This window comes from Brevundimonas sp., from assembly GCF_041648055.1.
GTDB lineage: Bacteria > Pseudomonadota > Alphaproteobacteria > Caulobacterales > Caulobacteraceae > Brevundimonas.
Genome location: NZ_JBAZPS010000001.1, coordinates 1 through 55,632, shown reverse-complemented (window position 1 = coordinate 55,632; position 55,632 = coordinate 1). Strand labels below are relative to the sequence as shown.

Genomic DNA, 55,632 nt, shown 5'->3' with positions numbered 1-55,632 from the left:
GATGCATCGACATTCGGAGCAGCCACCGCTGCCTTAGTCGAGGCGCTGGCGACCCGCATAGCGATGGAAAACGAGACGCTGTACCCGGCTGCGGATGCCGCAGGTCTGGCCGCTCCTTTCGCAGGGCGGGCCTGAGCTCATCACCTCACGGTGATCAGTGGCCTGCATGCCCCGCCTTGGCGGCAAGGGGGTTGTAATCCCCTTCGCACAAGGGCAAACCGGCCTTCGGTCAGTCAGGCGATAATGATCAGGTGGTGCCGCGCGTGGGGATGCGCGACATCGGGGCGTCGCCGAAGCGGATCACGACGACCAACGCCCTTATCAGGCCCGAACCAGACGGTATCCCAAGCCCATGTTCAACAACCTCTTCGGCTCGATCTCCAACGATATCGCCATCGATCTCGGCACCGCCAACACCCTGATCTACATGAAGGGCAAAGGCATCGTTCTGAACGAACCGTCCGTGGTCGCCCTGCGAAACGTCGGTGGGCGGAAGATCGTCCATGCCGTGGGTCTGGAAGCCAAGCAGATGCTGGGCCGTACCCCCGGCCACATGGAAGCCATCCGTCCCATGCGTGACGGGGTCATCGCCGACTTCGAAGTCGCCGAGGAGATGATCAAGCACTTCATCCGCAAGGTTCATAACCGCAAGGGCTTCGTGAACCCCAAGATCATCGTTTGCGTGCCGTCGGGGGCCACGGCCGTCGAACGCCGCGCCATCAACGACAGTTGCCTGAACGCCGGCGCGCGCCGCGTCGGCCTGATCGACGAGCCCATGGCCGCCGCCATCGGTGCGGGTCTGCCCATTCATGAGCCGACCGGTTCGATGGTTGTCGACATCGGTGGTGGCACCACCGAAGTGGCCGTCCTGTCGCTGTCCGGCATCGTCTATTCACGCTCGGTCCGCGTCGGTGGCGACATGATGGACGACGCCCTGATCAGCTACATGCGTCGCAACCACAATTTGCTGATCGGCGAAACCACCGCCGAGCGCATCAAGAAGGATATCGGCACCGCCCGTATCCCGGCCGACGGCGAGGGCCTGTCGATCGACGTCAAGGGTCGCGACCTGATGCAGGGCGTTCCGCGCGAGGTCCGCGTCTCCGAGCGTCAGGCCGCCGAGGCCCTGGCCGAACCGGTCACCCAGATCGTCGAGGCCGTGAAGGTCGCGCTGGAAGCCACCCCGCCCGAATTGGCGGCCGACATCGCGGACAAGGGCATCATGCTGACCGGCGGTGGGGCTCTGCTGCGCGGTCTGGACATCGAGATCCGCGATCATACGGGCCTGCCGGTCTCAGTGGCCGACGATCCGCTGTCCTGCGTCGCCATCGGCTGCGGCCGGGTGCTGGAGCATCCGCGCTGGATGAAGGGCATCCTCGATTCGGCGCTCTGATCGGGCGGGTTCGTCCCGCCTGTAAAATCCGCGTCACAGGCTCGCACGCCCGTTTCCATCGGGACCGGATTTTGCCATAGCCTGTCGATAATGGCGGTATCATCCGCTCGACTCGCTCTGTTCGAGTTTACTCAAGTCAGGAAGGCGCGCCGTGGCGTTTCGCGACGGACCGTTCGAGAATATCAAGGTTCCCGTGGTCTGGACGGCTGCGGTGGCCATGGTCGCCTGCGCTCTGGGGGCAGGCTTGCTGCTTATCGGTGATGCGCATGGCCAATCGGCCGCCCAGCCGGTCCGAACCGGTGTCGAGGCGACCACTGGTCCGGTGGGGGGCGTTCTGGCCGCGCCCGTGCGCTGGTTCGGCAGCCTTGGCGACGGCATCAGCGGCTATTTCTTCGCCGTGTCCGAGAATCGCCGCCTGAAGGCCGAGCACGTCGAACTGCTGCGTCTGCGCGACCAGAACACGGCCCTGCGGATCGAAAATGCCCGCTACGAGACCCTGCTGGCAATCCGCCCGGACCCACCGGTGCCCATGGTTACCGGCCGTGCAGTGTCCGATGCACGCGGACCCTTCTCTAATGCCCGGCTGATCGACGTCGGCACGGGCAAGGGGGTCAAGATCGGCCATCCTGTAGTCAACGAACAGGGCCTGCTGGGTCGGGTCGTCGGCACTTCCGGCAGTGTCAGCCGCCTGCTGCTGCTGACCGATGTGGCGAGCCGCACGCCGGTGATGATCCAACGCACAGACGCCCGTGCGCTGCTGACAGGCGACGGCTCGGGCAACCCCCGGCTGGAGTTCGTGCGCGGCGTCGGCGCGGTCCAGGTTGGCGATCGTATCCTTTCGTCGGGCGACGGCGGGGCCTTCCCGCGCGGCATCCCGGTCGGTGTTGTCGCCAAGGGCCTGGATGGCGGCTGGCGGGTCAAGCTGTTCAGCGACCGGGGTCCGATCGACTATGTCCGCGTCATGTTGTTCGAGGATTTCGGCCAGCTGGTCGGGCCGCATGATCTGGACGCCCCCCCGCTGTCGGGCCTGACTCCTGTCCCGATGCCCGCATCCCGGACCCCGGCGGCACCAGCACCCGCCGCGACCACGTCGAACCCGGCTCCGGCCACGCCGGCCCCCGCGACGGGAGGCCCCGGATGAGGCGGCCTGTCGCGGTTCGCGTTGTGGGACCGGTGCAGTGGATATTCATCCCGGCGGCGATCACCCTGGCCGTGACGCTCGTGCTGGCGACGCCGATCAGTTTGTTTGGCCTGCATTTGCCCGAGCCGGTCATTCCTATGGTGCTGGCCTTCGCCTGGGCCATGATCCGGCCTTCCATTGTGGCCCCGGTGATGCTGCTGCTGATCGGCTTGCTGCTGGACGGGTTCTGGGGCAATCCGCTCGGCCTCTGGCCGCTGGCCTTGCTGGCCATCTATGGCGTTGTCCTGTTCTCGCGCAGCTTTCTGGTGGGGCAGGAGACGGCGGTGCTGTTCTTCACCTATGCGGCCTGCTGCCTGATGGCCTACGGCCTGTGCTGGCTGATCATGACCTTGATCACCGGCACCTTGCCCAGCCTGTTCGCGGTCGCGGGCAGCCTGATCCCGACCCTTCTTCTCTTTCCGTTCGCCAACACCATGATCGAGCGGTTCGAGGACGGCGACGTGAGGTTCCGATGAGCTCGGAACCCTCCCTGGTCTTTTCCGACCCGAACCAGCGCCAGGGTGCCTTCCTGCGCCGTACTCTGGTGTTCGGGGGCCTGACGGCGCTGGGCGGCATCGCCCTGGTCGGACGGCTGGGCCAGCTTCAGGTCGTCCAGGCCCAGGAATACGCCACCCTGGCCTCCAACAACCAGTTCAACTTCCGCCTCGTCCCGCCGCCGCGGGGCCGGGTGTTGGACCGCAACGGCGTGGTCATCGCGGGCAACCGCCCCAGCTTCCGCGTTCTGGTTGTGCGCGACGAGACCAAGGATCTGGACCAGACCCTGGACCTGCTGGGCCGCCTCCTGCCCGACACCGTCGACCGGCGCCGGACCATCATCCGCGACGTCAATGCCGCCCCGCGTTTCTCGCCTGTGCCGGTCAAGACCGACCTCAGCTGGGATGAGTTCGCCCGCGTCAACCTGTATGCCAACGAGCTTCCGGGCGTCATGGCCGACATGCACGATGCCCGCTTCTATCCGTTCGGCGGGGCCTATGCCCATGTCATCGGTTATGTGGCCAAGCCCAACGACCGGGACATCAAGGCCATCCGGGATCGCGGCGAGACAGTGCCCGAGCTGCTCTACAACCCCGGCTTCCGCATCGGCCGCTCGGGCCTGGAGAAGGCGCTGGACATGGACATGCGCGGCACCGAGGGCGGCAATCGCGTCGAGGTCGATGTGCGGGGCCGCGTCGTGGCCGAGGACGTCGGCGGCTCCCGCGCGCCTGTGCCCGGCAAGGACGTGGTCCTGACCCTGGACAACGACATCCAGAACCGCGCCCTGGAAGTCTTTGGCGAGGAAGCGGGCGGCTGTGTCGTCATGGACATCCGCAACGGCGACATCCTGGCCATGGTGTCCTCGCCGTCGTTCGACCCCAACCTGTTCGTCGAAGGGGTTCCTTCACGCACCTATCGCGCCTTGGCCGACTACGAGCGACGTCCCCTGACCGACAAGGCCATGACCGGCACCTTCGCGCCAGGCTCGACCTTCAAGCCCGTGGTCGGCTTGGCGGCATTGAAGCGCGGCGTCAGCCCGGATCGCCGCATCGTCTGCACCGGCGGATACTATCTGGGCCGCCGTTTTGCCTGCCTGGGTCGCCACGGGGCCCAGGACTTGCGGTCGGCCATCAAGAACTCCTGCAACGTCTACTTCATGACGCTGGCGGTCGAGATGGGCCCGGATGCGGTGGCCGAGACGGCCCGCGATCTCGGCTTTGGCCAGACCTTCGACATCGGCATTTCGGGCCAGAAGCCCGGCCTGGTCCCCGACACCCAATGGCGACGCGACAACCCCGTACGCGGCGACGGCAAATGGTATCCGGGCGAAACCCCCAGCTATGCGATCGGGCAGGGGGCTTTGAACGTCAACGCCCTGCAACTGGCGGTCTATACCTCGCGCATCGCCAATGGGCAGAAGGCGGTGGTTCCGCGCCTGATCAAGTCGATCGGCGGGGTCGAACAGGCACCCGGCGCGGCCTTCGCCGACCTGCCGTATGACGCCGAGTGGCTGAAGATGCTGCGCGAGGGCATGGAGGCCGTGACCGACATCGGCGGCACCGGCTTTCGCAACAGCCAGTTGGGCCTCGGCCCCATCCGCATGGCGGGCAAGACCGGCACGGCCCAGGCCCGCAACTACGGGGCCGGTTCCCGCAAGGGCGCAGGCCGTCCGTGGGCCGAGAAGGACCACAACCTGTTCATCGCCTATGCCCCGACCGATGCGCCGCGCTATGCGGTTGCCGTTATCGTCCAGCATGGCGGACTGGGCGGTGGCACCGCCGGCGCTCCGCGGGCGCGTGAGGTCATGCGCGTCGCCCTGCTGAAGGACCCCGAAATCCGTACCCGCCTCGAACAGGCGGGTCTGGAGGGGCCCGCCGAGGTCAATCCTCAGGACGCGCGGGCGCTGGAGGCGGGGGCCGCGACAGGCACGTCGACGGCCTCACCTTTTCCTGACGCCACGCCGACCGATGCAACGCCTCCCGCCGAGGTGCCGCAATGACAGCCTCGGCCCTGACCCGTCCCGGCGAGCGTGACCGGCTGTCGTCAAAGATCGCGGAGATCGACTGGCGCCTGGTCGGCCTGATCAGCATCATCGCCGGCGTCGGTTGCGCCATGCAGTATTCCATCGCGGGCGGCAGCTGGGAGCCCTGGGCCCTGAAGCAGATGATCCGTTTTGGTGTCCTGCTGGTGGCCATGCTGGTTCTGGCCATGGTGCATCCCAAATGGTGGTTCCGCGCGGCCTATCCGATGTATGCCGTGCTGCTGTTCATGGTGCTGCTGATCGAGTTCACGCCTCTGGGCTATGAGCCAGCAGGGGCGGGGGCCAAGAACTGGCTGAACCTGGGCTTCACACGCATCCAGCCGGCCGAGTTCATGAAGATCGGCCTCGTTCTGGCACTGGCCCGCTGGTACCACGATCATACCGCTCAGGACGCCCGCTGGTCGTGGAAGCTGTTGATTCCGGCGGGTCTTATCGGTCTGCCCTTCATTCTCGTCGCCAAACAGCCGGACCTGGGCTCGGCCATGATCATCGGCCTGACCGGGGCGGTGCTGATGTTTCTGGCGGGGCTCAGCTGGCGGGTCATAGCGGCGGGTATCGCCGCCGTCGTCGCCATCGTGCCGCCCTTCGTCATGTTCGGCATGCACGACTATCAGCGCAATCGCGTCCTGACCTTCCTCAGCCCGGAATCCGACCCTTCCGGCACCGGCTACAACATCATCCAGTCAAAGATCGCCCTCGGCTCTGGCGGCGTCATGGGGCGCGGCTATGGTCTGGGCAGCCAGAGCCAGCTGGAGTTCCTGCCCGAACGCCATACCGATTTCATCTTCTCGACGGTGGCCGAGGAGTTTGGCTTCCTGGGCTCCTTCACCCTGATCGCCTGCTACATCGGCGTCATCCTGGTTGCTCTGCGGATCGCGTCCCTGTCCTACAGCCACTTCGGCCGGATCGCCGCCTCCGGCATGGTCGCCTTCTTCGCCCTGTTCGTCCTGATCAACGGGGCCATGGTGATGGGTCTGGCTCCGGTCGTGGGCGTGCCCATGCCTTTGCTGTCCTATGGCGGCTCGTCGATGATGACGATCATGTTTGGCTTCGGCCTGGTCCTGTCGACCCGTGTGCACCGCTATGCCGAGCTGCCGAAAGGGCAGGGGCTGTTCTGATCTCGGGTTTCAGGCGTTAGGCTGAGGTTATGAGCAAAGCCAAAGCCGAACCCGCCACCGCGTCTGTCGTCGCTCCTGCCTCGATGTTCTCCGACTGCGGGGACAAGCCCTGTCCGGAGCCGCTGCTGCCCAGTGCGACCGCCGAACAGACGGCGGCTCTGACCGACGGCGTCCGCATGCGCGAAAACCCGGCGGAATGGGCCTTCGTGCGCCTGTCCAAATTGATCGAGGACTTCGAGAAGGGCCTCGACAAGGACGAGGAGATCGGAGCCAGCATCGTCGGCCTGCCTGGTGACGGCACCATGCAGATTCAGGATGTCGGCTTCTGGGGCCCCGACTTCATCATGTTCCTGGGCAAGAATTCGCACGGCAAGCCGGTTCGGCTGATCCAGCACTACGCCCAGGTCAACGTCCTGCTCGACGCCCGCAAGAAGCCCGAGGAGCGCCCGGCTCACCGCATCGGCTTCCAACTGTCCGAATTGGTCCAGAAAACCAATCCGAAATAGCCGTCAGTCGAACAGGTCCCCGCTGCGGTCATCCAGCGCTTCGCGGGCCAGGGTTCGCGTGACCGGCCTGTGCAGGGCATCCAGTCGTGCCACGACGCTCGCCGCCGCGTCTGCGGATCGATCGATGCGGCGTACCAGATACGGAATGACGTCCTTCGGGGGGCGGATGCCGCGTTCCGCGAACCGGGCCTCCAGCATGGCGGCCAGGACGACATCATCCGGGGCCTCCATCGGTATGCTGATCACCGCGTTCAGCCGCGAGCGCAGGTCGGGCAGGGTGGCCTGCCAGGCGCTCGGGGCCGGGCGCGACAGCATCAGCATGGCCCCGCCGGGGGCCTGGGCCAGATTGATCAGGTGGAATAGCGTCTCGTCGTCCGCATCCATGGCGCGGTCCAGCAGCACGGGCCGTCCCTCCAGCTCCATGGGATCAATCACCGCCGCCTCTCCGCCGTGGATGGCGACGGCCCCGACCCGCTCGGCCCAGATCTGACCCAGTCGGCTCTTGCCGCAGCCGGCGGGGCCGCAGATGGCCATGACGCCGCCGATCAGATTGGGCCAGTCGGCTACCGCCTCGACCGCCGCCCGGTTGCAATCGGACACGACGAACCCTTCCGCCCCGTCGGGCAGGTCGCTTTGCAGCGGCAGGCGCATCTGATCGATCGGCGCGGTCATGGCTTCACCATAGCACTTTGCCGGTAACCTTGATCCCCTCGATGCAGGCAGCGGTGCAAGGCTTTGCGCAAGCTGTGGATTTTCTGTCCGTGCTCAGAGAAAGCGCGCCATCTCCGGATGGTATTTGCCGGGCGCGAACTCGATGACCTGATAGCTGGCGACGCCTGCGATCTGGAACGGGTCGCTTTTCAACAAGGCCTCCAGCTCCGCCTTCGTCCCGCCGCCGCGGACCAGCAGCACCCCGCCCGTGCGCGGCACCTGCGGCCCGGTCGCGATCAGCAGGCCGCTGGCCACATGCGGGTCCAGCCAGGCGCGGTGTTCGGCCGTGACCGCCTCTACCTCCGCCATCGGTTTCACATAGGTCAGCAGGACGATGTACATCGGATCGCTCGTTGGGGTGTCGGGTCAGTCCATCCTATCGACCACTGCACCGGCGCTGGCAACGGGTCGGAGGGGTGGATTCCGGACCCTGATCATCCGGTCAGAGGGTGATCCAAAGCGGAGACATTGGAGACATCGAACGGTGCCATTCGCCTGGCCACTAAGCCAACGTCAGGCTTTACGAAGGATGCGGTCATAACCGCGCCGCCTCGCGTGAGCAGTCACCCGAAAAGCCCGTTGCAACGGCCTGATTGGCCCAGCTACGCCACTCTCCTCACACCGTTTCAGACCGTGGTAGACTCGCAGCGTGTCGCCGGTCTTTGAAATCCTGAAATCACGCCCTTCGGCTTTTGTCGGCGAGCAGCGAGACATTGGCCCATCTGCCCGGCTCAAACCTTGACTTTCCGGGGCGATGATGCGCCCTTCCGCCCTCCCGATTTGCGCCCCTCGCGGCCTCTTTTCTCAAGACGATCCGATCATGCACGCCTATCGCTCCCACACCTGCGGCGCCCTACGACTGACTGATGCCGGTGCCAATGTGCGCCTGTCCGGCTGGGTTCACAGGAAGCGCGACCACGGCGGCCTGCTGTTCATCGACCTGCGCGACCACTACGGCCTGACGCAGCTGGTCCTGCACCCTGAAACGCCGGGGTTCGAGGCCGTCGAGCGCCTGCGCGCCGAGAGCGTCATCCGCGTCGACGGCGAAGTGGTCGCCCGCGACGCCTCGGTCGTGAATGCGACCCTGCCCACCGGCGAGGTCGAGCTGAAGGTTCTGGCCGTCGAGGTCCTTTCCGAGGCCGCCGAACTGCCGCTGCCGGTCTTTGGCGAGCCGGAATACCCCGAGGAGATCCGCCTCAAGCACCGCTACCTCGACCTGCGCCGCGAGACCCTGCACAAGAACATCGTCCTGCGCTCCAAGGTCATCTCCTCGATCCGCCGCCGCATGGTCGATCAGGGCTTTCTGGAATATCAGACGCCGATCCTGACGGCCTCCAGCCCTGAGGGTGCCCGCGACTTCCTGGTGCCGTCGCGTCTGCATCCCGGCAAGTTCTATGCGTTGCCGCAAGCCCCTCAGCAGTTCAAACAGTTGCTCATGGTCTCGGGCTTCGACCGCTACTTCCAGATCGCCCCCTGCTTCCGCGACGAGGACCTGCGCGCCGACCGCTCGCTGGAGTTCTACCAGCTCGACGTCGAGATGAGCTTCGTCACGCAAGAGGATGTTTTCGCCGCTATCGAGCCCGTCATGCATGGCGTGTTCGAGGAATTCGCCGACGGCAAGCCGGTGTCGCCCATTGCCGGCACCCACACCTTTACCAACGACTTCGGCCAGACGATGGAGCACGCGGGCTTCGAGCGCCTGACCTACGAACAGTCGATGAAATGGTACGGTACCGACAAGCCGGATACCCGCAACCCCATCAAGATGCAGGACGTCTCCGACCATTTCCGCGACGGCGGTTTCGGCCTGTTCAACAAGATCCTCGGCGCGGACGAGAAGAACGCCGTATGGGCCATTCCCGCCCCGACCGGCGGCTCGCGCGCCTTCTGCGATCGCATGAACAGCTGGGCCCAGGGCGAGGGTCAGCCGGGCCTCGGCTACATCTTCTGGTCCGACGACCAGCAGGCCTGGGGCGGCCCGATCGCCAAGAACCTGGGTCAGGAGCCGACCGACGCTCTTATGACGGCGCTGGGTCTGGGCAAGGGCGATGCGGCCTTCTTCGCCGCCGGACTGCCATCGGTCTTCGCCAAGTTCGCCGGCCTGGCCCGCACCCGCGTGGCCACTGAACTGAAGCTGGTCGACGAAGACCAGTTCAAGTTCTGCTGGATCGTCGACTTCCCCATGTTCGAATGGTCCGAGGAAGAGAAGAAGGTCGACTTCAGCCACAACCCCTTCTCCATGCCGCAGGGCGGGCTGGAGGCGCTGGAGACCCAGGATCCCCTGACCATCCGCGCCTATCAGTACGACATCGTCTGCAACGGCTACGAGCTCTGCTCGGGCGCGATCCGGAACCACAAGGCCGAGATCATGCTCAAGGCCTTCGACATCGCCGGCTATGACGCCTCGGTCGTCGAGGAGCAGTTCGGCGGCATGCTCAACGCCTTCCGCTTCGGCGCGCCGCCGCACGGCGGCCTGGCTCCTGGCATCGACCGCATTGTCATGCTGCTGGCCAACCAGACCGCCATCCGCGAGGTCATCGCCTTCCCGTTGAACCAGCAGGGCCAGGACCTGCTGATGAGCGCGCCGTCGGACGCCGCCGAGCGTCAGTACAAGGAACTGCACATCCGTGCGGCCCAGCCGCTGAAAGGCTGACGGACGCCACCAAAAAGGCCCCGCCAACGACGGGGCCTTTTCATTCAGTTGCCGCTGGCGACCATGAAGTTGCGAGACCGGGGCGGCACCGGCGGCGCAGGCGGCCTGGGGGTTTCGATTCTCAGGGTCACGCCGCGACAGGCCCGAGCCGTCAGACCACCTGGCAGCCGCGTTGAGGCATCACCGCAGGCCCGGCCGATCTGGTCCTGGTTCAGTCCGCGCGCCCCGACCAGATTGGTCCCGCGAATATCGGTGCGGTTGAACTCCACATCGCTGAAGTTGGCTCCGGTGAACTGCCCCCCGGTCAGCCGCGCCCCGTTCAGGGTCGCGCCGCGGAAGTCTACATTGCGAAAGTCGCCGTTTGACAGGTTCGACATGGCAATCTCGGCCCCGGTGAAGTTGGCCGACCGCGCGCTGACATTTGCCAAGGTCGCGCCGTTGGCCTCAACGCCGCTGAGCGACGCATTTGTCAAAACCGCGCCGTTCAGGTTCGCCCCGTTCAGCTCTGCGCCCGTCAGATTGGCCGACGCGAACCGCGCCCGGACCAGGGTGGCCCCGATGGCTTCGACGCCGCTCAGATTGGCCGAGGTAAAGTTGGCGCCGGTAAAGTTGGCCCCGACCATCTCTGCACCGCTCAGATCGGCCCGGCTGAAGTCGCTGCCTGAAAAATTGGAGCCTACCAGTTCGGCCCCGCGCAAATTGGCCCCGACCAGAGTCGCATTCAGGAAGTTGGCACCTGTAAAGGCCGCTCCGGTCAGATCCCGTCCCGACAGTTCGCAGCGGCTGCACGATCCGCCCAGCGACACCATCCGCGCCACATCACGATCCTGAAACTGCAGATAAAGCGTCACTTCGGCCGATGCGGCACCCGCGATCGCCCACACAGCCGCAGCACCTCCGAGGGCGGCGGTCAGGCGACGGGGAAGGGGGCGGTTGATCTGGAACACGCCTTGTAATGCCCCCAAATGCCCGGACACCCTACTTAAATCGCGGTAAGGTCGTCGCCGCATACGTGTCCGTGCGGTGTCGCTAGCACTGTGGGATCGTCATGCCGCGCGGCAGCCTTGTCGTCTCGTCGCCGCAGGCCTGGTTGAGCCGTGCCTGGCTCAGGCCTGTTGCGCGCATCAGCGTCGCACCCGAAAGATTGACCCCGGTCAGCGTCGCGCCAGAGAAGTTGGCTCCATCCAGATAGGCACCGACAAAGTTGGCGTTGGTCAGGTTCGCTCCCGAAAAGCTGGAACTGGAGAAGACGCCACCATAGGCCTCGACATCTCGCAGGTCCGCGTTGGAAAAGCGGGTTCGGATCATGACGGCCGCACTGAAGTCCGACTGCCGCAGACGCGCGCCAGCCAGGTTCAGGCCGCTGGCCTCAAGACCCGAAAAGTTTCCCTGGAAGAGATTGCAGCCACTGCACGACGAACCTGCGCGCACACGGGCAATCTGCCCGGCATTCTGGGCGCTGACGGGGACCGCAACAGCAAGGGCAGCCAGCACGGCGAGAGTGGTCAGGATCGGCTTCATGGCAGGCTCCGGGTCGCTACGTGGCGCAGACTGACACACAATCCTTGATCAAGCCTGCACGGGCGTCAGCCCTGCATGGATGGTGCCGCGCCGCAGGTTTCGCAGACCCATCCCTCGCCGTGTTCACGCAGTGCCAGGTCGCCGCAAGCCGGGCAGGCCGCTTTCTGGCGAACGGACACATCCTGCGCTGCCCTGTCTCGCTTTTGACCGAAAGGCAGAACGACCAGATTGTCGGGCGCGGCACCCCGCGCGAAGCCTTTCGAAATGAAGCGGGCGGCGGGGACCAGTTCGTCAGCCTTGCCCGACCCCAGGCCGTCAGCATCCAGAGGCTCAGCGTCGGCATTGGCCAGTTCGCGACGGTCCAGATAGGACACACCCAGTTCCCGGAAGATGTAGTCCAGGATCGACGTCGCAGAACCGATAGAATCGTTACCGGTAACCCGCCCAGCCGGTTCGAACCGCGTGAACACAAAGGCGTCCACGAACTCGTCCAGCGGGACGCCGTATTGCAGCCCGATGGAGATGGCGATGGCGAAGTTGTTCATCAGGCTTCGGAAGGCGGCCCCTTCCTTGTGCATGTCGATGAAGATTTCGCCCAGTTCTCCGTCGTCGTACTCACCGGTGTGGATATAGACCTTATGGCCTCCGACGGAGGCTTTCTGGATGTAGCCCTTGCGACGGTCAGGCAGTTTACGCCTGGTACGGTCGCGCTCGATCACCTTCTCGATAACGCGTTCGGAGGTTGCGGGTGACGGCACGGGAGCCTCGTCCCGGCGAGGGCGCTCGTCCAGAGCGGGCAGCGGGAGAATGAAGTCGGCGGGCGGATCGGCACGTCTGAACCGTGTGGCCAAGGCTCCTTTGCGGGCAGCATCAGCCAGATATCCCGCCATCTGATCTAGAGACGTCGTCCAGTCCAGATCGACGGCTCGTGTATCGGGTGCGCCCATAGCGTTCAGAAGGTCAGCCGTCAGACGGGACTCGTAATCGCGTGGGCTTACAAGCGCATCCCGGACGGCTTCGGGGGCCACATCCCAGCTCGCAAGATCGGCGTGACCAAACGCCCAGTGGTCTGCCTGCTCCATCGCTGTCTGATCGAACCCGAGGTGCTCCAGCAGGTCGAGTCCTTCAAGCGTGGTTCCCAGAACGTCACGCATAAAGCCTTGATCGAGCACAGGTGCCCGCAAGGCATCGGACAAGGTATCGACTGCGAGCAGCGCCGTTTCGACGGCGTCGAGTTCTATATCGGTGAAGCCGACGGCCCGAAGTGCCGCATGATCAATGTCGGGGGCGTTGACGAGTGTTCGGTGCCCGAACAGGTGACGCTCTGCAGACTCGACATCACCGCCCGCTCGTTCAATGGCGTTGGCGATCGAAGTGCGCAGACGCCTCTCGACCTCGCCATCCTGAGTTTGCCAGACCTCGGTGGCTGCAAAAGGCGACAGGCCGAGGCGAAGCTGAGCCTCCGTATCGTCGATGACGATATCAAGCCGCTGGTCCTTGCCGCAGGCCTTGCGAAGCGTGTCGGCTATCTGGGCCACGACGTCGGGTCCGCCGTCTGAAATCAGCGCCAGGTCTGCGAGCCCGCCCAAGGCAATGATCAGAGCCTGTTTCTTGTCGGTCAAAGCCCGCGCCCATGCTCCTGCGACCAAAGCCAGGGCCGCATGCACGTCGTCACCCGCCAAAGCCCTTATCGCCGTCAGAGAGATGAGCAGACCGGGTCCTCGTGACGCTTCGATCAGGGACCTGCCCAGCCCCCGATCGAAGACGACGATCAGGTCGTCCTCTGCCATCAGCCGCGCGGTCTCTGTGCAGACCGGGGCGCCCGAGGCGATCATGTCACGGTCGGCCAGGGCGATGATCGGCGCAGGTCGATTGACGACCTGTGGAGCCGTTACGGTGATCCGCTCGCCGGCTGCCGCCCTGATGATATCGATATCTCTGGCTCCTGCCAGGCGCGCCTGAGCGGCCGCTCGTGCGAGGGCCGGATTGCGCGCCGGATCGGCACAATCCGCACGTGGCCCTTCACAGCGGTCCACCGCTTCACTGACTCGCAAAAGTGCAGCCGAAATGGCCTCGATCGCACGCGGCACGAGTCGCAGAGATCGACGCGTGGCCGTTTCGCTCGACAACGCCGCCAGACTGGCAGTGTCGGACAGATCGTACATCTGGTCGGCTATAGCTTTGGGAAAGGCCGGGGTTGCCAGGCCAAGGCGCAGCGAACCTAGCAAAGTCGCGCGGTCGGAGGTGTTCGGCTTCAGAGCGTCCACATAGGCCGACAGGCTCTGCGCCACATCATTGCTGGGCTCGATACCGGCGTTGGCGGCCCAATCTAGCCAGGCCTCTACTTGGGCATCGCTCCACGCTGCTGGAGCATGGACAATGGTCACCGCATCGGATCGCTCCAGAACACGACGATCCCACACTTGCTGTCCATAGAGGGCGGTGAGTGAAAAGGGCATGGGACGTCCGCGGGTGGCCGGAGCCTCAGCCTAACCGCCGCCGGCGTCTGTGGGCAATAAATGTAGTCATGATCCTGCGGGTTACCCCCAAGATGTTGAGTTTGACATGCGGATGTCCCGGCTGGACGCAGCAGCCGGTTTTTTCTATGCTGCATCCTGTCGCTGGCGGTTCGCCGGGACGGATCACGAGTGGATTTCCTGACGTGCTAGGCAAGATTTTCGGCTGGACCAGTGGCCAGACCATCGGGACTTGGTTCACTATCGCCAAGCGTGGCGAATTCATCGGTGAGGATGAGTTCGGCAGCCGCTATTACCAGTCTCGCGACAACTCCAGCTATGACGGCCGCCGCCGACGTTGGGTAACCTACAGCGGTTATGCTGACGCTTCGAAGGTCTCGCCCGACTGGCACGGCTGGCTCCACTACACACTGGATGAGCCGCCGACCGTGGCCCCGCTGGCCCGGCAGCGCTGGGAACTGGATCACGTTCCCAATCTGACCGGTACGCCCATGGCCTGGAAGCCGCAGGGGTCGCTGGCCGCTGACGGCAAACGCCCGGCCGCGACCGGCGACTATGAGGCCTGGACACCGGAATGAACCCGCGCGGGCTGATCCTGGCGGGTGTGACGGCGGGGGCCATGCTGGTCTCGGGTGGCGTTCTTGCCTCGGCCCTGAACGACCTGCCGCAGGATGCCGTGCCGGTCCAGGCCACCACTGCCGATCTGAACAGACAGCAGACACCGCCCAGCACACCACCTGCTCAGACGGCACCTGTGTCGCCAGACACACCGGCGGCGGTCCCCGTTGAGCCTGTCGTAATCGTTGCGCCCCCGATTGACGAAGCTGTCGAGGAAGAGGTCGCAGAGGTCGCTCCGACCCCTACGGTAACCACACCCACCGAGCCACTGCGTCGCCAGCGTCGCCGCGTTGCCATTGTCGAGGCGATCGACAAGATCACGGCCCGCTCCATGCGGTTCGAGGTTGAGGTCGGCGGTCGTCCTGTGCGCTTCGAGAAGGCCCTGATCATCTCGGCCCGCGCCTGTGAGGTTTCTGCCGGCGACGAGCAGGTGGCGGATGCCATCGCCTATCTGGATGTCAGTCTGCAACCGCGCGGCGTGATGCAGGGCGAACGGCGCGAGATTTTCCGCGGCTGGATGTTTGCGTCTTCACCGGCGGTCAGCAGCCTGCAGCATCCGCTTTATGATGCCTGGATCGTCGGCTGCAAGGCATAGAAGACTGCGGCCTGGCCTGACATGGGCTCGAACAGGCTGCGGCTGTTGGGTCTGACGGTCAGGGCGGGCGCGAGCTGTTTCAGATAGTCGGCCTGGGGCGTCTCGACCGCGCCGAACTGGGCCAGATGAGTGGTCAGGAACTGGGTATCCAGCAACCGCCAGCCCCCGCGCTTCAGCCGTGCCACCAGATGCACCAGGGCCACCTTGGATGCATCGCGTTCCAAGCTGAACATGCTCTCGCCGAAGAAGGCCCCGCCCAGGGTCACGCCATACAGGCCACCTACGAGCCGCTCGTCTTGCCAGCATTCGATGGAGTGGGCCTGACTGCGTGCGTTCAGCGCGACGTACAGGCGGCGGATCGGGGCGTTGATCCAGCTGTCTTCACGTCCGGCGGCAGAGGCGGCGCAGGCATCGACGACGGCGTCGAAGGCTGTGTCGACACGGACCGTGAAGGTCTCGCTGCGCACCGTTCGGCGCAGTCGGGCCGGGATGTGGAAGGCATCCAGCGGAATGACGCCGCGCTGCTCCGGCTCGACCAGGAAGATGCGCGGGTCATCTCGCGCCTCGCCCATCGGAAAGACGCCCGTGGCATAGCAGTGCAGCAGTTCGTCCGGCCCGAAGGCTCCGAAGGGGCTGCTGGCACTGAAGCCGGGGTCGTTCACCAGCCCTAGGCCGTCGCCTTCTGCCGCGCCGCCCATTGCTCCAGCCAGTGGATGTCATAGTCGCCGGACAGGATGTCGGGCTCGGCCAGCAGCTTCTGGAACAGGGGAATGGTGGTGTCGATGCCGCCGATGACCATCTCGTTCAGCGATCGCTTCAGGCGCGCGATGCACTCTTCGCGGTCGCGGCCATAGACGATCAGCTTGCCGATCAGGCTGTCGTAATAGGGCGGGATCGAATAGCCGGCGTAGATGGCGCTATCCAGCCGCACGCCCAGGCCGCCGGGGGCGTGGAAGTCGGTGATCTTGCCGGGCGAGGGGGTGAAGGTCTCGGGGTTCTCGGCATTGATGCGGCATTCGATCGAATGGCCGGTGAACTTCACATCCGCCTGGGTAAAGGACAGGGGCAGGCCGGCGGCGATGCGGATCTGTTCGCGCACCAGATCGACGCCGGTGATCATTTCTGTCACCGGATGCTCGACCTGCAGGCGGGTGTTCATCTCGATGAAGAAGAACTCGCCGTCCTCCCACAGGAACTCGATCGTGCCGACGCCCAGATAGCCGATGGCGGCGATGGCTTTGTTGACCGTTTCGCCGATGGCGGTGCGTTCCGCGGCCGACAGGGCGGGCGAGGGGGCTTCTTCCAGAATCTTCTGGTGGCGGCGTTGCAGGGAGCAGTCGCGCTCGCCCAGGTGGACGACGTTGCCGTGGCTGTCGGCGATGACCTGAAGCTCGATGTGGCGGGGTTTCTGGAGGTAGCGCTCCATATAGACGGCGCCATTGCCGAAGGCGGCGAGGGCTTCGGACTGGGCGGTCTGGACGGCCTCGACCAGATCGTCGGCGGTCAGGGCGACCTTCATGCCGCGCCCGCCGCCACCGGCGGAGGCCTTGACGATCAGGGGAAAGCCGATGGACTTTGACGCCTCGATGGCGGCCTCGACGGTCTCGACCTCACCGGCCGAGCCAGGCACGACGGGGATGCCGGCGTCCATGACGGTCTGTTTGGCGGTGATCTTGTCGCCCATGACCCGGATGTGCTCGGGCTTGGGCCCGATGAAGGTCATGCCGTGGGCCTCGACGATCTCGGCGAAGCGAGCGTTCTCCGACAGAAAGCCATAGCCGGGGTGGATGGCTTGGGCCCCGGTGATCTCGGCCGCCGCGATAATCGAGGGGATGTTCAGATAGGATTTGGCCGCCGGTGCCGGGCCGATGCAGACGCTTTCGTCGGCCAGGCGCACCCACATGGCCCCGCGGTCGGCCTCGGAGTGCACGGCGACGGTGGAGATGCCCATCTCCTTGCACGCGCGGTGGATGCGCAGTGCGATCTCGCCGCGGTTGGCGATCAGGACCTTGGTGAACATGCGTCCCGCCTCAGGCTTGCAGCAGGACGAGGGGTTCGCCGAACTCGACGGGCTGGGCGTCGCCGACCAGAACCTCGACCACGACGCCGTCGCGGGGGGCCTGGATCGGGTTCATCGTCTTCATGGCCTCGACGATCAGCAGGGTCTGGCCCTTCTTGACCGTATCGCCGGCCTGGACGAAGGGCGGAGCCTCGGGCGAGGCCTGCAGGTAGGCGGTGCCGACCATCGGCGACTTCACCTCTTCGCCCGACTTGGCGACGATGGTGGCGGGGTCAGAAGGCATGGCGGCGACAGGCGCAGCCGCTGCCGGGGCTGCGGCAGGAGCCTGAGGCGCATAGGCGGGGGCAGCGGCATATTGCACCGGAGCCGCCACTGTCACTTCACGCGCGACGCGGATGTGCAGGTCGCCGCGTTCGACCTCGATTTCGGTCAGGTCTGTGTCGTTCAGGATATCGGCCAGTTGCCGCACCAGGGCGGTGTCAATCTCGGCGTCGTTCTTGAGCTTGGGAGCGGGGGTCTTGGAATCGGCCATGTGAGCCTCTCTCTGTCCTTTAAACCGAACGGTCTTCGACCTGGCTGCGTTCCTGCACCAGACCGAGGGCGGCCTTGACGGCCAGTTCGTAGCTGCTCGGGCCGAAACCCGAAATGATGCCGGTGGCGACCGGCGAAACATAGGATCGTTGCCGGAAACGCTCGCGCGCCGCCGGGTTCGACAGGTGGCATTCGACGATCGGGATCGTCAGGGTCTTCAGCGCGTCCAGCAGGGCGACGGAGGTGTGGGTATAGCCGGCGGCGTTCAGCACCAGAGCCGATGCCTTGTCGCGTGCTTCCTGCACCCAGTCGATCAGTTCGCCCTCGTGATTGGTCTGGCGAAAGACGATCTCGGCTCCCTGGGCGGCGTCGACGCACAGGGTTTCGATGTCGGCCAGCGTCTCATGCCCATAGATATCCGGCTCCCGAACCCCGAGCAGGTTGAGGTTGGGGCCGTTCAGGACGTAGATGACGGACGTTTGGGGCATGAGCTCCGGGCGCTGGACGCCGATGAATCGGGCGGCCTTTTAACTGACGGACCGCGCGGGTCAAAGCGCGACGATGAACGGATTGACGTAACGGTATGCGCATTCAAGTCAACGGAGATACGCGCGAAGTGTCAGCGCGGACGATTCTGGAGCTTGTCGAGGCCCTCGGACTGGACGTCCGCAAGGTGGCGGTGGAGCGCAATCTGGAGATCGTGCCCCGTTCGTTGCACGCGACGACGGCGCTGGCGGAAGGGGACCGGATAGAACTGGTTCAGTTCGTGGGTGGCGGATGAGCGATCAAAAGCGGTGACGTGGGTTTTCCCGTCGTCCTGATCGGACTAGGTCAACGGCCATGACCCAAGCTCCCGACACCTGGACCGTCGCCGGTCGCACCTTTTCTTCGCGCCTGATCGTGGGCACCGGCAAATATGCCGACTATGCCCAGAACGCTGCCGCGGCCGAGGCGGCGGGGGCGGAGATCGTGACCGTAGCGGTGCGGCGGGTGAATCTGTCGGACCCCGGCCAGCCGATGCTGGTCGATCATGTCAGCCCGGAGCGGTTTACCTTCCTGCCCAATACGGCGGGGTGTTTCACGGGCGAGGAGGCGGTGCGGACGCTGCGGCTGGCGCGCGAGGCGGGCGGGTGGAACCTGGTCAAGCTGGAGGTCCTGTCAAACAGTGCGCACCTGTATCCCGACATGATCGAGACGCTGCGGTCGCTGGATATCCTGGTCAAGGACGGGTTCGACGTCATGGTCTATTGCACCGACGACGTGGTCATGGCCAAGCGGCTGGAGGAGGCGGGGGCCGCGGCCGTCATGCCGGCCGCCAGCCCCATCGGCTCGGGCCTGGGCATCCAGAACCGGGTCAATATTCGTCTGATCGTCGAGGCGGCGACCGTGCCGGTTCTGGTCGATGCGGGTGTGGGCACGGCCTCGGACGCAACTATCGCCATGGAACTGGGCTGTGATGCCCTGATCGCCAATACGGCCATCGCGGCGGCGAAGGATCCCATCCTGATGGCCAGCGCCATGAAGCACGCTGTCATAGCCGGCCGCCAGGCCTATCTGGCCGGGCGCATGCCCAAACGCATGTATGCCAGCGCCAGTTCGCCGCTCAGCGGGCTGATCTAGGGGTTTCCCTGAGGCCTCGACGCCTCTAGGTTCCGCGCCAACGATTTTCAGACGAGGTCCACCATGAACACCGCCGACATGAAGCGCGTCGAGGCGCATCTGAAGCGCACTTTCAACACGGGCGGCATCATCCTGAAGCCGCGCGGCAAGCCCAACGATTCCTGCGAGGTCTACGTCGGTGACGAGTTTATCGGTGTCGTCTTTGAAGACGAGGACGAGGCCGGCAGCTTCATGTTCGAAATGGCGATTCTGGCCGAGGACCTGCCGGCCGACTGATCGGCTGCGCCTGCAAACGGGCGTGAAAAAAGCGCCGGTGGAGCGATCCACCGGCGCTTTTTCAATTCGGGTCTCGCCCTACTTCTTCCCGACGATCAGATCGCGGAGCTTGGCGAAAAAGCCTTTCTCCTCGGCCTTGGCCGGAGCAGGTGAGGGCGCTGTAGCTGCGGCGGGCTTGGGTGCCGGTGCGGAAACGGGGGCTGGCGTCGCAGCAGCCGCCACGGGTGCCTCGGGCGCCGTGACGGGAGTTGGTGAAGCCTTGGGAGCCACAGCCGCTGCTGGCTTGGGCGCTGCGGCAGGTTTGGCGGCGGCAGGCTTGGCTGTGGATGCTGCCTTGGCGGCGGGCTTTACAGCCGGGGCCTTCGCTGCGGACTTTGCAGCAGGCTTGGGAGCGGCAGCCTTTGCCGGCGCGACGGTCTTGGTGGCCGGCTTGGCAGCCGGAGACTTGGCGGCGGCGGGCTTGGCCGCCGATGTCTTCGCAGGTGCCGCTTTTGCGACCGGGGCCTTGGTCGCTGGCTTGGCCGTGGCGGCTTTCGGCGCGGTCGCCTTGGCAGCGGGTTTGGCAGCGACGGGAGGCTTGGCGACGGCAGTCTTGGTTGCAGGTTTCGGCGCGGCGGCCTTTACAGCACTCGACTTTGCGGCCGCTTTAGGCTTGGAAGCGGCGGTCGCCGCCGGTTTCGGTTTTGCCGTGCTCGGCGTAGACGGTGATTTAGCCATGAATTCCCCGACCCCTCGGTGCGATTGATTGATGCTGGCGCGAGAGAGCACGCCAGCGCGTGTCCCGAGTCGTCATGATAGCGGTGTTTTTGAATGTCATACAGCCCAGTTCAGATTATCGCCCGGGGCCCCCGCGCCGCGGCCGAAACCGCAGCAGAGGCGCTGGACGCCGACGTCCTTCTGGAGGGCGCGACCTACTCCATTCTGGAAGAGGATGAGGACAAGGACGTCTGGCGCATCGACGGCTATCCGACGACCGAGGAGGAGGCCCGCAGCATGGAGGCGGGCCTGCGCGCGCATGAGGCGCTGACGGTCGAGGTAGAGGTCCTGGCCGACGCCGACTGGCTGGCCATGTCGCTGTCGGGTCTGCCGCCGGTCGAGGCCGGGCGGTTCTTCGTCTACGGGGCCCATGACCAGGGCAAGGTGCCTGAGGGCCGTGTGAATCTGAAGATCGACGCCGGTGCCGCTTTCGGCACGGGCCACCACGGCACGACGGTGGGCTGTCTGGAAGCGTTCGACCGCCTGCTGGAGACCGAGACGTTCGACAAGGTGCTGGATGTCGGCTGCGGCACCGGCGTGTTGGCCATCGCGGCGGCGAAGACGGGTTCACCCGTCGCCGTCGGCACCGACATCGACGAGCCCTCGGCCCGTATCGCCAACGAGAATGCCGCGATCAACGATGCGAAATGCGACTTCTATTTCGCCAGCGGCCTGGACGATGGGCGGATCGCGCAGCATCTGCCGTACGATCTGGTCTTCGCCAACATCTTGGCCGCGCCCCTGGTCGAGCTGGCTCCCGACATCGCCAACGCGTTGAAGCCGGGCGGCGTGGCCATCCTGTCGGGCCTGTTGCGGACGCAGGAGGAGCGGGTGCTGGACGCCTATCGCCCGCTGGGCTTTGTGGTCGAGCAGACCATCCATCACGATGCCTGGAGCGCGCTGCAGCTGCGCAAGTCAAACGCGTAAGGAGCCCCGATGCGCCAGACCTTCGACGAAACGACCGATCCGTCCTTCGGGGCGAAACACCTGCCGCTGCTGCGGGCAGAGATGAAGAAACAGGGCCTCGACGGCCTGCTGGTCCCGCACGAGGACGAGCATCAGAACGAATATCTGCCCGACGCCAACGAGCGACTGGCCTGGGTCAGCGGCTTCACTGGTTCGGCTGGGGCAGGAGCCGTGCTGATGGACCGGGCGGCGGTCTTCGTCGACGGCCGCTATACGGTGCAGGTCAAGGCCCAGACGGACGAGGCGCTGTTCGAACGAGTCGAGTTGCACAAGCTGACGACGTGGCTGGAAGGCGTTCCGGCCGGTTCGATCATCGGCTATGACCCGCGCCTACACAGCCCCGATGCCCTGGCCAATCTGCGGTCGGCAGTCGAAAAGGCCGGCGCGACGCTCAAGCCCGTTGAGGCCAATCCGATCGATCTGGCCTGGGGCGCAGACCGCCCCGCCCAGCCGCAGGCCCCTGTGGTACCTCACGGGGACCGCTACTCCGGCGAGAGCGCCGCCTCCAAGCGCGCCCGCATTGGTCAGGCGATTGCGGCCAAGGGCGCGGACGTTGCGGTTTTGACCTCGCCGTCATCGCTGGCCTGGCTGTTCAACATTCGCGGTGGCGACGTGATCCGCACGCCCCTGCCGCTCGGACAGGCGGTGGTGAAGGCTGACGGCACCGCCACCGTCTTCTTGGATCCGGCCAAGGTGACCAATGAATTGCCCGGCTGGCTGGGCGATGCGGTGGCGTTGGAGTCACACGATGCTCTGCCCGCTGCGCTGGACGGCCTGTCCGGCCAGAAGGTGCTGATCGATCCGGCGGTGTCCTCGGCCTGGTATTTCGACCGGCTGGAGGCGGCGGGAGCCACCATCGTGCGCGGTATGGACCCTTGCGCCCTGCCGCGTGCCCAGAAAAACGAAGTCGAGATCGAGGGCAGTCGTCAGGCGCACATCCGCGACGGCGCGGCCCTGACGCGCTTCCTGCACTGGGTCGATACGGTGGCCCAGGTCGAACTGCCGGACGAGCGCGGCGTGGTCGAGGCGCTGGAGGGCTTCCGCGAGGCGACGGGCATGCTGAAGGACCTGTCCTTCGACACCATCGCGGGTGTCGGCGGCAACGGGGCCCTGCCGCACTACAAGCCGGTCGGGGCCAAGATCCGCAAGATGGAGCAGGGCAGCCTCCTGCTGGTTGACGGCGGGGGCCAATATCTGGACGGCACCACCGATGTGACCCGGACCATGGCCATCGGCGAGGGCACGCCGGACCAGCGGCGGATGTACACCCTGGTGCTGAAGGCCCACATTGCCATGGCCGTCATACGCTTTCCCGCCGGGACGACGGGTCATCAGCTGGACGCCATCGCGCGCCAGCCGCTCTGGAACGCCGGCTTCGACTACGACCACGGCACGGGTCACGGCGTCGGCTCCTATCTGGGCGTGCACGAGGGGCCGCAGCGGATTGCGCCCTATGTAAACAGTCAGCCACTACTGACCGGCATGATCCTGTCCAACGAGCCAGGCTTCTACCGCGAGGGCCACTGGGGCATCCGCATCGAGACCTTGCAGGTGGTGACCGAACCCCAACCGATCCCGGGCGGGGAGCGGCCCATGCACGGCTTCGAGCAACTGACGCTGGCTCCGCTGGATCGCAGGCTGATTGATGTGGCGCTGCTGACGGCCGAGGAGCGGGCTTATATTGACGCCTATCACGCCGAGGTGCTGGCCAAGGTCGGGCCGCTGCTGGCCGATGGCGTGCAGAAGGACGAGGCGGCGCTGGCATGGCTGAAGGGGCAGTGCGAGCCCTTGAACTGATCCGGGGCGGTGCTCATCTGAAGAGGCGCTGACGGAGCTGTCGTCAGTTCCATCACATCAGGAGAGCGCCCCATGAAAACCCGCACACTGGGCCGGAGCGGTCCCGAGGTCTCGGCCATCGGACTGGGCTGCATGGGCATGGCCGCCTTCTATGGCCAGGCGTCGGACGAGGCGCAGGCGACGGCGGTGATCCATCGCGCGCTCGATCTGGGCATTACCCTGTTCGACACGGCCGAGATGTACGGGCCGCACACCAATGAGAACCAGGTCGGCAAGGCGCTGGCGGATCGACGCGACAAGGCCTTCGTCGCCACCAAATTCGGTATCGGCTACAATGCAGAGCGCACGGCGCTGACGGTCGATGGGTCGCCCGCTAATGTCCGCCGGGCGATCGAGGGCAGCCTGAAGCGGCTGAACATGGATCACATTGATCTGTATTATCTTCACCGCGTCGATCCGAACACGCCGATCGAAGAGACGGTCGGCGCGATGGGCGAACTGGTGAAGGAGGGCAAGGTCCGCTTCCTGGGCCTTTCCGAGGCCGCGCCCGAGACGATCCGCAAGGCCCATGCCACCCACCCGATCACCGCCCTGCAGACGGAATATTCGCTGTGGAGCCGCGAGCCGGAGGATGAAATCCTGGCGACGGTCGACGAACTGGGCATCGGCTTCGTGCCCTACAGCCCCCTGGGGCGTGGCTTCCTGTCCGGCGAGATCAAGTCCATCGACGACCTGGCCGCCGACGACTTTCGGCGCACCAACCCACGCTTCATGGGCGAGAACTTCCAGAAGAACCTGGACCTGGTGACGGCTGTCGGAGCCATCGCTGCGGACAAGGGCGTCACGGCGGCGCAACTGGCCCTGGCCTGGGTGCTTGCCCAAGGGCCGCATCTGGTGCCGATCCCCGGGACGCGGCGGATATCGACGCTGGAAGACAATGCGGCGGCGGCGGATATCGTGCTGACGGCCGAAGACCTGGCGCGGATCGAAGCGGTGTTCCCGAAGGACGCGGCGTCTGGCGATCGCTACGCCCCTGCGGGTCGGGCGGCGCTGAACCGGTAAAATCGTGTCCTCGCCTTTTAGCCGCCTGGCGATGGGGAAGGAGATCAGGAAATGAGCGCCAGCCACTCATCCTCGGTCAGAACCTTGACCCCGTGCTTCTGCGCATCGGCCAGTTTGGAACCGGCACCGGGACCCGCCACCAGATAGTCGGTCTTCTTCGACACTGAGCCCGACACCTTGGCCCCTAGGCTTTCGGCACGCGCCTTGGCCTCGTCGCGGGTGAAGCGTTCCAGGGCACCGGTGAAGACGACGATTTTTCCGGCGACAGGGGTGTCGGATTTCGGCCGTTCGGCGTCCTCGACCGTGTGCAGTTCCGCGATCAGGGCCGCAACGACCGTGCGATTGTGCGGCTCGTGGAAGAAGTCGGCCAGTGCACGCGCCGCGACGGGGCCGACGCCGGTGATGCCCGCAATCTCGCCCAACGTCGGCGACGGACCTTCGGTGCGGGCAATCTGCGCCAGACGCACGATCGCTGACCAGTCGGGGGCGAGGGCGGCGACGGCCCGGCGGGCAGGGGTGGCGAGGCCGGGCAGGGCCAGCGCGATCTTCTGGTCCAGCGGTGCCTCTGGCCACGGATCGCTGTTGCCCAGACGCGCCTCGGCCAGCGTCATCATCACCCGCGTAGAGATGCCGGGTGCAAGCGACAACTGAGTCCACTCCGGCGAGGGCAGGCCAGACGCCGCCTCCAGACACGCCACCTCGAACGCGACCCAACTTCCAAAATGGCGGGACAGCAGCAGCGACGTCTGCTCGCCGATGTCGCGGATGCCCAGGCCGAAGATCAGCCGGTCCAGCGCGATGATGCGCCGCGCCTGGATGCCCGCAACCAGATTGCGGACGCTGGTTTCGCCGTAGCCGTCCTCATTGCGCAGGGTTCCCAGCTTGGTCTCGTCCCGGGCCAGGCGGAAGATGTCGGCGGGCTCCCTGATCCAGCCGCGCTCGTGGAAGGCGATCAACTGCTTCTCGCCGAGCCCCTCGATATCGAAGGCCCGCCGACCGACGAAATGCTTCAGCCGCTCGACGATCTGGGCATCGCAGATCAGGCCGCCGGTGCAGCGCCTGCGCACCTCATCCCCCTCGCGCACGGCCTCCGAGCCACAGACGGGACAGTGTGTTGGAAAGACGTATGGCGCGGCGTCGGCGGAGCGGCGGTCCAGCACGACGCCCACGATCTGGGGGATGACATCCCCTGCGCGTTGCAGGGTGACGGTGTCGCCGATCCGCACGTCCTTGCGCGCGATCTCGTCCTCATTGTGCAGGGTGGCATTGCGCACCACGACGCCGCCCACGGTGACGGGGTGCAGTCGCGCGACAGGGGTCAAGGAGCCGGTACGGCCGACCTGGATGTCGATCCCCTCCAGCACGGTGGTCGCCTGCTGCGCCGGAAACTTGTGCGCGATAGCCCAGCGCGGGCTGCGCGCGACGAAGCCCAGACGCTGCTGCCAGTCCAGGCGATCGACCTTGTAGACCACCCCGTCAATGTCATAGCCCAAGGTGGCGCGGTCCCGCTCCAGTTCGCGGTAAACGCCGATCAGCCCCTCGGCCCCTTCGACCCGCTGCGAGCGAACATTGACCCGAAAGCCCCAGGCCTTCAGCGCCTCCAGAGCGCCTGACTGGGTGTCGGCAAAGTCGTCGGAATGCTCGCCCCAGGCATAGGCGAAGAAGTTCAATGGGCGACCGGCAGTGATCTTCGGGTTCTTCTGGCGCAGCGACCCGGCGGCGAAGTTGCGCGGATTGGCATAGGTGCGCCGGCCTTCCGCCTCGGCGGCCGCATTGAAGGCGTCGAAGGCGTCGGTCGGGGCATAGACCTCGCCCCGGACCTCCACCCGCGCAGGCCAATCGGTGCCGTGAAGCCGCAGGGGTATGTTGGCCTCGCCGAGCGTCTTCAGATTATCGGTGACGTCCTCGCCCGTCCTGCCGTCGCCGCGCGTGGCCCCGACGCTGAGTTCGCCGTCGATGTACAGCAGGCTGGCGGACAGGCCGTCGATCTTGGGCTCGGCCACGAAGGCGATGGCCTCGTCGCCCGGCAGCTTCAGGAACCGGGCAATGCGGGCCACGAAGTCGCGTACCTCACCCTCATCGAAGGCATTGTCCAGCGACAGCATGGGCACGCCGTGCCTAACGGGTGCGAACTGGGTGGAAACGGCGGCCCCCACAGCCTGGGACGGGCTGGCCTCGGTGGTCAGGGCCGGGAAACGCGCCTCGATGGCCAGGGCGCGTTGCTTCAGGGCGTCATAGTCGGCGTCCGAAATCTCGGGCGCGTCGTCGGTGTGATACAGGGCGTCATGATGCGCCAGCTCGGCGGTCAGGCGGGCCAGCTCGGCAGCCGCTTCGGCCTCGGTCAGGGTATCAATCTGGGTTTCGGGGGCGGGGTCGGACATGGAATCGCAGGGCCTCCTGACAGCAGAGGTCTTCTAGCATCGACACGTTCCGCATGAAGGGGGCGCTGCCCCTTTTGACAGACGATGGATCATGACAGGGAGTTCATCTGACACGCGCCGCCGGTCCCGCTAGCGTCGCGCCCTGATCAAGGAGCCGACATGCGTTTCGTCCCGTCCCGGAAAATCCGTCTTTTGACTGCGGCACCCGTCGCGGTAGCCCTGCTGTTGGCAGGGTGCGGCTCTATGTCGAGCACGGACACGCCGGTCGCGGTCGTGCCCGTCACGACCGCCTGGCAGCAGCAGGCGCTGGACGACATCCGCATCCTGTCGGCTGACGACATGGGCGGGCGCGACACGGGCTCGGCGGGCGGGCAGATGGCGCGGGAATATATCGTCGGCAGGCTGGATGCGCTGGGCGTCGTTGCCCCGCCGGTCGGCCGGTTCCAGCCTTGGGAGGCCCAGAACCGTGGCAAGGCCTGGAACGGCATCAATGTCATTGGTCTGATCCCCGGCACGCGGGTGACGGACAAATACATCGTGGTCACAGCCCATTATGACCACGTCGGTACCCAGGAAGGCCTGATCTACAACGGGGCCGACGACAATGCCTCGGGCGTTGCCACCATGCTGGCCCTGGCCGCCGATCTGAAGCGCCAGGCCCCGGAGCACAGCGTGCTGATCGTCGGCTTCGACGGAGAGGAACACGGCCTGCTGGGGGCCAAGCATTTCGTCGAGGCCCCGCCCGTGCCTCTGACCTCCATCGCGATGAACCTGAACTTCGACATGACGGCGCGGGCCGAAACGGACGGCAAGCTGTGGGTCACCGGCACCTATCAGAACCCGTCGTTCCGTCCGATTCTGGAGGGCATCTCCGCCAATGGCGCGGTGTCACTGGCCTTCGGCAAGGACACGCCCCAGGACCTGGGTGCGGATAACTGGGTCGAGGCGTCGGACCACGGCCCCTTCTATCGGGCGCAACTGCCGTTCCTGTATCTGGGTGTGAACTATCACCCCGACTATCACCGCCCGTCCGACGACTTTGAGCGGATCACGCCGTCGGTGTTCATCAGCTCGACAGAGCTGGCGATCGCCTCGTTTCGGGCGTTGGATACGGCCCTGAACCGCTGATCGCGAGCGCGTTTCGGTCGCAAAGATCGGGCTTGATAAGGCCAGGATTTGAGCGCTGTTTCCCCATCAGGAGATACGCCCGATGACCACCGCGCCCTTGCTTGACATCCAGACGGTTCAGAGAGTGCGCAAGGGGGCCATTCTGGTCGCCCTGCTGGCGTTGATAGGCCTGTCGATCGTCACCCAGTCGATCGGCGGGGTTGATGGCAGCTGGCACGAGACCGTGGAGGCCATCGGCCTTGGTGCGATCATTTTGTCGATCGTCGGTCGCGCCTGGTGCTCGCTCTATATCGGCGGGCGCAAGAAAGCCGAGATCGTGGATCGCGGGCCGTATTCGATCAGCCGCAATCCGCTCTATGTGTTCAGCTTCTTCGGCGCATTCGGCATGGGGGCCCAGACGGGCAGCCTGACCATCGCCGGCCTGTTCGTCGTGGCGGCGTTTCTGGTCTTCCTGCTCACAGTCCAGCGCGAGGAAGCCTTTCTGTCGCGCGAATTCGGGGCGGTCTATGCGGCTTACAGGGCCCGTGTGCCGCGGTTCGGGCCGCGTTTCTCGCTGTGGCGCGACGAGCGCGAGCTGACCATTCGACCGGCCTTCTTCCTGCTGACGATCCGCGACGGCCTGGTCTTCCTGCTGGCCCTGCCGATCTTCGAACTGATCGACATGGGGCAGGCCCAGGGCTGGCTGCGGGTATTCGCACACCTGCCCTGATCGTCAGCCGTCGCTGCGGATATCCAGTTTCAGCCCCATGATCTCTGCCAGGGCTTTGCCGCGCTTGCGGGTCTGCTCGCCCAGCAAGGCGTGCGCATAGCCGTCCGATGCGCTGAGGATCAGATGACCGTCCTCGACGGCGGCTCGCACATTGACCAACAGGCTGGGAGACCGGCCCGACAGGTCGCAGGCCAGGCGGATGGCGATACCCAGGGTTCGAGCCTTGCGGCGTTGATCCTCGCTCAGCAGGCGGTCGATGATCGCCGGCTGGGGGGTGGACGCTCCGCCGCCATATCGGGCGTTGATCGCGGTTGCCAGCCAGGCCCGCTCGGCATGGGTCTGTCCGGGCACGGGCGCGCGCAGAACCTGATCGAAGGCCAGTTCGACGCGGTGATCGACATGAAGCCGGGCCCCGATGTCGGCGACGCGGCAGGCGGCATCGGCCAGGACCACGTCCCGCTCCGCGCTGAAGGCGACGGGCAGGGTGTCGAGCAACGGCTGGACCCAGGCGTGCAGCACGCCTGGCAGGGCAGGCGATATCCCCTGACGCACGCCCAGGGAGGTGCAGCCTGCCAGCAGGGGATCGTCAGCGGCGACGTCTGGCTCCAGCGCCTCGAACAGCAGGCCCTCGCGCACGCCCCAGGCCGACAGCACGATTCGCTTCAGCCCCAGCCTTTCGATCAGGCCGTCCAGCACCAGGGCGGCATAGGGCAGGGTCTCGGCCCGTTTTTTCGACAGACCGGGCCAGGCCTCCAGCGAAGCCTTCGATGAACGCGACACCAGGCGCGCGATGTCGCGGGCGTCGGTGGCCGCCAGCTCGTACTGATGCACGACCTTCAGCGGGTAGCGGGCATGCGACATGTGCACCTGGGCCAGCGTCCGCCAAGCCCCGCCGACCGCATACAGGGTGTCGGTGCTGAAATCGGGCGCGGCCTTCAGCCGTTTGGCGATCAGGTCGCGGACCCGCTCGGCATCGAACCCGGCCGGATCGGCCAGGGAGAACGGCCCCAGCGGCAGGGTTACGCCGCGCTGCACCTGACCATCGCCGATGCGGGTCAGCTCCAGACTGGCCCCGCCGAGGTCGGCCGAGACACCTTTTGCATCGGGTATGCCGGCCAGGACGCCCAGCGCGGCATACCGAGCTTCGTCCTCGCCCGACAGGACGCGGACCTGAAGCCCCGTCTCGGCGGCGACCTGATCGCAGAAGGCCTGGCCATCCTTGGCCTCACGCACGGCGGCGGTAGCGGCGACGAAGACATGGGCGGGCTGCACCGCTTCGATGACGGCGGCGAATCTCTTGAGCGCCGTCAGGGACTGGGCCGCTCCGGTGACGGAAAGTTTGCCGGTGGTCGACAGGTCGCGCCCCAGCCCGGCCAGGACCTTTTCGTTGAACACGGTCCAGATGGCCCGGCCTTCCAGCCGGTACAGCACCAGACGCACCGAGTTGGAGCCGATATCGACGGCGGCGACGTCTTGCGGCGCGCCGAGGGCAGACGACAGGGCGTCGATCATCAACGCTTCTTCCGCGTGGGGGTATAGCTGAGGTTCTGCGGCCGGGTTTTCACCTTGCGGCCCCGTCCCGACAGGCTGGGGTTGGTCATGAAGTATTTGTGTGCCGAGAAGCCGTGTTCCGCATCCGCAGGCTGGACTCTGCGATAGGCCCCGTCCGGCTCCAGCACCCAGCTCTGGATGTCGTCCTTCAGATTGGCGACCATGATCTGATCCAGCACCTGGTCGTGGACCGTGGCGTTCAGGACCGGTGTCATCAGTTCGACCCGACGGTCCAGATTGCGGTTCATCCAGTCGGCCGAGGAGATGAACAGCTTGGCCTTGTCGTGCGGCAGGTCGCGGCCGTTGGCGAAGGCGACGATGCGGCTGTGCTCCAGGAATCGTCCGACGATCGACTTGACCCGGATGTTGTCGCTGAGGCCCGGCACGCCGGGGCGCAGACAGCAGATGCCGCGGATCACCAGTTCGATCCGCACCCCCCACTGGCTGGCGCGGTACAGGGCGTCGATGACTTCCGGATCGACCAGGGAGTTCATCTTGGCCCAGATGGCGGCAGGCTTGCCCTTGGCGGCAGCGGCCATTTCCTTGCCGATCAGGTCGATGAGGGTCGACTTCATGTTCAGCGGCGAGACGACCAGCGCCTCCAGCTCGTCCGGCTGGGCATAGCCGGTGATGTAGTTGAACACCCGCGAGGCATCGCGCGCCAGGATCGGATTGCAGGAGAACAGCGACAGGTCGGTGTAAACCCGCGCCGTCACCGGGTGATAGTTGCCGGTGCCGAAGTGGCAGTAGGTGCGCAGGGCATCCGCCTCGCGCCGGACCACCACGCTCAGCTTGGCGTGGGTCTTGTACTCCACGAAGCCGAAGACGACGTGGACGCCCGCCCGCTCCATGGCCCGGGCCCAGCGCAGATTGGCCTCCTCGTCGAAGCGTGCCTTGATCTCGACCAGGGCGGTGACGTTCTTGCCATTCTCGGCCGCCTCGATCAGGGCCGCGACGATCGGGCTGTCCTTGGAGGTCCGGTACAGGGTCTGCTTGATGGCGATGACGTTCGGGTCGCGCGCGGCCTGGCGCAGGAACTGGACCACCACGTCGAAGCTCTCGAACGGGTGGTGGATCAGCATGTCCTTCTCGCGGATCGCCGCGAAGATGTCGCCGCCGTTGTCGCGTACCCGCTCCGGGTAGCGGGGCTCATAGCCCTTGAACTTCAGGTCCGGATGGCCACCGGCGATCAGGTCCGAGACTTGGGCCAGACCCAGCATGCCATCCACAATCACGACGTCCTGGGGAGCCGCATCCAGTTCGTCGGTGATGAAGGTGCGCAGGTCGTCGGGCATGGACGCCTCGATCTTGATGCGCACGACCGAGCCCATGCGTCGCTGCTTCAACGCCTCCTCGAACTCCATGACCAGGTCTTCGGCCTCTTCCTCGATCTCGATGTCGCTGTCGCGGATCAGGCGAAAGACCCCGCGCTCCAGCACGTCACAGCCGGGGAAAAGGTGGTCGATGAAGAGCGTCAGCAGGCTCTCCAGCGTGAGATAGCGGCTGCGGCCGGGAGTGGAGCGCCCGTCGGTGGCCAGCGGCCAGAACCGCTTCACCTGGGCTGGAACGGGCACCAGGGCATACAGGGTCCGGTTGTCCCGCCTCCGTTTCAGCTTCAAGGCCAGCGAGAAACCGAGGTTGGGCAGAAAGGGAAACGGGTGCGCCGGATCGATGGCCATGGGCGTCAGAACGGCAAAGAGCTGGTTCAGGAACTCTGGCTCCAGCCGCTCGCGCTCGGTCTTGGTGATCTTGTCGGCATCGACCACCTCGATCCCGGCATGCGCCATTTCCTTGCGCAACTGACGCCAGCGTAGCTGCTGCTCGTCCATCAAGGCTCCGGCTGCCGTGCTGACCTTCTCCAGGGCCTCGGCAGGGGTCAGACCGTCGGCCGAAACGACGCGTACCCGCTCGCGCACCTGTCCCTTCAGCCCGGCGACGCGGGTCATGAAGAACTCGTCCAGATTATTGGCCGAGATGGACAGGAAGCGCAGCCGTTCCAGCAGCGGGTGGCCCGGGTTGGCGGCCTCTTCCAAAACGCGGCTGTTGAAGGCCAGCCAGGAAATCTCGCGGTTAAAGAAGCGCTCGGGCGAGGCCATCAGCGCCTCGGACAGCTCCTGCTGGGGTGCGCGGGAGGAGGGGACTTCCTCGCCGGTGGTGGCGTCATGGATCCGCGTGTCGGTCATGGCCCGGTTCTGACCCGTCGCGGGCGCGGCTGCAACCATGGAAAGACGACATGAAAACGCCGCCCGGTCGCAAGACCGGGCGGCGCATCATCCGTGTACAGAAGGCTACCAGCTCCAGGCGTCGCGGATCACCTCGATGATGTAGCCGTCATACTGGTCGATCAGATAGATGTTGTTGTCGACCAGCACCCAGCGCGTGCCCTCGGGTGGATAGCCCAGCCCATAGGTACGCCAGTCGTTCAGTTGATACCGCCAGAACGTCGTCGGCAGATACTCACCCACGCGGTAGTCGCGGTTATAGTAGCTGCGCGGCACGCTGTAGTAGCCATAGCCGGGCGCGAAATAGAAGCCGATCCTCAGGCCGCTGTAGCCCCGGAACCGCCTGTCGTTACGCCACCAGTGACGATCGCGGTTCTGATACCAGTTCTGGCGCCACTGCTCGCTGTTGAAGCGACGACGGAACTCCCGGTGATTGCGGTCGCGGTCGTTGTTCCAGCCGGGACGGTCGGGACGATCGGGACGATCCGGCCTGTTCGGGCGGTCGGGCCTGTCGGGCCGGTCCGGTCTATCAGGCCTGTCAGGGCGGTCCGGCCTATCTGGACGGTCTGGACGAGGACGATCCGGTCTGTCGGGCCGATCCGGACGGTCCGGCCTGTCGGGGCGCGGCCTGTCGGGTCGGTCAGGTCTGTCCGGGCGATCTGGCCTGTCGGGGCGCGGCCTTTCTGGACGATCTGGTCGGTCGGGTCTGTCGGGACGCTCCGGCCTTTCCGGTCGATCAGGGCGGGGTGTGCTGGGCCGCTCAGGAGTCTGCGGACGGTCAGGCCTTTCCGGGCGTGGCCGCTCTGGGCGCTCCGTTCGTGGGCGTTCAGCTCTGGGTTCCTGAGGGCGCTCGGTGCGTTGCCGTTCACCGCGCGATCCACGATCGCCACTACTAACGCGGCCATCCTGATTTACACGGGCTTCCCGGTCCTGGGCCAGAACAGCCATGGGGGCTGCCGCCGGGACAGCAAAAGAAGCGACCGCAGCCGCCATCAACAATGACCGTTTCATCGTCTTCCTGATCTCCGCACACCCAGTGGGTGGCTTGGATAGAGGATCGGTGTTTTCGCATGAACCCAGACTGAACGAAGGTCCGTCATTTCTTACGCTTTCGTCATGAAAACGCCCCGCCGACAGAGATCGACGGGGCGCTTTAACTCTACTGTGCCCGGTCTAGAAGACGCCGGACAGTACGCTTGCGATCAGGCCAGATGCGACGGCGATAAGGACGATGTCGTTGCCGGCATGGACGTAGCGATAGCCACGCGGGGCCGGCCGCAGGCCGTAGACGTAGGGATCGTTCACGTAATAGCCGCGATAGGCCGAGGGCAGGTAGCTGCCGCGCGTCCAGCGCGTGTTGTAATAGCGCGGCTCAACCCGATAGTAGCCCCGGTTCGGGGCGTACCAGTAACCCTGGCGGGCACCGCGATAGTCGCGGAAGTCGGCGCGGCCTTGCCACCAGTTGCGATTGTTGCGGTCATACCGGCGCTCCTGACGGAAGTCCCGGCGGTCATCGCGGCGATCTTCGCGGAAGTCCCGTCGGTCGTCCCGGCGGTCACGGCGGTATTCGCCGCGGTTGCGATAGTCGCCTTGGCGGAAGTCACGACGGTCGTCGCGGCGCTCCTGACGGAACTCGCGGCGGTCGTCACGGCGTTCCTGGCGGTATTCGCGGCGGTCACCCCGGTCCTGGGCCGCAGCGGCCACTGGAATGGCGGTGGTCGCCATGGCCACGGCGATGACGGCGGCCTTGGTAAAACGGTTCATGATCGTTCTCCTTTACTCGGGTCGGCGACGGAAAAGGCGATCCGGCCCGTTTGATAACCAAACTTCGCGCGCGGCCGATGAACTGTGCCTGAATGGGTCTGTCAGCTTGCGCGGGTGCGGCACCATGCCCAGATGGCAAGGTGAACAGGAGCCGCGCCATGACCACCGCCCCCATCCAGCTCTGGTACTGGCCCACGCCCAACGGCTGGAAGGTGTCGATCGCGCTGGAGGAGATGGGCCTGCCGTACGAGGTAAAGCCTGTGAACATCGGCACGGGCGAACAGTTCGAACCCGCCTTTCAGTCCATCAGCCCCAATGGCCGCATGCCCGCCATCGTCGATCCGGATGGGCCGGACGGCCTGCCGCTATCGATCTTCGAGTCAGGCGCGATCCTGCAATATCTGGCGACCAAGTCCGGCCAGTTCTACGCCAAGGATGCCCGAGGCCGGGCCGAGATCGACCAGTGGCTGTTCTGGCAGGTCGGCGGCCTTGGTCCCATGGCAGGGCAGACGCATCATTTCCGCCAGTATGCGCCCGCCATCATCAAGGATCAGCGCCAGATCGCCTATGGCGTGCGACGCTACACGGACGAGACCCACCGTCTCTACGGCGTGCTGGACCGCCGCCTGGCCGATCGCGATTTCGTCGCCGGGGCCTATTCCATCGCCGACATGGCTATCTGGCCCTGGATCCTGCCCGAGCATCAGGGTCAGAACATCGACGAGTTTCCGAACCTGAAGGCCTGGCTGGCGCGTGTCGGCGAACGACCGGCGGTGATCAAGGGCAGGGCGGTCGGCGATGAACTGCGTGCCAATCTGGCCGCCAGCGGCAAGGCGGCCGAGGAGGCCCGCAAGGTGCTGTTCGGACAGCGCGGTCGTTAAGCTCTCGCCAACGACTGTAAACGCCGGGTTTCCAATAGATTTCAGCTTGATGAAGGTCCTCGATCGTCTTCATTTCGGCTTTACGAAAAACATCTTCGCCACGGTTTGGCCGTTAACATTAACTTCAAACCACGGGTATCTTATCGGCGTCACAGGATGGGCCAGAAAGGCCGGTTCCAGGAGACACGGTGATGATCGCGCAAGAAACCGCGCCTGACGCAATCTACGAGCAGGGCCTGCCCCTGCCGACGGCCGACATGAGCGGGGACGACCTGTTCCGGCTGGGCATGATGTATTCGACGGGCCAGAACGGCTGCCCCATCGACCGCGTCTCGGCCCACATGATCTTCAACCTCGCTGCCATGAAGGGCTCGATCGAAGCGCGCGTCTATCGCCGCGAAATGTCTAACGAGATGGAGCGCGAGGAAATCTCGGAAGCTCAGAAGGCGGCTCGCCGCTGGATCGACGCGGGCGTGGTCAGCCTCGCAGCCTGAGTCGGTGGTCAGCCTCGCAGCCTGAGGCGGCAGCCTACAGACGAGCGTTAGCGCCCCAACCCGCGCTCAAGCAGCGAGACGCCGCGCGTCGAGCGATAGCGCCATAAAAATCAGGCGCTCAAGCAGCGAGCGACCGCGTCGCGAGCGTTAGCGCCTCTAAAACTGCTGATACTGCCCGCCCAGCGCATAGGTGAAGCCCACCGGCAGGGCGTTGCGGAACTGGGTCACGAAGTTGGCGACCTCGCCCAGCGTCGTGCGCGGCACGAACAGGATGTCACCCCGCCGCAGGGCGATGACCTCGCCCCGGCGAGGCCGCAGATCCGCCGCCCGCAGCATGCGGGTGCCACCGCGACCGCGCCGGATCAGCGCTACCTCCTGCTGACGCGCCGTGGGCAGGAAGTCCCCGGCCTGGATAATGGCCTGATAGGCGTCGAGGTCGCCGCTCATCTCGATCATGCCGGGTGTGCGGACCTCGCCCCCGACCCAGACGCGGATCGGTCCAGCTGTCTTCAGCGTCACCTCGACCATCGGCCGTCTCAGCTGGCTGGCAAAGGCACTGGATGCATCGGCCTCCAGTTCCGCAATGGTCCGATCCGCCGCCATCAACTGGCCGACCAGAGGCAGGGATACCCTTCCGTCGGGTCCGATCCGCTGGGTCCGGGTCAGTTCGGTGGCCGTCGGGGTCGCGATCTCGATCTCGTCCCCGGGATACAGGACGTATTCCTGCTCGGCGTCGCTCCATTCGGAAAAGCCGATTTCCGGAAAGCTGTTGCGGTCCAGGGTCTGGACGCGATTGCCGCCGGGCTCGGTGCCCGGGCCCATCAGGCGCGAGGCCATGCCGCCCGTGCTTGCGCAGCCACCGACCATTCCGGTGGTGAGGGCACCCATGCCGAACAGAAGCAGGCGGCGGTCTATGGGCATGGCAGAATCGGTCCTGAAGGCGATGTCGAAACACAGGTTAGCGGACATGGGTAACCATCAGTTAACGCCGGTGGCCCAAGGCTGATCATCACAGTCCGATTTGATGGAATCAGTGCGCGCCATGCGTTCGACGGCCTACACCACAGCCCGCCCGCGCTACGGCTTCATGGACGTCGTGGGCCTGCTGTTCCGCGAGCTGATGCTGATGATCGCGGTCTTCCTGCTGATCTTCGCCATCGGGGCCGCCGTCGTCCTGACGATGAAGAAGACCTATACCTCCACCGCCAGCATCTATGCCGGCGTGGGTCAGGAATATGCCTATCAGGCCCGGGTGGGCACGATCACCGAGCGGGGCCAGACGCTGGAGTCCGACGCCGTCGCCCAGTCCGAGGCCGCCATCCTGAACAGCCTGGGCGTCAAGCGTCGCGCTGTCGAGGTGCTCGGCCCCGCCGCCGTCCTGGGTCCCAGGGCCAAGGGCACACGCGCCGAACAGGTGACGGCAGCGGTCAAGGCCATCGACGGCGGTCTTGGCGTCGGCGTCACGCCGGGCAGCGCCATCATCTCCGTTTCTTACGAAAGCGGCGACCCGGAACGCGCGGCTACGGTGCTGAATGCCGTCATCGACCAGTATCTGGTCCAGCGCCGAACCCTGTTCCGCGACCGTGCGGCCCCGGCCATCGCCAGCCAGCGCGAGGCCTTCGAGGATGAACTGGGCGACGCCGACGCCGCCTATGAAAACTTCCTGCGCACCAACAACATCGGCGACTTCGCCACGGCCAAGGCGACCCTGGCCGCGACCTATCAGACGACCTATGCCGAGACCCTGTCGGTTCGCGCCCAGCTTAGCCAGGCGTCGCAGAGGCTGGCCACCCTGGAGCGCCAGCTGGCCCAGCAGCCGGCTGAGGTCGTCCTGCAGCAGGATCTGAACGTCCAGGCCCAGGACCAGATCCTGACCCTGCGCACCCAGCGCGAGAACCTGCTGGCGCGCTATAACGAAGACGCTCAGCCGGTCCGCGATCTGGACGAGCAGATCGCCCAGCTTCAGGCCTATGTCGCCACCGGCACCACGGTCGGCGCGCGCGAGGTCCGCACGGGCCCCAGCACCATCTTCACCGAGATCGAGACGACCCGCATCAACGCCGCCGCGGACCGCGACGCCCTGCGGGCCCGCCTGGGCATTCTGGAGGGTCAGCTGGCGCAACTGCGCGCCCGCCAGGCCGAACTGACCCAGCTGGAATCGACCAACGCCAATCTGGCCGGCAACCGCGAGGTCCTGACCGCCTCCATCCGCGACTTCCAGCAGCGCGAGAGCGCCGCCCGCGCCGACAGCGCCCTGGTCGCCGCCGGGGCCGACAACGTCAATGTCATCGCCCGGGCAGAAGCACCGACGCGGGGCACCAGTCTGAAACTGCCCCTGCTGGCCGCCGCCTTCCTGTTTGCGGGCTTGACGGCCCTGTGTGTGGGTCTGCTGCGGGTCTTCACCCGGCGGGGCTATCCCACGCCGGCGACCGTCGGGCGGACCATGGACCTGCCGGTCCTGGCCGTCGCGCCGATGAAGACCGCGCCGCGCGGCGCATGATAGGCTTGAAGCCAGTCGTGAGCGCGTAACGATTCGCATGGTCGATCTGACATCCGAAATGGCAGCCCTCTGGGCGGCGCTGGGACCCGCGCCGGGCCATCGCGGACGTGTGATCCAGATCGCGGCGGCCAACTCTGGCGAAGGCGTCTCCACTGTGGCCCGCGAATACGCCCGGCTGGCGGCGGTCCGGGCGCGCAAGCCCGTCTGGCTGATCGATGCCGACCTGGCCCAGCAGGGACAGCTGGACGCCGTGGCCCAGTCGCCGGACCGCTTCGGCAAGCTGGGCAACGCAGCGATCGCCACGCCGGACGGCTCCATCTTCTATGCTGTGACGCCTCGCATCATGGATCGTGGCGGACGACCCGTGCATCCCGCGCGTCTGCTGACCGCGCGACCCTGCCTGGGCGGTCGGCTGTGGGTGACGAAGTTCGCAGCGGAAGCTCTTAGGGCCGGTCAGAGGGCCGAGGCCATCGGCGATCCGCGCTACTGGGACGCCCTGCGCCGCCATGCCGATACGGTGGTGATCGACGCCCCCGCCGCAGACCGCAACGACCTGTCGATCACCCTGGCACCCATCGTCGATTCGACTGTCATCGTCGTGGCGGCGGGCAGCACCGCCCCGAACGAGCCCCTGATCCTGCGCGACGAAATCGAGGCCGCCGGTGGCAGGATTGCGGGCGTGGTGGTCAACCGCTCGACCTACGACCCGCCGGCCTTCCTGAAGAAGCTGGCAGGTTAGGCCTTCGCCTTCTCCAGCCGTGCCAGTTCGCGCGCACCATAGAAGTGCGGCTCGAAGCCCTTCATCCAGAACAGCTTTCCGACCCCACGCGCGGTCCGGTCATACATCCCGGCACGGCGTGGGCTTCGGACGATGGCCAGCGCGACAGAGCCCGCGCCCCACACCCCGGCCTGCGCCGCCCCGATCAGCATCCACCGCGCCACGCCTGCCCAATCCTTTGCCGCCGCCGCCGTCTGGCTGGGCCCCTGGCCATAGGCGAAGGCGCGGGCCAGGGCATAGCGCAGGGTGGCCCGGTGCGGCGGCGCAAACTCTTCGACCCAGGCTTCGGCCGCCCAACCGAACCGACCGCCACGCGCCGACAGCGCCGCGAACAGGGCATCATCCTCGCCGCCCGCCTGATCCGAGGACGTGTTGAACGGGGCCGGGCCGGGCAGGGCGGTCGCCCGCACCATCAGGGAGTTTCCGCACCCCCAGGGCTGATCGATCACCTGCGTCGTCGCCGGACCGTGACGCCCGAAGAACCTCTCCAGATAGGGCTGCAACCAGGGTTCCGCCGAGGGAGCCCGCCCTGTGATAGGGCCGAACACCACATCGGCACCCGTCTGCGTCTGTCCCTCCAGCAAGGCCGTCAGCCAGCCGGGCGAGGCGACCTCGTCGTCGTCCAGAAAGGCGATCAGCGCTGCCTGGGTCGCTGCCAGCCCGGCATTCCGCGCCGTGGCCACGCCTGGCACCGGTGCATGGACATAGGTCAGGGGCCAGGGTGTCTCGGCCTGCAGACTCTCGACCAGATCGCGTGCTGAGCCCGTCGGGTCGTTATCGACCACCACGACCTCGCCGACCCGGTCCCCGACAGACTGCTGAGCGAAGACCGACCGCAGGGCATCGCGCAGGCCGTCGGGCCGTCGCAGGGTCGGGATGATGACCGCGATATCACCCGTCATCAGATCGCATCCGCATAAAGCGCCGCGCGGTACAGGCGCAGTGAGAAGGCCCGCGCCCTGACCGGCAGCCAAGCCGCCTCGGCTCCGCGACGCATCATGCGTCGCCAGACCGGCAGACCGGGCACGCGCTTCAATAGCCGCGCCACCTTGTGGCTCGGGTAGGCCGCGACGATCTCCGGATGGCGCTGGGCCATGCGGGCGAAATTGGGGGCCGATTGCTCGTATTTGCCGGCCAGGGCCTGGACCGTATCAAGCCCCATGTGCGTCGCCGGATTATCGATGTGCAGCACCTCGAACCGCCGCGCCACCCGCATGGCCCACTCCACATCCTCCCAGCCCCAGCCCGTGAAGCCGGGATCGAACGCCTCGGCCTCGAACACATCGCATCGGACCAGCAGGTTGGAGGTGTAGACGTATTTCTCCGGCTGTTTCGCCCGCTCGGTATGGGCCACGCACTCGGATGCGGCCGCCAGTGCCCGATGCACCGCGAAATTCGCATCGGTCGGGGCCTGCAACAGGGAAAAGCCCCCGAAGGCCACAGCCGGGTCGCGCGAATGGATCAGGTCCGCCCAGGTCCGCAGGAAGCGATCGCTGTCCGGCCGCATGTCGCTGTCCAGAAACAGCAGCGTGCCCCCCCGCGCCGCTGAGGCCAGCCGGTTGCGCCCGATCGCTCGCCCTTCGTTGACGGTCAGGGTGATCAGGCAGACAGGAAGGGTCAGGCTCGCCAGTTGCTGTGTCAGCTGCGCGGTCAGAGCCGCATCGCCGGTGCCGTCGTCCAGCAGGATGATCTCGACCGAACCCGCCAGCGCAACCGCCTCGCGCTCCAGCATGGCCAGCAGTTCGCTCGGGTCGTCCCGCAGGAAGGGCGTCAGGACAGACAGCCGCGGCTCCGCAGCCTGCCACGTCGGGCTGAGGGTCAGGACCGCGCTCATGCCGTCGCGCGCCTGGCCCGCAGGCGTACCGCCAGTCTCAGCGCCACATCTCGTATGCCTGACGCATTCAGCGTCAGCGCCACCGCGGCATAGATCACGCCCCCGACCGCCGCATCCATCACCAGTTCCGCGAACCCACCGATGGCGGGCAGGGCCATCACCGCCAGCGCCATCACGCCTGTTGCGATCAAACAGCGCACCAGGGCGTCCCAGGGCACGGGCAGGGCCACGACCCGCCGCCCGATCAACCAGGTCGCCAGCAGGCCCACGGCAAAACTGGCCGCCGTCGACCAGGCCGCCCCGACCAGTCCGAAGCGCGGCACCATTATGAAGTTCAGCACGATGTTCAACACCGCCGGAATGGCCATGGCGCCCAGCAGCCGCTTGGTCTTGCGTCCCAGGGTGAAGGCCTGGCCGAAGTAATAGGCCGTCAGCCCGAACAGCAGGGCCGACAGGGCGATCCACGGTGTCACGCTGGTCGCCGCCACGCGCAGTTCTTCGCCGATCAGCACCTCCGACAGCGGCCGCGCCACCAGCGCCACCCCGGCGGCGGCGGGCAGGCCGATCAGGAAGAAGGTCGAGGCCTGCTCGCGCGCGGCAATCTTCAGCTGGCTCAGCCCCCCGCGCTCCAGCGCCATGACCATGGCCGGCTGACCCGCAGTGCCCAGCCACAGGAACATGACGTCCAGCGTCCGGTTCGCGATGGAATAGCTGGCGTGATAGGCTCCCACCGCCGCCTCATCCATATAGAAGGCCAGCAGGAACCGGTCGGTCGAGGCCAGCACCACCGTCAGCGCCAGCGACGCCGCGATGGGATAGCCGTACAGGGCGTAGTCCCGCACCCGCGCCCGCTCCAGTCGCCCTCCGGCCCCGTGTTTCAGCTCGCCCGGCAGGATGAAAGGCAGGGCGATCAGCGGGGCCAACCCCAACCCCAGCAAGGGGGCCGCGCCGCCTGCGCCCGCCAGCGCAAAGCCGATGCCGATACTCAAGCCCCCGATGGCCACGGCCATGTCCAGTCGCGCCGCCTTCGACACCTCGCCCGCCGCGCGGTACCGCTCCTGCGCCAGCTTGACGAAGGCCCGGATCGGGCACCCCGCCAGCCCCGCCGCCAGGGCGATCTTCAGCAGCGGATCGGCCGGCCACAGCCACAGCACCAGCGCCACCACCGGCACGAAACCCAGCGTCAGCAGCCCGGCGGCGCGGTACAGGCTGGCGAAATGGCCGATCAGGTCGGCCCCCGGTTTCGACGAGGCCCAGAACCGGGCCATCGACGCCTCCATCCAGCTGAACACCGCCACATGGGCCAGGGTCAGGACGGAAAACGCCAGAGCGTACCGCCCGAAATCCTCCGGGCTCAGCAGGCGCGTGAAGACGATTATCGCCAGAAAGCCGACCACCCCCTGCACGATATTGGCGGGCAGATAGCCCCAGACCCCGCGCCAGAACATGGCTCAGCGCACCGCGCTGCGGTCGCCCAGCAGGACGGGCACCGTGATCGCCATGACCCACAGGTCCAGCCACAGCGACTGGCGCTCGACATAGTCGATGTCCAGTTGCACCCGGCGGCGCACGTCCTGGGCGGTGTGCAGCGGGCCGCGCGAGCCGTTGACAGCGGCCCAGCCCGTCATGCCCGGCTTGATGCGGTGGCGATGTGCGTAGTCCGCGACCAGTCGCGCGCTCTCGACATGGCCGGTCTTCATGCCGATGGCGTGGGGGCGTGGACCGACCAGAGACATCTCGCCGGTCAGCACGTTCAGCAGTTGCGGCAGCTCATCCAGGCTGGTCTTGCGGATGAAGCGGCCGATGCGCGTCACCCGGTCGTCGTCCTGGGTCACCTGACGGCTGGCGGTGGCGTCGGCGGTCTCCTGGCGCATGGAGCGGAACTTCCACACCACGATCTCCTCGTGATTGAACCCGTGGCGTCGCTGGCGGAAAAAGATCGGCCCCGCGCTGTCCAGCCGGATCGCCAGCGCGACCACCGCGATCACGGGGGCCAGCAGGATCAGCGCAAGAAGGCCGATGAAAAGGTCCTGCATCCGCTTGTTGAAGGCCCGCCTGTCCGGATCGACCGGCCCCTGGATGTCCGCCAGAGGTGCCGCCGCCAGCCGGTCGAGTGCGGAATTGGTTTCCTCCACCCCCGTCGGCTCGACCAGCAGGGTCACCTCATTGGGCAGCAGGCTCAGCCGGTTGTTCAGCTCGCGCACCCGCGCCTCGGCCTTGGGATCGATGGCCAGCACGATCCGGTCGACATAGGGCGTCATCTTGTGGCTCAGCAGGTCATCCGCCGTCCCAAGCACCGGCACCCCTTCGATCGCGGTCGGCGAGCGTGCCAGCCGGTCGTCGAAGATGCCCAGCACATTCAGATCGCGCCGCTTCAGCGCCTCGCGGATCAGGCTCTCGGCCCGCCGCGTCGCCCCGACCAGCACGATATTGGGCGTCAGAGCTCCGGACGCCCGCCACTTCCGCACCAGCCCGCCCCAGCCCATGTGCAGCCCGGTCAGCACGATCAGCGTCAGCGCGATCCAGCTCAGCACCCCGACCCACTGCCCCTGCGGCGCGCCCGTGAAGGCCAGACTGCCCAAGGCCGCGATCCCGCCTATGCCCACGATGGCGATCACCGACGTCAGGTGCGACGAGGCCGACTGTCGCCGCGAAAATCGATATCGCCCCAGCGAGCGCATCAGGGCCAGAACCACCACCGCCCCGATCACATACGGCGCGACATGGGCCAGGGGGCTCTGGAATACGCTGTCGGGCGTGCTCAGCGCCGCACAGCCCAGACTGATCGCCACCACGGCCAGAACATCAAAGGCGCGGAAATAATGGGCCGCCAGACGCGAGGCATGTCTCTGACGCGCATTCAGCCAGACATCGGGGCGAAACGGCCCACGCCGCGCGGCGCTGTCGTCAACGCGTGACGCCTTCCTGCGGCCCTTGGCCAAGGCCTGCAGGCCCACGACCGCCTCCGCCACGGTCTCGCCCGCGACGGCATCCCCGCGAACGGGGTCGGGCATCAGGCGGGCGGCATCAGGCATGAAGCGGGCTTTGAGCGGGCTGCGTCGGAACAGCACCCATCCTGCCCCACGCGCTCTCACTGTCGCGTTAACAGCCTGATTTTTCATGGAGTGGCGGAGACGCAGGGATTCGAACCCTGGGTACCCCTTACAGGGTACGACGATTTAGCAAACCGTTGCTTTAAGCCACTCAGCCACGTCTCCGTTAAGCGGGTGATTAGCCGAGGGCGATGGCTTGCGCAACGGGGTCCGCAGCGATCTCGCCAACTTGACGCCGCGTGACCTTGGCACGCTTGCATTCCCGGTCTAGGTCCATGTCCTCAACCGGTCTTCGCGACCGATCAGCAGAGGAAACGCACATGCCCGATCTGGCTCAAGTCACCGAACACATCCGCGGCGCCGTGGGCGACAACTCCGGTCTGGGCAAGACCGTGAAGCTGGACCTGGGCGACACCGGCAAGATCTACATCGACGGCGCCTCGGTCCCGAACACCGTGACCAACGAGGACAAGCCCGCCGACGCCACCGTCTCGATGGCGTGGGACGACTTCATGGCCCTTTCCGAGGGCAAACTCGATCCCATGATGGCCTTCATGCAGGGCAAGCTGAAGATCGCCGGCGACATGATGATCGCCCAGAAACTGGCCCCGCTGCTGAAGCGCTGAGCTTGAGCTAGACCCTGTCTTTCAGCGGCGCGGTGCCTTTGGGTGCCGCGCCGTTTGTTTATTGAAGAGGACCCTCCCCATGGATTTCCGTCACAGCGACAAGGCTCTGCACTGGCAGGAGCGCGTGGAGCGCTTTCAGGCCGATCACGTCATCCCGCGTGCCGAGGAATACTGGGCCCAGGTCCATGCCGACCACACCGTCCAGCCTCCCGCCATGGAGGAAATGAAGGCGAGGGCCAAAGAGGCCGGTCTGTGGAACATGTTCCTGCCGGGCGAACATGGTGCGGGTCTGACCAATCTGGAATACGCCCCCCTGGCCGAGATCATGGGCCGTCACCTGTGGTCGGCCGAAGTCTATAACTGCGCCGCCCCCGACACCGGCAATATGGAAGTGCTCCATATGTACGGCAACGAGGACCAGCAGGCCCGCTGGCTCAAGCCGCTGATGGCGGGCGACATCCGCTCCGCCTTCCTGATGACGGAGCCTGAGGTGGCGTCGTCGGACGCAACCAATATCCAGACCTCCATCGTGCGCGACGGCGACGACTATGTGATCAACGGCCGCAAATGGTGGTCGACCAACATGGGCCACCCCAACGTCGCCATCGCCATCGTCATGGGCAAGACCGACACCGGCGCCGCCACCCACCAGCAGCAGTCCCAGATCCTGGTCCCCACCGACACCCCCGGCTTCCGGGTCGAGCGTATGCTGACGGTCTTCGGCTATGACGAACGCCCCATTGGCCATGCAGAGGTCGTGCTGGACAATGTCCGCGTCCCCGCCACCAATCTGATCGCGGGCGAGGGCAGGGGCTTCGAGATTGCCCAGGGGCGCCTCGGGCCGGGCCGTATCCACCACTGCATGCGCACCATCGGCGCCGCCGAACGCGCCCTGGACCTGATGGTCAACCGCCTGCTGACCCGCACGGCCTTCAAGAAGAAGATCGCCGAACACTCCGTCTGGGAACAGCGCGTCGCCGACGCCCGCATCAACATCGAAATGTGCCGCCTGTCGGTGCTCAAGGCCGCCTGGATGATCGATCAGGCCGGAGCCAAGAACGCCAAGTCCGAGATCGCCCAGATCAAGGTCGCCGCCCCGAAAATGGCGCTTCAGATCATCGACGACGCCATCCAGGCCTTCGGCGGTGCCGGCGTCAGCGGCGACTTCCCCCTGGCCGAACTCTACGCCGGCGTCCGCACCCTCCGCCTCGCCGACGGCCCGGACGAGGTCCACAACCGCACGATCGCGCGACTGGAGTATGCAAAGCACGGGGGGCGTGGGGGGTAGCACCCTCCGCTTCGCTCGAGGCCAGACCTTTAGTCCCGGGCCCCGCAGGCAGGGCACCACAGCCAAATCGCTTGCGGGTCCGGGATGACAGTTTGGAACCTGATCCGTAGTCGACACCGCTGAGAGATTGTGTCCCGGCTTTCTGCACCAAGCGCCGAAAGCGTGCGCAGCTTACGTCAGCTCGGGGTGGAAAGCGGACTTGAATCGCGCCTACGCTGACTGAGGAGTATCGGTATGACGTTCAAGGTGCGACCGGAGCAAGACGAAGCAGACCGCGTATTCATTCGGGGGCTAAACGCGCGATTGCGCGGAGTGATCAATGCCCCGACCCATTCCAGGACAGAGGTCGAGACGTTTCAGGAGCGCTTCACCGCTTCGGCTTGGGCAGACTTAGAAGTGGATGGCACCACATTCGTTGCGGTCAGCGAGCAGGGTCAACGGCTCGGCTATGTGAATGTCCGCGAAAGCGCCGATGAAATTGCGGATGAGCGGTGCGGCTATATCGCGCTCCTAGCGGTCGCCAAGGAAGCCGAGAGCGAAGGAGTGGGTCAATCCCTTCTGCGCGCCGCCGAGGAATGGTCGAAGGACAAGGGGTTTAAGCGTATCGCTTTGGATGTTTTCGCAAGCAATTCTCGAGGACAGCGATTCTACGAGACCGCTGGGTTCAAGCCGGAAACCCTTCGCGTGGTCAAGCGCCTCTAGCCACACGGCTTGAATGTCGCTTTAGGGCCGAAAGCGGATTGTCGCCTAAGGGGGGAAGCGGACGCTGGCCTTCTCCTTTTCCATAGGGACGAGCAAGTATTAGGTCGCAATAAATATTGCCGTCACGATCAGAAGCCCCACAAAGAAACTCATGACGAATCGGGGAACAAATGTTGAAACAAAACCTCTGATAAAGCCTGCTCTGTATTCAGCATTACGCCAGTTTAATCGTATATCTTGAAAATCTTCGATGAAGCCTGGCCTTTTCATCCGTCATTCTCCACAAGCGAGAGACCGGAAGGGGCCGACGTGGCATTCACGGTGCGACTTCGATTGGTGCCACGGGCACGAAATGCCCGCAATGCGTCGATTGCGGACCTTGGCGTCTTTGCCGAAAGCAGACATCCAAGGCACTTGCTCCCCACTGAAATTCCGGACGTCTGCTATGGGTGGAAAGCGGTCACAGGAGTTTTGCTGCAAACCGGATGCGCAGTTTCATTTAAGGATACGGCGCACGCGGTGTGTTCGGAAAGCTGAGACCAAGTAGGTCACCGACGCATAGGCCATTCCCAAGACGGTTGGGATGCCAACCAGAAAGCAAACAACTGCCCTCAGGCGATTGGTAGGTTGAAAAACGAGGACCCAAAGCAGGAGTGCGGCCAGTGGTGTAAACCACGGAAACATCACGTCCTGGCTTTGGAGATACCAAAGCTCTGGTTTTGATAAGCGACCTTTTTGGCGAAGGTAGCTATGGTATTTGGCAATCCAGACCAATGCTGCTGCCTCCTGATCCGCCTTGTTAGGCGTTCAAAGCTGCTGTCCGCAATGTGTCGAGTGCCGACATGCGCGAACCCGACGTCAGGTGAGTCTAGCAGCGGACGTGCCGAATGTCCGCGAAGGTGCAAAGCGGGCACCCCATTTACAACGCCGCCGGTGCTTGGCGGCAGGCGTAAGCGACGCCGTAGGGCTTTCCGAAACAGGATATGAGCCCGTCCAGAACATCCAGGTTTGGTGGCCAGGGCATCGACGGTTCGTCCGGCCTCATCAGGATTGCCTCGCGGGGTAGCCGGGACAGCCGATCCCTTGCTGTCTGCAACCGTTCCATATCGCTCTCCAGGAACGCGATACTTCCCTCGCGGTAGAGCTTTTGCCACTCAGGCTCGTCCAGATATTCCGCCGCCTTCATGAGCTCGAGGGCTCGCGCTGAGTCTCCTTGCAAGGCGAGCACTTGAGCTTCGTGCCACATCAAGAGACTGACGTTCGCCGCGCCGAGGATGGGGCCGTGCCGGGACCGATATTCCGACAGGACGTCGTCCGCGTAGTTGGAGCAAGACAGGCTGCCATCCAAAGAGCGCCAGCCATCAGGTCCTTGATCAAAGGCGGCAAACGACATGTCCAGCATTGCGTCAGCATCTGCCTCGCAGCTTTGTTCCGCAGGTCTGGCGCAGCCTGCGAGCCCGAGAAACAAACAGATCGCGAAAACCGTGCGGAACATGCGTCCCCCTCAATGCGCTGCCTCAGGGCACCGCCGGCATGCCGGTAGAAAAGCACGCTTCAGGACCAACCTCTGACATGGTTGTTCAACCCTGTCCCCGCCGTGGAGGGCAGTCAGGATCGCGAACAGTCTCGTCGACAACGCGATAACCGCCGACGTCGTCTCGGACGATGTGAAGCGCCGTTTGAGCAGAATAACTGCCGCCGTTGCGCGCTTGATCGTTAAAACAGGCGATCACACCGTCGGATGTCGTCCGCAGTATCTCGAGGCTGACAATCCACCCGTCCTCGGGCCGCTCCAGAGAGGCCTGCCCTCCTGCGATGCTCAGACCGGAGAATGCCCAGTCGACGGGACGTCGCAGGCCAACTTCTCGGCTCGGGCCAGTGGAGTTCCTGAAGGATGTCAGGTCCAGGCCATGGAGAACTTCGGCAGCGGACGGAGCGGATTGCAGCGAGACGACGAACGTCATTAAGGCGAGAAACGACAACATGCTGACTCCACACCCGCATCGACGGCGGTTTTCGATCATGCGCCATCTGCCGACGCGCGCAAGGTCTGCACTGTGCCAGCGTGTCTGCCCGGCGGGGCTGCAGAATGTCTCCGGAGACGCTCTTTTGCGGACAGTGCCTTCCCGCCCCTGATCCTCGCGCTCCTTCCGATCCGTGGGTGGAGACTATCGCCCCGCTACGGCGGCGAACTTCCTTCATCCGGCTCCTTGCGCCCACCTCTCATCGTCCCCTTGTGAGGGTTGGCGAGATCGGCAGCGATCCACGCCGCGCAAGGGTCTTTCACATCGTCATCCTCTTCGGAACCGGGGCCCGCATGCGCCCTGGACCCGATCTCAAGCGGGGCGCAAAGGTCGCGTCTCCCGGACGGAAATGTCTCTACCCTTTTTCTGGAGACACCGGCCCTTCCGGACCCGCCTCTCGTCAGACGGGGAATGCGCGCCACCCCCTTTGCGGAACCCCCGGCGCGGTCCATATCTGCGCTCATGCGCGGTGAACGGTCGGGGCGGAAATCGGATTCTCTGGCCAAGGCGGCGCAGGCGGGACTGGCCGCGCCCGTCGCCGAGAGCCCACCGACCTGGCAGGCGCTGGGCGACCTGATCAAACTGGTCGGCCGGTCCAATGCCCCCCACCTGCGCCTGCGCCTGATCGGGGCCATCGCCATGACCCTGGCGGGCAAGGCCTTGGGCGTCCTGGCCCCGCTGGTTCTGGGCGCGGCGGTCAACCACCTGGCCTCGGATCAGCCGACCGAGGTCGCCATCGGCCTGGGCTTTGCCGGTTTCGCCGTCGGCTGGGCCATCGTACGGCTGCTGTCGGCGATTGCCCCCAATGCGTCGGACGTGGTCTTCGCCCCGGTCCGTTCCGCCGCCCAACGCACGGCGGCGACCGAAACCTTTGCCCACGCCCTGAACCTGTCGCTGGACTTTCACCAGACCAAGCGGTCCGGCTCCCTGTCGCGGACCATGGATCGCGGGGCGCGGTCGGTTGATTTTCTGCTGCGCATCCTGGCCTTTAACCTGGTCCCGACGGGCGTCGAGCTGGTGCTGGCCGCAGGCGTCCTCGCCGGGGCCTACGACTGGCGCTTCGGCGCGGTCGCCGTGGTCGTGGTGGCCGTCTATGCCGCCTCCACCTTCGCCCTGTCCAACTGGCGGCTGGAACACCGCCGGGAAATGAACGCCGCCGACACAGAGGCCGCAGGCGTCTCCGTCGACGCCCTGCTGAACTATGAGACCGTCAAGTCCTTCGGGGCCGAGGCCCGCGCCGCCCGCACCTATGACGCGGCGCTCGGCGACTACACCCGGGCTTCGCTGAAGGCCAACAGCTCGCTGGCCCTGCTCAATGTCATGCAGGCCGTGATCATGAACGTCGGCCTGGGCGTGATGGCCGTCATGGCCGGGTTCGAGGCCGCCGCCGGGCGGATGGGGCCGGGCGACGTCACCGCCGCCGTCCTGATTCTGATCAGCCTCTATGCCCCCCTGAACATCCTCGGTTTCGCCTATCGCGAAATCCGCCAGTCCTTCATCGATATGGAGGAGATGCTCAAGGTCACGCGCCAGACGCCCCAGGTCGCCGATGCCCCCGACGCCATCGCCCTGGCCAAGCCGGACGAGGGCTGCGCCTCCGAACTGCGCTTCGAGGCGGTCGGCTTCCGTCACGACGCCCGGGCCAGCGGGCTGGAGGATGTCAGCTTCGTCGCCGCGCCCGGCACCACCACCGCCCTGGTCGGTCCCTCCGGCTCCGGCAAGTCCACCATTGTCAAACTGGCCCTGCGATTGCTGGACCCGCAGGAGGGCAGGGTGCTGATCGACGGGCGCGATGTGCGGGCCGTGACGCAGGAGAGCCTTCGTGCTGCCGTCGCCCTGGTGCCGCAGGATGTGGCCCTGTTCAACGACACGATCCGCGCCAACATCGGCTTTGCCCGCCCCGACGCGGACGAGGCCGCCATCTGGGCCGCCGCCGACGCCGCCGAGCTGGACGACTTCATCCGCGGCCTGCCCGAGGGCATGGACACGCGCGTCGGCGAACGGGGCCTGAAATTGTCGGGCGGCGAGCGTCAGCGCGTCGGCATCGCCCGCGCCCTGCTGGCCGACCCCTGCATCCTGATCCTGGACGAGGCCACCAGCGCCCTGGACAGCCGCACCGAAGCCGCCATCCAGAAGACCCTGCGCAAGGCTCGCAGCGGCCGTACCACGCTGGTTGTGGCCCACCGCCTGTCCACCATCGCTGACGCCGAACAGATCCTGGTGCTGAAAGCCGGACGCGTCATCGAGCGCGGGGCCCACCACGAACTGGTCGCCCGTCAGGGTGGAGAATACGCGGCGCTCTGGCGCAAGCAGACACGCGGTGCCCGCACCGGCCAGATGGCGGACTAGGCCTTGGGCGCAACCTTGCGCAGCAGGATCTGGCGCAGGCTTTCCAGCACCTGATTGCGGGCATCGATCTCTTCGACCGGCAGGGTCTGCAGTAGCCGTAGCGACCGCGCGTGAACGGTCACGATGCGCCAGTCGAAAGGCTGGCCCGGCTGGGCCGCGTCGATCACGTCGCACAGCCCCGCTGCGCCCTTGCACAGGTCGTCCAGCTCGAACGGGCTGGCCGCATCGATGACGGCGTTGGCGGCGTGGTAGACCTCCTCCAGCCGCCTCGCCAGTTCCATCGGACTTTCCGGGGCCGCGATCGATTCCAGAGCCGCGATCTGCGCATCGACCACGGCCGACGCCTCGGCCCGCTTGGCCTCGATATTGGCCCGCGCCTGTGTCAGGGCCACGCCGATGCTGACCCCGCCGGGCTTGTCGATCATCTGGGACAGGTTTGACTTGCGGCGGGCGTGGGTAATGACCGTCATCTTGCGCCTCCTGAGGCTGCGCGTTGTTCGGCATCGAACTGAGCCTTGCGGATCATCCCCGCGCGGCGCTCCTGACCAGGCGGATCACCTTGCCGAAAGCGGCGATCCGGTCCGAAATAGTCTCCGACCTCAAGGAACGGCCGACTGTCTCGCGCCACCCAGACCAGCCTCTCCAGCAGGGTCGAGGCGCTGAACGGCTTGGTGATCACGAAACTGGCCCCGCAATCGCGCGCCTCCTTGACCTTGGAGCGTCGGACGTGGGCCGCGGTCATGATGACGGGGACAAAGGCATTTGGATCCAGCCCCGACCGCCTCAACCAGCGCACCAGGGCGTAGCCGTCCATCTCCGGCATTTCACAGTCGATGATCAATAGATCGACGTTGTGATCTTTCAGAATTTCCATCGCCTCGGCCCCGCTGTTGCAGGCATAGCGGGTCTTGATCCCGAAGCCGAGCAGAGCCTGGCTGGTCAGATCCAGCGCAAAAGGGGAGTCATCGACAACCATGGTGACCGCGCCGGTCAGATTGATGACGGAGCTCTCGCGCAGCGATTCGCCGACACCGCCCGACGGGCGCGAGGTTTTGGCAGGGGCGGCTGGAACCATGGCCATAATGTGCCACGCGCTAGGTAGCGGGACGGTTAACGCCGGGGTCAGATCTTGCGCTGTGGCTCAGCCCAGACGGCCTATGGCGTAGTAGCGGTCGGCACGCGCTTTCCGGATTTGTTCTGGCGTCAGGGTCGAGAGGGCAGCCAACTCCTCGGCTAGGACGTCGCCGACCGTGGCGATGGTCGCGTCTGCATCGGCATGTGCCCCGCCAAGCGGTTCCTCGATGATCCGGTCGATGATCTTCAGTTCCAGCAAATCCGGTGCCGTGATCTTCATGGCCATGGCCGCATCCCTCGCCCGGGCCCCGTCGCGCCACAGGATGCCGGCGGCACCCTCGGGCGAGATAACCGAATAGATGGAGTGCTCCAGCATCAGCACACGCCCGGCTGCAGCAATTGCGATGGCCCCGCCCGATCCGCCTTCGCCCGTGATCGTAGCGATGGAGGGCACGCCCAATGTCAGACACCGCTCGGTCGAGCGGGCAATGGCCTCGGCCTGACCGCGCTCCTCGGCGCCCAGACCCGGATATGCTCCGGCCGTATCGACGAAGGTCAGGACTGGCAGGCCGTACTGCTCGGCCAGATCCATCAGCCGTACGGCCTTTCGATAGCCCTCGGGCCGGGCCATCCCGAAGTTGTGGGTCACGCGCGACTGGGTGTCGTTGCCCTTCTCATGGCCCATGACCACGACTGGCGCGCCTCTGAAGCGAGCCAGTCCGCCGATGATCGCCTGGTCGTCGCCGAACTGGCGGTCGCCCTTCAGCTCCTCAAAGTCGGTGAACAGGCCGTCGATATAGTGGCTGAGGTGAGGACGCTGCGGATGGCGCGCCACTTGGGTCTTCATCCACGGATCCAGACCGGCATAGGTCTTCTTGCGCAACTGCTCAGCCTTCTTGCGCAGGCCGTCGATCTCGGTCTCGAACGAACCGGAGGTCGAGGCGAGCAGCGACAGCTCCTCGATCTTGTCTTCCAGATCGGCGATTGGCTTTTCGAACTCGAGATAATGCGTGGCCATGAAGGCGTCCGGTCAAAGGCGCACACTGGCGCGTCGGAGAAGGCGGCGGAACCTAGTGGGCGGAACGCCGTGGGGCAAGAGAGGGTTCAGCCGTCCCGCGCCAACGGATGATGCTGCGTTACCACCTGCGTCAGCCGATCCGTGGCCACATGGGTATAAATCTGCGTCGTACCGATGTCGGCATGGCCCAGCAGGGTCTGGACGACGCGTAGGTCGGCCCCGCCCTCCAAAAGATGGGTGGCGAAGGCGTGACGCAGGACATGCGGGCTGACGCGTGCCGGGTCGATGTTTGCCTCGATGGCCGCCTGATCCAGCAGTTGGGCAAATCGGCGCGGGGTCAGGTGGCCTTTGGCGGCAGATGACGGGAACAGCCAGGGACTATCGGGGACCTTGGGCGCTCGCGCCGCGTCTCGTGCCACCAGCCAGGCCTTCACCGCCTCCCGCGCCGAGCCGTTCAGCGGGGCCAGCCGCTCCTTGCCACCCTTGCCGCGCACGATCAGCCAGGCCGGGTCGCGCCGCACCGCCTCAACCTTCAGTGCCAGCAGTTCCGACACGCGTAGGCCCGACGCATAGGCGAGCTCCAGCAGGGCTATCAACCTCAGGCCTGCATGCCCGTCCCGCACGGCCACCACGCCCAGCAGTCGCTCGATCTCCTCACGTGAGAGCACCTTGGGCAGCGACCGCCCCTGTTTCGGCGCATCCAGCCGCCGCGAGGGATCGTCCGTTCGCCAACCCTCGCCAAGCGCAAAGCGATAGAACTGCCGCACCGCAGAGCGCCGCCGTGCCTGGGTCGCCGCCGAAAGCCCCCGGCTGGCCAGGGAGGCATACCAGGCCTCGACTTCGGCTTCGTCTGCCTTCATCAGGCCCGACGGTGTACCCGCATCTGCATCAGCCAGATCGCGGCCGTAGGCGGACAGTGTATGGGGTGAAGCGTCGCGCTCGACCGCCATCATCTCCAGAAAGGCCTCGATCTGGGCATCGCTCATTACGCAACACGCTTTCGCAAGGCCGCGCTTGGTGTAGAGGATGGTGGGGTCATGCCGTGCCTAAACCCGTCCCCGCCGCGCTGCACTGTCCGTTCGTTCCCTGAGGGACGTCCGTGATCGAGCCTGTAGTTCCGTCCGAACCGATTCCCACGCATGAGCGTAGCATAGCCCTGGTGGGGCTGATGGGCGTGGGGAAATCGACGGTTGGTCGCCGACTGGCTCGGCGGCTGGGCCTGCCGTTTGCCGATGGGGACGCAGAAATAGAGAGCGCTGCGGGGATGACGGTCTCCGATATCTTCAGCCAGCTGGGGGAGGGCGAGTTTCGCGCAGGCGAGGCCCGGGTCATGAGGCGGTTACTGGACGGTCCTCGTATGGTGCTGGCCACTGGCGGCGGTGCCATTCTGAATGTGGACACTCAGGCGTCCCTCAGTGCGCGAGCGGTGACCGTGTGGATGCGTGCCGATCTTCACACCATCGCCCAGCGCGTTCAGCGGCGCGATACGCGACCCCTGTTGCGCGGACGGGATCCGCTAGAGGCCCTCAAGGGCCTGGCCGAGGCCCGTTACCCCCTTTACGCCACCGCCGATCTGACCGTGGATGTCAGCGACGGGGCTCATGCCCAAGCGGTGGAGGCGATTGTCAGGGCCTTGCAGGCGCATTGGGCGAGGACATCCGCATGATCACAACCATTTCCGTCTCCGGAACAGGTTTTCAGCCTTATGACGTAGTCGTGGGGCGTGGTGTGCTGTCCGAATTGGGGCCGCGTCTGGCTCCCTTAGCTAAGGGGCGCACGGTCGTCATCACTGACGAAATCGTTGCCGCCTTGCACGGTCCGGCCGCCATGGCCAGTCTTGAGGGGGCAGGGATCAAGGCCTGGCTTCTGACGGTCCCGCCGGGCGAAGGCTCCAAGTCCTTCGCCGAACTGGAGCGGGTGCTGGACCGTATGATCGCGTTTGGACTGGACCGTCGCGATCTGGTGGTCGCTCTTGGCGGCGGTGTGGTCGGAGACCTCGCAGGCTTGGCGGCCGCCCTGTTTATGCGCGGGATTGACTTCGTTCAGGTGCCGACGACCCTTCTGGCTCAGGTGGATTCCTCCGTCGGAGGCAAGACGGCGATCGATACGCCGCGCGGCAAAAATCTGATCGGGGCGTTTCATCAGCCACGACTGGTCCTGGCGGATATCGATGTGCTGGCTACATTGCCGGAGCGGCAGTTGCGCTCTGGTTGGGCCGAGGTGTTGAAACACGGCCTGATCTGCGACGCCGTCTTCTTCGACTGGCTGGCAGGGGAGGGGGCACAGGGTGTGTCCGGCGACCCTGACGCTCTGCATCGTGCCGTGGTCCGCTCCGTCGAGATCAAGAGCGCCATCGTCGGAGAGGACGAGAAGGAGGCGGGCCGCCGCGCCCTGCTGAACCTTGGCCACACCTTTGGCCACGCCATCGAGGCAGAACTGGGTTTTGACGAACACGCCCTAGCGCATGGGGAGGCGGTCGCTCTGGGCTGTGCTATGGCCTTCCGCTATTCGGCGGCGAGGGGGCTGTGCGAACTGCAGGACGCGACGCGCGTAGACGCGGTCATCGCCGCGGCCGGACTGCCTACACGCCTGTCGCAAGCGGGATCGTTCTCGGCTCAGGCCCTATTGAACCGCATGCACGGCGACAAGAAGGCCGAGGGAGGGGCCCTGACCTTGATCCTGGCGCGCGCCGTAGGCGACACATTCGCCGACAAGGCCGTGGATGCATCCGCGCTGCTAACCTGCCTGAGAACAGAAGGCGCAGTTTAGGCATGGGCCATCAAGCCTGGCACCATCACCCCCACAGGTCCGGGTCGGTGGTGGGGTTGTGGAAGATACGGGCTTCCAGATCGTTGAGGGGCAGGTTGTGGTCTGATCTGGTCAGGCCGGAGAGCAGTTCCAGCATGGACGATCCCTGTCC

At 65.7% G+C, this 55,632-nt stretch carries 55 protein-coding genes and 1 tRNA gene (1 of these 56 only partly in view); 29 read left to right on the top strand and 27 right to left on the bottom strand.

Going from position 1 to position 55,632, the window contains the following annotated elements; genetic code table 11:
* The 7 genes from WC585_RS00280 to WC585_RS00250 all read left to right on the top strand — a co-directional run.
* Positions 1 to 135, top strand: partial view of a hemerythrin domain-containing protein gene (locus WC585_RS00280; RefSeq protein ID WP_373255529.1) — the final stretch only. Its footprint begins 306 nt before the window's first position; the window shows 135 of its 441 coding nt (coding positions 307–441); the start codon falls outside the window, past its left edge; it ends in the stop codon at positions 133 to 135.
* 217 nt (positions 136 to 352) lie between these two features.
* A complete protein-coding gene (locus tag WC585_RS00275; RefSeq protein ID WP_373255528.1) occupies positions 353 to 1,393 on the top strand; it encodes a rod shape-determining protein in 1,041 nt (346 codons plus the stop codon).
* 151 nt (positions 1,394 to 1,544) lie between these two features.
* Entirely contained in the window at positions 1,545 to 2,534 is a 990-nt protein-coding gene (gene mreC, locus WC585_RS00270) for a rod shape-determining protein MreC (protein WP_373255526.1), read from the top strand.
* Entirely contained in the window at positions 2,531 to 3,049 is a 519-nt protein-coding gene (locus tag WC585_RS00265) for a hypothetical protein (protein ID WP_373255524.1), read from the top strand. The genes mreC and WC585_RS00265 overlap by 4 nt, the downstream gene beginning before the upstream one ends.
* Complete coding sequence (gene mrdA, locus WC585_RS00260) at positions 3,046 to 5,067, top strand: penicillin-binding protein 2 (RefSeq protein ID WP_373255522.1); 2,022 nt, start codon at positions 3,046 to 3,048, stop codon at positions 5,065 to 5,067. The genes WC585_RS00265 and mrdA overlap by 4 nt, the downstream gene beginning before the upstream one ends.
* Positions 5,064 to 6,227, top strand: a complete 1,164-nt coding sequence (gene rodA / locus WC585_RS00255) for a rod shape-determining protein RodA (protein WP_373255520.1) — start codon at positions 5,064 to 5,066, stop codon at positions 6,225 to 6,227. The genes mrdA and rodA overlap by 4 nt, the downstream gene beginning before the upstream one ends.
* 29 nt (positions 6,228 to 6,256) lie before the next feature.
* Positions 6,257 to 6,733: a DUF6173 family protein gene (locus WC585_RS00250; RefSeq protein WP_373255518.1), complete on the top strand. Its 477-nt coding sequence runs from the start codon at positions 6,257 to 6,259 to the stop codon at positions 6,731 to 6,733.
* A 3-nt stretch (positions 6,734 to 6,736) separates the two neighbouring features.
* Here the strand turns inward: WC585_RS00250 and WC585_RS00245 are convergent, their stop codons facing one another.
* Positions 6,737 to 7,405, bottom strand: coding sequence for a chromosomal replication initiator DnaA (locus tag WC585_RS00245; protein ID WP_373255516.1), 669 nt, complete (start codon positions 7,403 to 7,405; stop codon positions 6,737 to 6,739).
* Between the two features lie 93 nt (positions 7,406 to 7,498).
* Complete coding sequence (locus WC585_RS00240) at positions 7,499 to 7,786, bottom strand: YciI family protein (protein ID WP_373255513.1); 288 nt, start codon at positions 7,784 to 7,786, stop codon at positions 7,499 to 7,501.
* A 478-nt stretch (positions 7,787 to 8,264) separates the two neighbouring features.
* On the opposite strand from WC585_RS00240, the gene aspS reads away from it, so the two are divergent.
* Entirely contained in the window at positions 8,265 to 10,097 is a 1,833-nt protein-coding gene (aspS, locus tag WC585_RS00235; protein ID WP_373255511.1) for an aspartate--tRNA ligase, read from the top strand.
* Between the two features lie 44 nt (positions 10,098 to 10,141).
* Here aspS and WC585_RS00230 read toward each other — a convergent pair whose 3' ends face one another.
* The 3 genes from WC585_RS00230 to WC585_RS00220 all read right to left on the bottom strand — a co-directional run bounded on the left by WC585_RS00230 (position 10,142) and on the right by WC585_RS00220 (position 14,077).
* On the bottom strand, positions 10,142 to 11,044 hold the full coding sequence (locus WC585_RS00230) for a pentapeptide repeat-containing protein (protein ID WP_373255509.1): 903 nt from the start codon (positions 11,042 to 11,044) through the stop codon (positions 10,142 to 10,144).
* Between the two features lie 82 nt (positions 11,045 to 11,126).
* A complete protein-coding gene (locus WC585_RS00225; protein ID WP_373255507.1) occupies positions 11,127 to 11,618 on the bottom strand; it encodes a pentapeptide repeat-containing protein in 492 nt (163 codons plus the stop codon).
* A gap of 65 nt (positions 11,619 to 11,683) precedes the next feature.
* A complete protein-coding gene (locus WC585_RS00220; protein ID WP_373255504.1) occupies positions 11,684 to 14,077 on the bottom strand; it encodes a TSCPD domain-containing protein in 2,394 nt (797 codons plus the stop codon).
* A gap of 203 nt (positions 14,078 to 14,280) precedes the next feature.
* Between WC585_RS00220 and WC585_RS00215 the strand changes: the two genes are divergently transcribed.
* Together WC585_RS00215 and WC585_RS00210 are read left to right on the top strand one after the other, a co-directional pair.
* Complete coding sequence (locus WC585_RS00215) at positions 14,281 to 14,673, top strand: NADH:ubiquinone oxidoreductase subunit NDUFA12 (RefSeq protein WP_373255501.1); 393 nt, start codon at positions 14,281 to 14,283, stop codon at positions 14,671 to 14,673.
* Complete coding sequence (locus tag WC585_RS00210) at positions 14,670 to 15,308, top strand: DUF2155 domain-containing protein (protein ID WP_373255498.1); 639 nt, start codon at positions 14,670 to 14,672, stop codon at positions 15,306 to 15,308. Before WC585_RS00215 ends, WC585_RS00210 begins: the two co-directional genes overlap by 4 nt.
* Here WC585_RS00210 and aat read toward each other — a convergent pair.
* The 4 genes from aat to aroQ are packed head-to-tail and all read right to left on the bottom strand — an operon-like array spanning position 15,275 to position 18,347.
* Positions 15,275 to 16,006, bottom strand: a complete 732-nt coding sequence (gene aat, locus WC585_RS00205) for a leucyl/phenylalanyl-tRNA--protein transferase (RefSeq protein ID WP_373255496.1) — start codon at positions 16,004 to 16,006, stop codon at positions 15,275 to 15,277. The two genes, WC585_RS00210 and aat, sit on opposite strands and share 34 nt — an antisense overlap.
* Complete coding sequence (accC, locus tag WC585_RS00200; RefSeq protein WP_373255494.1) at positions 15,976 to 17,328, bottom strand: acetyl-CoA carboxylase biotin carboxylase subunit; 1,353 nt, start codon at positions 17,326 to 17,328, stop codon at positions 15,976 to 15,978. The genes aat and accC overlap by 31 nt, the downstream gene beginning before the upstream one ends.
* 10 nt (positions 17,329 to 17,338) lie before the next feature.
* A complete protein-coding gene (gene accB / locus WC585_RS00195; RefSeq protein WP_373255491.1) occupies positions 17,339 to 17,860 on the bottom strand; it encodes an acetyl-CoA carboxylase biotin carboxyl carrier protein in 522 nt (173 codons plus the stop codon).
* A gap of 19 nt (positions 17,861 to 17,879) precedes the next feature.
* On the bottom strand, positions 17,880 to 18,347 hold the full coding sequence (gene aroQ / locus WC585_RS00190; protein ID WP_373255487.1) for a type II 3-dehydroquinate dehydratase: 468 nt from the start codon (positions 18,345 to 18,347) through the stop codon (positions 17,880 to 17,882).
* A 95-nt stretch (positions 18,348 to 18,442) separates the two neighbouring features.
* Between aroQ and thiS the strand changes: the two genes are divergently transcribed.
* The 7 genes from thiS to WC585_RS00155 all read left to right on the top strand — a co-directional run bounded on the left by thiS (position 18,443) and on the right by WC585_RS00155 (position 24,336).
* The gene (gene thiS / locus WC585_RS00185; RefSeq protein WP_296168578.1) at positions 18,443 to 18,640 is read left to right on the top strand and encodes a sulfur carrier protein ThiS; all 198 of its coding nucleotides are present in this window, start codon (positions 18,443 to 18,445) and stop codon (positions 18,638 to 18,640) included.
* A 59-nt stretch (positions 18,641 to 18,699) separates the two neighbouring features.
* Positions 18,700 to 19,479 (top strand): thiazole synthase, encoded by a 780-nt coding sequence (locus tag WC585_RS00180; protein WP_373255485.1) that lies wholly within the window; start codon positions 18,700 to 18,702, stop codon positions 19,477 to 19,479.
* A 63-nt stretch (positions 19,480 to 19,542) separates the two neighbouring features.
* Complete coding sequence (locus WC585_RS00175) at positions 19,543 to 19,755, top strand: DUF3126 family protein (RefSeq protein WP_373255482.1); 213 nt, start codon at positions 19,543 to 19,545, stop codon at positions 19,753 to 19,755.
* Between the two features lie 109 nt (positions 19,756 to 19,864).
* A complete protein-coding gene (locus tag WC585_RS00170) occupies positions 19,865 to 20,500 on the top strand; it encodes a hypothetical protein (protein ID WP_373255480.1) in 636 nt (211 codons plus the stop codon).
* Positions 20,501 to 20,565: 65 nt separating this feature from the next.
* Entirely contained in the window at positions 20,566 to 21,438 is an 873-nt protein-coding gene (locus WC585_RS00165) for a 50S ribosomal protein L11 methyltransferase (protein ID WP_373255477.1), read from the top strand.
* Between the two features lie 9 nt (positions 21,439 to 21,447).
* The gene (locus tag WC585_RS00160; protein WP_373255475.1) at positions 21,448 to 23,274 is read left to right on the top strand and encodes an aminopeptidase P family protein; all 1,827 of its coding nucleotides are present in this window, start codon (positions 21,448 to 21,450) and stop codon (positions 23,272 to 23,274) included.
* Between the two features lie 72 nt (positions 23,275 to 23,346).
* Positions 23,347 to 24,336 (top strand): aldo/keto reductase, encoded by a 990-nt coding sequence (locus WC585_RS00155; RefSeq protein ID WP_373255472.1) that lies wholly within the window; start codon positions 23,347 to 23,349, stop codon positions 24,334 to 24,336.
* 44 nt (positions 24,337 to 24,380) lie between these two features.
* Here WC585_RS00155 and ligA read toward each other — a convergent pair whose 3' ends face one another.
* A complete protein-coding gene (gene ligA / locus WC585_RS00150; protein ID WP_373255471.1) occupies positions 24,381 to 26,717 on the bottom strand; it encodes an NAD-dependent DNA ligase LigA in 2,337 nt (778 codons plus the stop codon).
* Positions 26,718 to 26,876: 159 nt separating this feature from the next.
* Between ligA and WC585_RS00145 the strand changes: the two genes are divergently transcribed.
* Both WC585_RS00145 and WC585_RS00140 read left to right on the top strand, forming a co-directional pair.
* On the top strand, positions 26,877 to 27,845 hold the full coding sequence (locus WC585_RS00145) for a M28 family peptidase (RefSeq protein ID WP_373255469.1): 969 nt from the start codon (positions 26,877 to 26,879) through the stop codon (positions 27,843 to 27,845).
* A gap of 82 nt (positions 27,846 to 27,927) precedes the next feature.
* On the top strand, positions 27,928 to 28,554 hold the full coding sequence (locus WC585_RS00140) for an isoprenylcysteine carboxylmethyltransferase family protein (protein WP_373255467.1): 627 nt from the start codon (positions 27,928 to 27,930) through the stop codon (positions 28,552 to 28,554).
* Positions 28,555 to 28,557: 3 nt separating this feature from the next.
* On the opposite strand, the gene WC585_RS00135 is transcribed toward WC585_RS00140, so the two are convergent.
* The 5 genes from WC585_RS00135 to WC585_RS00115 form a co-directional block, all read right to left on the bottom strand.
* Positions 28,558 to 30,066 (bottom strand): Ppx/GppA family phosphatase, encoded by a 1,509-nt coding sequence (locus tag WC585_RS00135; RefSeq protein ID WP_373255466.1) that lies wholly within the window; start codon positions 30,064 to 30,066, stop codon positions 28,558 to 28,560.
* Complete coding sequence (locus tag WC585_RS00130; protein WP_373255464.1) at positions 30,066 to 32,288, bottom strand: RNA degradosome polyphosphate kinase; 2,223 nt, start codon at positions 32,286 to 32,288, stop codon at positions 30,066 to 30,068. The genes WC585_RS00135 and WC585_RS00130 overlap by 1 nt, the downstream gene beginning before the upstream one ends.
* 105 nt (positions 32,289 to 32,393) lie before the next feature.
* Positions 32,394 to 32,603, bottom strand: coding sequence for an RcnB family protein (locus WC585_RS00125; protein ID WP_373255463.1), 210 nt, complete (start codon positions 32,601 to 32,603; stop codon positions 32,394 to 32,396).
* A gap of 41 nt (positions 32,604 to 32,644) precedes the next feature.
* On the bottom strand, positions 32,645 to 33,217 hold the full coding sequence (locus WC585_RS00120) for a hypothetical protein (RefSeq protein ID WP_373255462.1): 573 nt from the start codon (positions 33,215 to 33,217) through the stop codon (positions 32,645 to 32,647).
* Positions 33,218 to 33,500: 283 nt separating this feature from the next.
* A complete protein-coding gene (locus WC585_RS00115; RefSeq protein ID WP_373255459.1) occupies positions 33,501 to 34,091 on the bottom strand; it encodes an RcnB family protein in 591 nt (196 codons plus the stop codon).
* A gap of 158 nt (positions 34,092 to 34,249) precedes the next feature.
* Between WC585_RS00115 and WC585_RS00110 the strand changes: the two genes are divergently transcribed.
* On the top strand, positions 34,250 to 34,972 hold the full coding sequence (locus WC585_RS00110; RefSeq protein WP_373255456.1) for a glutathione S-transferase family protein: 723 nt from the start codon (positions 34,250 to 34,252) through the stop codon (positions 34,970 to 34,972).
* Positions 34,973 to 35,163: 191 nt separating this feature from the next.
* Complete coding sequence (locus WC585_RS00105) at positions 35,164 to 35,466, top strand: SEL1-like repeat protein (protein WP_373255453.1); 303 nt, start codon at positions 35,164 to 35,166, stop codon at positions 35,464 to 35,466.
* A gap of 156 nt (positions 35,467 to 35,622) precedes the next feature.
* Here the strand turns inward: WC585_RS00105 and WC585_RS00100 are convergent, their stop codons facing one another.
* Positions 35,623 to 36,435 (bottom strand): polysaccharide biosynthesis/export family protein, encoded by an 813-nt coding sequence (locus WC585_RS00100; RefSeq protein ID WP_373255451.1) that lies wholly within the window; start codon positions 36,433 to 36,435, stop codon positions 35,623 to 35,625.
* A 73-nt stretch (positions 36,436 to 36,508) separates the two neighbouring features.
* Here WC585_RS00100 and WC585_RS00095 point away from each other — a divergent pair, with 73 nt between their 5' ends.
* A complete protein-coding gene (locus tag WC585_RS00095) occupies positions 36,509 to 37,966 on the top strand; it encodes a GumC family protein (protein WP_373255449.1) in 1,458 nt (485 codons plus the stop codon).
* A 37-nt stretch (positions 37,967 to 38,003) separates the two neighbouring features.
* Positions 38,004 to 38,705 (top strand): hfsB, encoded by a 702-nt coding sequence (locus WC585_RS00090; RefSeq protein WP_373255448.1) that lies wholly within the window; start codon positions 38,004 to 38,006, stop codon positions 38,703 to 38,705.
* Here WC585_RS00090 and WC585_RS00085 read toward each other — a convergent pair.
* The 5 genes from WC585_RS00085 to WC585_RS00065 all read right to left on the bottom strand — a co-directional run bounded on the left by WC585_RS00085 (position 38,702) and on the right by WC585_RS00065 (position 43,796).
* On the bottom strand, positions 38,702 to 39,646 hold the full coding sequence (locus tag WC585_RS00085) for a glycosyltransferase family 2 protein (protein WP_373255446.1): 945 nt from the start codon (positions 39,644 to 39,646) through the stop codon (positions 38,702 to 38,704). The two genes, WC585_RS00090 and WC585_RS00085, sit on opposite strands and share 4 nt — an antisense overlap.
* On the bottom strand, positions 39,646 to 40,578 hold the full coding sequence (locus tag WC585_RS00080) for a glycosyltransferase family 2 protein (RefSeq protein ID WP_373255444.1): 933 nt from the start codon (positions 40,576 to 40,578) through the stop codon (positions 39,646 to 39,648). Before WC585_RS00080 ends, WC585_RS00085 begins: the two co-directional genes overlap by 1 nt.
* Positions 40,575 to 42,026, bottom strand: a complete 1,452-nt coding sequence (locus tag WC585_RS00075; RefSeq protein WP_373255442.1) for a lipopolysaccharide biosynthesis protein — start codon at positions 42,024 to 42,026, stop codon at positions 40,575 to 40,577. The genes WC585_RS00080 and WC585_RS00075 overlap by 4 nt, the downstream gene beginning before the upstream one ends.
* Positions 42,027 to 42,029: 3 nt before the next feature.
* Positions 42,030 to 43,613 carry an exopolysaccharide biosynthesis polyprenyl glycosylphosphotransferase gene (locus WC585_RS00070; RefSeq protein WP_373255441.1) on the bottom strand — a complete coding sequence of 528 codons (1,584 nt, stop codon included), beginning with the start codon at positions 43,611 to 43,613 and terminating at the stop codon, positions 42,030 to 42,032.
* A 91-nt stretch (positions 43,614 to 43,704) separates the two neighbouring features.
* A tRNA-Ser gene (locus tag WC585_RS00065) sits at positions 43,705 to 43,796 on the bottom strand.
* A gap of 155 nt (positions 43,797 to 43,951) precedes the next feature.
* Here WC585_RS00065 and WC585_RS00060 point away from each other — a divergent pair.
* The 3 genes from WC585_RS00060 to WC585_RS00050 all read left to right on the top strand — a co-directional run bounded on the left by WC585_RS00060 (position 43,952) and on the right by WC585_RS00050 (position 46,247).
* A complete protein-coding gene (locus WC585_RS00060; RefSeq protein WP_373255440.1) occupies positions 43,952 to 44,257 on the top strand; it encodes an SCP2 sterol-binding domain-containing protein in 306 nt (101 codons plus the stop codon).
* Positions 44,258 to 44,336: 79 nt separating this feature from the next.
* Entirely contained in the window at positions 44,337 to 45,545 is a 1,209-nt protein-coding gene (locus WC585_RS00055) for an acyl-CoA dehydrogenase family protein (protein ID WP_373255438.1), read from the top strand.
* A gap of 234 nt (positions 45,546 to 45,779) precedes the next feature.
* Positions 45,780 to 46,247 carry a GNAT family N-acetyltransferase gene (locus tag WC585_RS00050; RefSeq protein ID WP_373255435.1) on the top strand — a complete coding sequence of 156 codons (468 nt, stop codon included), beginning with the start codon at positions 45,780 to 45,782 and terminating at the stop codon, positions 46,245 to 46,247.
* A 919-nt stretch (positions 46,248 to 47,166) separates the two neighbouring features.
* Here WC585_RS00050 and WC585_RS00045 read toward each other — a convergent pair.
* On the bottom strand, positions 47,167 to 47,742 hold the full coding sequence (locus WC585_RS00045; RefSeq protein WP_373255434.1) for a hypothetical protein: 576 nt from the start codon (positions 47,740 to 47,742) through the stop codon (positions 47,167 to 47,169).
* 85 nt (positions 47,743 to 47,827) lie between these two features.
* Positions 47,828 to 48,232 carry a hypothetical protein gene (locus WC585_RS00040; RefSeq protein ID WP_373255432.1) on the bottom strand — a complete coding sequence of 135 codons (405 nt, stop codon included), beginning with the start codon at positions 48,230 to 48,232 and terminating at the stop codon, positions 47,828 to 47,830.
* 501 nt (positions 48,233 to 48,733) lie between these two features.
* On the opposite strand from WC585_RS00040, the gene WC585_RS00035 reads away from it, so the two are divergent.
* A complete protein-coding gene (locus WC585_RS00035) occupies positions 48,734 to 50,620 on the top strand; it encodes an ABC transporter ATP-binding protein/permease (protein ID WP_373256764.1) in 1,887 nt (628 codons plus the stop codon).
* Here WC585_RS00035 and WC585_RS00030 read toward each other — a convergent pair.
* From WC585_RS00030 to WC585_RS00015, 4 genes are all read right to left on the bottom strand, one after another.
* Positions 50,617 to 51,090, bottom strand: a complete 474-nt coding sequence (locus tag WC585_RS00030; RefSeq protein WP_373255431.1) for a chemotaxis protein CheE — start codon at positions 51,088 to 51,090, stop codon at positions 50,617 to 50,619. The two genes, WC585_RS00035 and WC585_RS00030, sit on opposite strands and share 4 nt — an antisense overlap.
* The gene (locus WC585_RS00025) at positions 51,087 to 51,701 is read right to left on the bottom strand and encodes a response regulator (protein ID WP_373255429.1); all 615 of its coding nucleotides are present in this window, start codon (positions 51,699 to 51,701) and stop codon (positions 51,087 to 51,089) included. Before WC585_RS00025 ends, WC585_RS00030 begins: the two co-directional genes overlap by 4 nt.
* 60 nt (positions 51,702 to 51,761) lie before the next feature.
* Positions 51,762 to 52,712 (bottom strand): acetyl-CoA carboxylase carboxyltransferase subunit alpha, encoded by a 951-nt coding sequence (locus WC585_RS00020; RefSeq protein WP_373255428.1) that lies wholly within the window; start codon positions 52,710 to 52,712, stop codon positions 51,762 to 51,764.
* A gap of 86 nt (positions 52,713 to 52,798) precedes the next feature.
* Positions 52,799 to 53,698: a site-specific tyrosine recombinase XerD gene (locus WC585_RS00015; protein WP_373255425.1), complete on the bottom strand. Its 900-nt coding sequence runs from the start codon at positions 53,696 to 53,698 to the stop codon at positions 52,799 to 52,801.
* 113 nt (positions 53,699 to 53,811) lie between these two features.
* Here WC585_RS00015 and WC585_RS00010 point away from each other — a divergent pair, with 113 nt between their 5' ends.
* The gene (locus tag WC585_RS00010; RefSeq protein ID WP_373255423.1) at positions 53,812 to 54,378 is read left to right on the top strand and encodes a shikimate kinase; all 567 of its coding nucleotides are present in this window, start codon (positions 53,812 to 53,814) and stop codon (positions 54,376 to 54,378) included.
* Positions 54,375 to 55,481 (top strand): 3-dehydroquinate synthase, encoded by a 1,107-nt coding sequence (gene aroB / locus WC585_RS00005; RefSeq protein ID WP_373255422.1) that lies wholly within the window; start codon positions 54,375 to 54,377, stop codon positions 55,479 to 55,481. The genes WC585_RS00010 and aroB overlap by 4 nt, the downstream gene beginning before the upstream one ends.
* The last annotated feature ends 151 nt before the right edge of the window (positions 55,482 to 55,632 follow it).

Excerpts from the sequence above, each read along its gene's own strand:
- WC585_RS00275 (WP_373255528.1), top strand. The coding sequence starts at position 353 with ATGTTCAACAACCTCTTCGGCTCGATCTCCAACGATATCGCCATCGAT.
- WC585_RS00265 (WP_373255524.1), top strand. The coding sequence starts at position 2,531 with ATGAGGCGGCCTGTCGCGGTTCGCGTTGTGGGACCGGTGCAGTGGATA.
- mrdA (WP_373255522.1), top strand. The coding sequence starts at position 3,046 with ATGAGCTCGGAACCCTCCCTGGTCTTTTCCGACCCGAACCAGCGCCAG.
- rodA (WP_373255520.1), top strand. The coding sequence starts at position 5,064 with ATGACAGCCTCGGCCCTGACCCGTCCCGGCGAGCGTGACCGGCTGTCG.
- WC585_RS00250 (WP_373255518.1), top strand. The coding sequence starts at position 6,257 with ATGAGCAAAGCCAAAGCCGAACCCGCCACCGCGTCTGTCGTCGCTCCT.
- WC585_RS00245 (WP_373255516.1), bottom strand. The coding sequence starts at position 7,405 with ATGACCGCGCCGATCGATCAGATGCGCCTGCCGCTGCAAAGCGACCTG.
- WC585_RS00240 (WP_373255513.1), bottom strand. The coding sequence starts at position 7,786 with ATGTACATCGTCCTGCTGACCTATGTGAAACCGATGGCGGAGGTAGAG.
- aspS (WP_373255511.1), top strand. The coding sequence starts at position 8,265 with ATGCACGCCTATCGCTCCCACACCTGCGGCGCCCTACGACTGACTGAT.
- WC585_RS00225 (WP_373255507.1), bottom strand. The coding sequence starts at position 11,618 with ATGAAGCCGATCCTGACCACTCTCGCCGTGCTGGCTGCCCTTGCTGTT.
- WC585_RS00220 (WP_373255504.1), bottom strand. The coding sequence starts at position 14,077 with ATGCCCTTTTCACTCACCGCCCTCTATGGACAGCAAGTGTGGGATCGT.
- WC585_RS00210 (WP_373255498.1), top strand. The coding sequence starts at position 14,670 with ATGAACCCGCGCGGGCTGATCCTGGCGGGTGTGACGGCGGGGGCCATG.
- aat (WP_373255496.1), bottom strand. The coding sequence starts at position 16,006 with ATGGGCGGCGCGGCAGAAGGCGACGGCCTAGGGCTGGTGAACGACCCC.
- accC (WP_373255494.1), bottom strand. The coding sequence starts at position 17,328 with ATGTTCACCAAGGTCCTGATCGCCAACCGCGGCGAGATCGCACTGCGC.
- accB (WP_373255491.1), bottom strand. The coding sequence starts at position 17,860 with ATGGCCGATTCCAAGACCCCCGCTCCCAAGCTCAAGAACGACGCCGAG.
- aroQ (WP_373255487.1), bottom strand. The coding sequence starts at position 18,347 with ATGCCCCAAACGTCCGTCATCTACGTCCTGAACGGCCCCAACCTCAAC.
- thiS (WP_296168578.1), top strand. The coding sequence starts at position 18,443 with ATGCGCATTCAAGTCAACGGAGATACGCGCGAAGTGTCAGCGCGGACG.
- WC585_RS00180 (WP_373255485.1), top strand. The coding sequence starts at position 18,700 with ATGACCCAAGCTCCCGACACCTGGACCGTCGCCGGTCGCACCTTTTCT.
- WC585_RS00175 (WP_373255482.1), top strand. The coding sequence starts at position 19,543 with ATGAACACCGCCGACATGAAGCGCGTCGAGGCGCATCTGAAGCGCACT.
- WC585_RS00165 (WP_373255477.1), top strand. The coding sequence starts at position 20,566 with ATGTCATACAGCCCAGTTCAGATTATCGCCCGGGGCCCCCGCGCCGCG.
- WC585_RS00160 (WP_373255475.1), top strand. The coding sequence starts at position 21,448 with ATGCGCCAGACCTTCGACGAAACGACCGATCCGTCCTTCGGGGCGAAA.
- WC585_RS00155 (WP_373255472.1), top strand. The coding sequence starts at position 23,347 with ATGAAAACCCGCACACTGGGCCGGAGCGGTCCCGAGGTCTCGGCCATC.
- ligA (WP_373255471.1), bottom strand. The coding sequence starts at position 26,717 with ATGTCCGACCCCGCCCCCGAAACCCAGATTGATACCCTGACCGAGGCC.
- WC585_RS00145 (WP_373255469.1), top strand. The coding sequence starts at position 26,877 with ATGCGTTTCGTCCCGTCCCGGAAAATCCGTCTTTTGACTGCGGCACCC.
- WC585_RS00140 (WP_373255467.1), top strand. The coding sequence starts at position 27,928 with ATGACCACCGCGCCCTTGCTTGACATCCAGACGGTTCAGAGAGTGCGC.
- WC585_RS00135 (WP_373255466.1), bottom strand. The coding sequence starts at position 30,066 with ATGATCGACGCCCTGTCGTCTGCCCTCGGCGCGCCGCAAGACGTCGCC.
- WC585_RS00130 (WP_373255464.1), bottom strand. The coding sequence starts at position 32,288 with ATGACCGACACGCGGATCCATGACGCCACCACCGGCGAGGAAGTCCCC.
- WC585_RS00115 (WP_373255459.1), bottom strand. The coding sequence starts at position 34,091 with ATGAACCGTTTTACCAAGGCCGCCGTCATCGCCGTGGCCATGGCGACC.
- WC585_RS00110 (WP_373255456.1), top strand. The coding sequence starts at position 34,250 with ATGACCACCGCCCCCATCCAGCTCTGGTACTGGCCCACGCCCAACGGC.
- WC585_RS00105 (WP_373255453.1), top strand. The coding sequence starts at position 35,164 with ATGATCGCGCAAGAAACCGCGCCTGACGCAATCTACGAGCAGGGCCTG.
- WC585_RS00100 (WP_373255451.1), bottom strand. The coding sequence starts at position 36,435 with ATGTCCGCTAACCTGTGTTTCGACATCGCCTTCAGGACCGATTCTGCC.
- WC585_RS00095 (WP_373255449.1), top strand. The coding sequence starts at position 36,509 with ATGCGTTCGACGGCCTACACCACAGCCCGCCCGCGCTACGGCTTCATG.
- WC585_RS00090 (WP_373255448.1), top strand. The coding sequence starts at position 38,004 with ATGGTCGATCTGACATCCGAAATGGCAGCCCTCTGGGCGGCGCTGGGA.
- WC585_RS00085 (WP_373255446.1), bottom strand. The coding sequence starts at position 39,646 with ATGACGGGTGATATCGCGGTCATCATCCCGACCCTGCGACGGCCCGAC.
- WC585_RS00080 (WP_373255444.1), bottom strand. The coding sequence starts at position 40,578 with ATGAGCGCGGTCCTGACCCTCAGCCCGACGTGGCAGGCTGCGGAGCCG.
- WC585_RS00075 (WP_373255442.1), bottom strand. The coding sequence starts at position 42,026 with ATGTTCTGGCGCGGGGTCTGGGGCTATCTGCCCGCCAATATCGTGCAG.
- WC585_RS00070 (WP_373255441.1), bottom strand. The coding sequence starts at position 43,613 with ATGCCTGATGCCGCCCGCCTGATGCCCGACCCCGTTCGCGGGGATGCC.
- WC585_RS00060 (WP_373255440.1), top strand. The coding sequence starts at position 43,952 with ATGCCCGATCTGGCTCAAGTCACCGAACACATCCGCGGCGCCGTGGGC.
- WC585_RS00055 (WP_373255438.1), top strand. The coding sequence starts at position 44,337 with ATGGATTTCCGTCACAGCGACAAGGCTCTGCACTGGCAGGAGCGCGTG.
- WC585_RS00050 (WP_373255435.1), top strand. The coding sequence starts at position 45,780 with ATGACGTTCAAGGTGCGACCGGAGCAAGACGAAGCAGACCGCGTATTC.
- WC585_RS00045 (WP_373255434.1), bottom strand. The coding sequence starts at position 47,742 with ATGTTCCGCACGGTTTTCGCGATCTGTTTGTTTCTCGGGCTCGCAGGC.
- WC585_RS00040 (WP_373255432.1), bottom strand. The coding sequence starts at position 48,232 with ATGTTGTCGTTTCTCGCCTTAATGACGTTCGTCGTCTCGCTGCAATCC.
- WC585_RS00035 (WP_373256764.1), top strand. The coding sequence starts at position 48,734 with ATGCGCGGTGAACGGTCGGGGCGGAAATCGGATTCTCTGGCCAAGGCG.
- WC585_RS00030 (WP_373255431.1), bottom strand. The coding sequence starts at position 51,090 with ATGACGGTCATTACCCACGCCCGCCGCAAGTCAAACCTGTCCCAGATG.
- WC585_RS00025 (WP_373255429.1), bottom strand. The coding sequence starts at position 51,701 with ATGGCCATGGTTCCAGCCGCCCCTGCCAAAACCTCGCGCCCGTCGGGC.
- WC585_RS00020 (WP_373255428.1), bottom strand. The coding sequence starts at position 52,712 with ATGGCCACGCATTATCTCGAGTTCGAAAAGCCAATCGCCGATCTGGAA.
- WC585_RS00015 (WP_373255425.1), bottom strand. The coding sequence starts at position 53,698 with ATGAGCGATGCCCAGATCGAGGCCTTTCTGGAGATGATGGCGGTCGAG.
- aroB (WP_373255422.1), top strand. The coding sequence starts at position 54,375 with ATGATCACAACCATTTCCGTCTCCGGAACAGGTTTTCAGCCTTATGAC.